The organism is Janthinobacterium sp. BJB401 (genome assembly GCF_013372745.1).
Lineage (GTDB): Bacteria > Pseudomonadota > Gammaproteobacteria > Burkholderiales > Burkholderiaceae_D > Janthinobacterium > Janthinobacterium rivuli.
On sequence record NZ_JABXFH010000013.1, the window covers coordinates 1 to 57,671 of the forward strand.

37 protein-coding genes (1 of these 37 running past the window's edge) are annotated in these 57,671 nt (G+C 63.6%); 24 read left to right on the top strand and 13 right to left on the bottom strand.

Annotated features, from left to right (window positions below; all coding sequences use genetic code 11):
* The first annotated feature begins 225 nt into the window (after positions 1 to 225).
* Complete coding sequence (locus HWE17_RS11030) at positions 226 to 699, top strand: MarR family winged helix-turn-helix transcriptional regulator (RefSeq protein WP_176388794.1); 474 nt, start codon at positions 226 to 228, stop codon at positions 697 to 699.
* Between the two features lie 18 nt (positions 700 to 717).
* Positions 718 to 1,581 (top strand): CPBP family intramembrane glutamic endopeptidase, encoded by an 864-nt coding sequence (locus HWE17_RS11035; RefSeq protein ID WP_255206199.1) that lies wholly within the window; start codon positions 718 to 720, stop codon positions 1,579 to 1,581.
* Position 1,582: 1 nt separating this feature from the next.
* Here HWE17_RS11035 and dacB read toward each other — a convergent pair whose 3' ends face one another.
* Positions 1,583 to 3,085 carry a D-alanyl-D-alanine carboxypeptidase/D-alanyl-D-alanine-endopeptidase gene (gene dacB, locus HWE17_RS11040; RefSeq protein WP_176388795.1) on the bottom strand — a complete coding sequence of 501 codons (1,503 nt, stop codon included), beginning with the start codon at positions 3,083 to 3,085 and terminating at the stop codon, positions 1,583 to 1,585.
* An 8-nt stretch (positions 3,086 to 3,093) separates the two neighbouring features.
* Positions 3,094 to 4,332 carry a nucleoside recognition domain-containing protein gene (locus HWE17_RS11045; RefSeq protein ID WP_166448615.1) on the bottom strand — a complete coding sequence of 413 codons (1,239 nt, stop codon included), beginning with the start codon at positions 4,330 to 4,332 and terminating at the stop codon, positions 3,094 to 3,096.
* A 214-nt stretch (positions 4,333 to 4,546) separates the two neighbouring features.
* On the opposite strand from HWE17_RS11045, the gene HWE17_RS11050 reads away from it, so the two are divergent.
* The 4 genes from HWE17_RS11050 (at position 4,547) to HWE17_RS11065 (ending at position 11,469) form a co-directional block, all read left to right on the top strand.
* On the top strand, positions 4,547 to 6,352 hold the full coding sequence (locus tag HWE17_RS11050; RefSeq protein WP_176388796.1) for an ABC transporter substrate-binding protein: 1,806 nt from the start codon (positions 4,547 to 4,549) through the stop codon (positions 6,350 to 6,352).
* A gap of 217 nt (positions 6,353 to 6,569) precedes the next feature.
* Positions 6,570 to 9,320 (top strand): TonB-dependent receptor, encoded by a 2,751-nt coding sequence (locus HWE17_RS11055; protein ID WP_369681720.1) that lies wholly within the window; start codon positions 6,570 to 6,572, stop codon positions 9,318 to 9,320.
* Positions 9,321 to 9,409: 89 nt separating this feature from the next.
* Positions 9,410 to 10,489 carry an LD-carboxypeptidase gene (locus HWE17_RS11060; protein ID WP_176388797.1) on the top strand — a complete coding sequence of 360 codons (1,080 nt, stop codon included), beginning with the start codon at positions 9,410 to 9,412 and terminating at the stop codon, positions 10,487 to 10,489.
* Between the two features lie 86 nt (positions 10,490 to 10,575).
* The gene (locus tag HWE17_RS11065; protein WP_176388798.1) at positions 10,576 to 11,469 is read left to right on the top strand and encodes a YihY/virulence factor BrkB family protein; all 894 of its coding nucleotides are present in this window, start codon (positions 10,576 to 10,578) and stop codon (positions 11,467 to 11,469) included.
* A 387-nt stretch (positions 11,470 to 11,856) separates the two neighbouring features.
* Here HWE17_RS11065 and HWE17_RS11070 read toward each other — a convergent pair whose 3' ends face one another.
* The 6 genes from HWE17_RS11070 to HWE17_RS11095 all read right to left on the bottom strand — a co-directional run bounded on the left by HWE17_RS11070 (position 11,857) and on the right by HWE17_RS11095 (position 18,532).
* A complete protein-coding gene (locus tag HWE17_RS11070) occupies positions 11,857 to 12,984 on the bottom strand; it encodes an acyl-CoA dehydrogenase family protein (protein ID WP_176388799.1) in 1,128 nt (375 codons plus the stop codon).
* A 38-nt stretch (positions 12,985 to 13,022) separates the two neighbouring features.
* Complete coding sequence (locus HWE17_RS11075; protein ID WP_176388800.1) at positions 13,023 to 13,691, bottom strand: SDR family oxidoreductase; 669 nt, start codon at positions 13,689 to 13,691, stop codon at positions 13,023 to 13,025.
* Positions 13,692 to 13,763: 72 nt separating this feature from the next.
* Positions 13,764 to 14,960 carry an acetyl-CoA C-acyltransferase gene (locus HWE17_RS11080; protein ID WP_099395799.1) on the bottom strand — a complete coding sequence of 399 codons (1,197 nt, stop codon included), beginning with the start codon at positions 14,958 to 14,960 and terminating at the stop codon, positions 13,764 to 13,766.
* Complete coding sequence (aceK, locus tag HWE17_RS11085; RefSeq protein ID WP_176388801.1) at positions 14,957 to 16,756, bottom strand: bifunctional isocitrate dehydrogenase kinase/phosphatase; 1,800 nt, start codon at positions 16,754 to 16,756, stop codon at positions 14,957 to 14,959. Before aceK ends, HWE17_RS11080 begins: the two co-directional genes overlap by 4 nt.
* Positions 16,757 to 16,809: 53 nt before the next feature.
* Positions 16,810 to 17,994 (bottom strand): isovaleryl-CoA dehydrogenase, encoded by a 1,185-nt coding sequence (locus tag HWE17_RS11090; protein WP_035823159.1) that lies wholly within the window; start codon positions 17,992 to 17,994, stop codon positions 16,810 to 16,812.
* Positions 17,995 to 18,127: 133 nt separating this feature from the next.
* Positions 18,128 to 18,532, bottom strand: coding sequence for a MerR family DNA-binding transcriptional regulator (locus HWE17_RS11095; RefSeq protein WP_034753754.1), 405 nt, complete (start codon positions 18,530 to 18,532; stop codon positions 18,128 to 18,130).
* A 712-nt stretch (positions 18,533 to 19,244) separates the two neighbouring features.
* Here HWE17_RS11095 and HWE17_RS11100 point away from each other — a divergent pair.
* The gene (locus HWE17_RS11100) at positions 19,245 to 19,652 is read left to right on the top strand and encodes a hypothetical protein (RefSeq protein ID WP_034753756.1); all 408 of its coding nucleotides are present in this window, start codon (positions 19,245 to 19,247) and stop codon (positions 19,650 to 19,652) included.
* Between the two features lie 89 nt (positions 19,653 to 19,741).
* A complete protein-coding gene (locus tag HWE17_RS11105) occupies positions 19,742 to 20,068 on the top strand; it encodes a hypothetical protein (protein ID WP_131689791.1) in 327 nt (108 codons plus the stop codon).
* Between the two features lie 155 nt (positions 20,069 to 20,223).
* On the opposite strand, the gene HWE17_RS11110 is transcribed toward HWE17_RS11105, so the two are convergent.
* The 5 genes from HWE17_RS11110 to HWE17_RS11130 form a co-directional block, all read right to left on the bottom strand.
* Positions 20,224 to 20,838, bottom strand: a complete 615-nt coding sequence (locus HWE17_RS11110) for a UbiX family flavin prenyltransferase (protein WP_099403713.1) — start codon at positions 20,836 to 20,838, stop codon at positions 20,224 to 20,226.
* Positions 20,831 to 21,142 (bottom strand): Grx4 family monothiol glutaredoxin, encoded by a 312-nt coding sequence (gene grxD, locus HWE17_RS11115; RefSeq protein WP_010402157.1) that lies wholly within the window; start codon positions 21,140 to 21,142, stop codon positions 20,831 to 20,833. The genes HWE17_RS11110 and grxD overlap by 8 nt, the downstream gene beginning before the upstream one ends.
* Before the next feature lie 105 nt (positions 21,143 to 21,247).
* Positions 21,248 to 21,718 carry a GNAT family N-acetyltransferase gene (locus HWE17_RS11120; RefSeq protein ID WP_176388802.1) on the bottom strand — a complete coding sequence of 157 codons (471 nt, stop codon included), beginning with the start codon at positions 21,716 to 21,718 and terminating at the stop codon, positions 21,248 to 21,250.
* Between the two features lie 4 nt (positions 21,719 to 21,722).
* Positions 21,723 to 24,071: a Tex family protein gene (locus HWE17_RS11125; RefSeq protein ID WP_035823150.1), complete on the bottom strand. Its 2,349-nt coding sequence runs from the start codon at positions 24,069 to 24,071 to the stop codon at positions 21,723 to 21,725.
* Between the two features lie 94 nt (positions 24,072 to 24,165).
* Positions 24,166 to 24,531, bottom strand: coding sequence for a hypothetical protein (locus HWE17_RS11130; protein WP_176388803.1), 366 nt, complete (start codon positions 24,529 to 24,531; stop codon positions 24,166 to 24,168).
* Between the two features lie 260 nt (positions 24,532 to 24,791).
* Here HWE17_RS11130 and HWE17_RS11135 point away from each other — a divergent pair, with 260 nt between their 5' ends.
* The 16 genes from HWE17_RS11135 to HWE17_RS11210 form a co-directional block, all read left to right on the top strand.
* Positions 24,792 to 25,454: a secretin and TonB N-terminal domain-containing protein gene (locus HWE17_RS11135; RefSeq protein WP_176388804.1), complete on the top strand. Its 663-nt coding sequence runs from the start codon at positions 24,792 to 24,794 to the stop codon at positions 25,452 to 25,454.
* A gap of 2 nt (positions 25,455 to 25,456) precedes the next feature.
* Complete coding sequence (locus HWE17_RS11140; RefSeq protein WP_035823145.1) at positions 25,457 to 26,014, top strand: RNA polymerase sigma factor; 558 nt, start codon at positions 25,457 to 25,459, stop codon at positions 26,012 to 26,014.
* Entirely contained in the window at positions 26,007 to 26,954 is a 948-nt protein-coding gene (locus tag HWE17_RS11145; protein ID WP_176388805.1) for a FecR domain-containing protein, read from the top strand. Before HWE17_RS11140 ends, HWE17_RS11145 begins: the two co-directional genes overlap by 8 nt.
* Positions 26,955 to 27,141: 187 nt before the next feature.
* The gene (locus tag HWE17_RS11150) at positions 27,142 to 40,776 is read left to right on the top strand and encodes a filamentous haemagglutinin family protein (protein WP_176388806.1); all 13,635 of its coding nucleotides are present in this window, start codon (positions 27,142 to 27,144) and stop codon (positions 40,774 to 40,776) included.
* A gap of 141 nt (positions 40,777 to 40,917) precedes the next feature.
* A complete protein-coding gene (locus tag HWE17_RS11155) occupies positions 40,918 to 42,555 on the top strand; it encodes a ShlB/FhaC/HecB family hemolysin secretion/activation protein (RefSeq protein WP_176388807.1) in 1,638 nt (545 codons plus the stop codon).
* A 56-nt stretch (positions 42,556 to 42,611) separates the two neighbouring features.
* On the top strand, positions 42,612 to 44,393 hold the full coding sequence (locus tag HWE17_RS11160) for a DUF2341 domain-containing protein (RefSeq protein ID WP_099403720.1): 1,782 nt from the start codon (positions 42,612 to 42,614) through the stop codon (positions 44,391 to 44,393).
* Between the two features lie 13 nt (positions 44,394 to 44,406).
* Positions 44,407 to 44,817, top strand: coding sequence for a biopolymer transporter ExbD (locus tag HWE17_RS11165; protein WP_034753784.1), 411 nt, complete (start codon positions 44,407 to 44,409; stop codon positions 44,815 to 44,817).
* Positions 44,818 to 44,827: 10 nt separating this feature from the next.
* Positions 44,828 to 45,544, top strand: a complete 717-nt coding sequence (locus HWE17_RS11170; protein WP_369681721.1) for a hypothetical protein — start codon at positions 44,828 to 44,830, stop codon at positions 45,542 to 45,544.
* Between the two features lie 36 nt (positions 45,545 to 45,580).
* Positions 45,581 to 47,317: a putative porin gene (locus tag HWE17_RS11175; protein WP_035823134.1), complete on the top strand. Its 1,737-nt coding sequence runs from the start codon at positions 45,581 to 45,583 to the stop codon at positions 47,315 to 47,317.
* Between the two features lie 9 nt (positions 47,318 to 47,326).
* Complete coding sequence (locus HWE17_RS11180; protein ID WP_176388808.1) at positions 47,327 to 48,010, top strand: hypothetical protein; 684 nt, start codon at positions 47,327 to 47,329, stop codon at positions 48,008 to 48,010.
* Positions 48,011 to 48,036: 26 nt separating this feature from the next.
* The gene (locus HWE17_RS11185) at positions 48,037 to 48,525 is read left to right on the top strand and encodes a YbjN domain-containing protein (RefSeq protein ID WP_225243878.1); all 489 of its coding nucleotides are present in this window, start codon (positions 48,037 to 48,039) and stop codon (positions 48,523 to 48,525) included.
* 209 nt (positions 48,526 to 48,734) lie between these two features.
* The gene (locus tag HWE17_RS11190) at positions 48,735 to 51,839 is read left to right on the top strand and encodes a DEAD/DEAH box helicase (RefSeq protein WP_176388809.1); all 3,105 of its coding nucleotides are present in this window, start codon (positions 48,735 to 48,737) and stop codon (positions 51,837 to 51,839) included.
* Positions 51,840 to 51,888: 49 nt separating this feature from the next.
* Positions 51,889 to 53,016 (top strand): PAS domain-containing sensor histidine kinase, encoded by a 1,128-nt coding sequence (locus HWE17_RS11195; protein ID WP_176388810.1) that lies wholly within the window; start codon positions 51,889 to 51,891, stop codon positions 53,014 to 53,016.
* A 139-nt stretch (positions 53,017 to 53,155) separates the two neighbouring features.
* Positions 53,156 to 53,836 carry a response regulator transcription factor gene (locus tag HWE17_RS11200; protein ID WP_034753797.1) on the top strand — a complete coding sequence of 227 codons (681 nt, stop codon included), beginning with the start codon at positions 53,156 to 53,158 and terminating at the stop codon, positions 53,834 to 53,836.
* Between the two features lie 154 nt (positions 53,837 to 53,990).
* A complete protein-coding gene (locus HWE17_RS11205; RefSeq protein ID WP_176388811.1) occupies positions 53,991 to 54,698 on the top strand; it encodes a transposase in 708 nt (235 codons plus the stop codon).
* Between the two features lie 194 nt (positions 54,699 to 54,892).
* A protein-coding gene (locus HWE17_RS11210) for a glutamate synthase-related protein (protein ID WP_176388812.1) crosses the window boundary here: on the top strand, positions 54,893 to 57,671 show its 5' portion. 1,922 nt of this gene lie beyond the right edge of the window; only the first 2,779 of its 4,701 coding nucleotides appear in the window; the start codon lies at positions 54,893 to 54,895; its stop codon lies off the right edge, out of view.

A 57,671-nucleotide genomic window follows, 5' to 3' on the forward strand; every position in this document is an offset into this window, starting at 1 on the left:
CTTTGCGCCGATGATAGTGCTGCAACCAGTGTGAAAGTAGGTTATCGTCAGGCTTGTTATTCGCAGTAGAGAAAAACCCGTCAAGCAATTGGCGGGTTTTTTTTCGTCTGGCAATTCCTGCCACCCCCCACCTGTTTCAGGTATCCACCATGTCTATTGTGCATAAAATGCAACAGCTTTCACTATTTATATAAGTGCTTATATAAATACTGTTACTATCGCTACATGAAACAAGGACTCGGAACACAACTACGCCACCTGATTGAACTGCTGGACGGCGCCGTCCAGCAAGCTTACGCGGACGCGGGCCTCGATTACCGGCCGCGCTACACGCCCGTGATGCGGGTGCTGGCGAAACGGCAAAGCGCGACCATCGGCCAGCTGGCCGAGCTGGCAGGCATCACGCAGCCAGCCGCCACGCAAACGGTGGCACTGATGAAAAAGGAAGGCTTGCTGCTGGTGGCTGCCGGTGGCGAGGATGGCCGACAGCGTGTGGTACGCCTGAGCAGCCAGGGCGAGGCACTGCTGCCCCATCTGCAGATGTGCTGGCAGGCGACCAAGCGTGCTGCCGACAGCCTGGACGCGGAACTGGCATTTCCTTTATCCACATGCCTGGCGCAAGCCATCACGATTCTGGAACAGCGTTCATTCGGCGAGCGCATCCGCGATGCAAGCAAGAAAGTAGCAGCCACTCCCTGACAACCCACGAGGAAAGCGATGATGGACAACACCCTGAGCATGGCAAGCAAAAAATCCCCCCTGGTTCGCCTGATGGCCTATCCCCTGGTGCAGATTGTGCTGGGCATGGTCCTCACTTTTGCCGCGGTACCGTTGGTGATGGGCATCGCCTCCCATGTGGTGGAAAAGCCTTACCGCATCCTGTGGCCGCAATTGCTGGCGGCGCTGCTGGTGTGGTGCGGCTACCGTTTTTATGTGCGCCACATCGAAAAACGCCAGCCGGATGAATTAGCAATGCCGGGCATGGCGCGTGAACTGGGACGTGGATTGCTGCTCGGTGCAGGCCTGGTCGTTCTCACCTTTGTTGTGCTCGCTGCGTTGGGCGTGTATCAGCTTGGCGGCGTCAATGCCCTGAGCGTCTTGTTGCTGCTGCCGCTGGCTGAACTGGTGCTGGTCGGCATGGCCGAGGAGATGATGTTTCGTGGGGTACTCTTTGGCGTGACGGCACGTGCGCTGGGCAGTAAGGCTGCCATCGTGATTTCATCCCTGGTGTTCGCCCTGGCCCATTTGCCCAATGCCGGCTTTTCGATGCTGGCGATCATCGCGCTTGTCGCGTATGGCGTGCTGCAGGCGGCCCTGTACATGCAGACGCGCCGGTTGTGGGTTTGCATCGGCACGCATATCGGCTGGAATTATTGTGTCGGCCAGGTATTTTCTTCGACGGTGTCGGGCCATGCGGCCACGGATGGCCTGCTGCGCGGCGAACTGGCAGGTAATGCCATGTTGACCGGCGGCACGTTCGGCGTGGAAGCTTCGCTGGTGACCGTGTTGTTGATCAGCGCCGCCGCCGCGTACGTGTTGCGCCTGGCTTTCGCCAGCGAAACACGCACGTCGCAGGATTAGGCTACTGGCCGGCAACCACCGGCGTGGCGCCGCTCCTGGCCACCCACTCGATCAGCGCATCGACGGCGGCGCGGCCGTTGCCGTTACCCACCAGGTCGCTATTGATCATGGCGACCACCACACATAGCTGGTTGTTGGCGTCGGGTACGTAGCCGGCGATGGCGACCACATTCTTCAAGGTTCCCGTCTTGATGCGCGCGCGCGCGGCGGCCGGAGTGTTCAGCAGGCGCTTGCGCATGGTGCCGTCCAGCGCGACGATGGGCAGGCTGGACTGGAACTCGGGCGCCCACGGACTTTGCTGCATCGCCTGCAAGACGCCGGCCAGCTGCGCCGGCGCAATGCGTCCCGTGCGTGACAAGCCGGAACCGTTGTCGACCAGCATGCCTTGGGTATCGATATGGTGCCGCTGGAACCATTCCTGGATGACTAGCCGCGCGCGCGTGGCCGTGTCTTCCGGCGCGGCCATGGCCACGGGGCGACTGCCCAGCCAGCCATCGCTTTGCAAGCTGCCCAGGCTCAGGAACAGGGTACGGGCCAGGGTGTTGTCCGACGTCTTGTTGATATCGCGCAGGACCTCCGGCAAGGCGCGCGCCACATGGTCGGCCAGCATGCGCGTGCCGACCGGTTCGGCCGTCGGCGGCAAGCCAGTTGCCGGTGCTTCGCGCACCGTGCCCGTGATCGTGCCGCCCAGGCGTTTCCAGGTGGCGCGGAACAAGCGGTCCGCGTAATCGTTGCGATCAAGCACATTGATGCTGGTGGCCTTGCTGCAATTTTGCGGGAAGGTGCCGTGCAGGATGACCTGCAGCTTGCCGCTCGCATCGCGCCGGTATTCGGGCGGACGCCAGCCGTCTTCCCATCTGGCGCAACTGCCCTTGATGAGCTTCATGTCGCTCGTGATGCTGACGTTCTCCAGCGGCGGCTGCATCAGGATGCTCAATTGCCGGTCCGTCGAAGTCATATTGATATCGAGCAGATTGGTGTTCAGTAATAAGGCATCGGGGATGACGTTGTAGCGGAATTCGGCCGACTCATCGAACGGCGCTGCGCCGATATCGGGCCGGGCCGGCTGGAACAGTTGGCGGTCGAGGATCAAATCGCCCTTGATTTTGACGATGCCCTGGTTGCGCAGGGTTTGCAGCATGTGTGCCAGCACGTCCGCATTGAAATCCGTATCGGCGCCGCCGCGCAGGATCAAGTCGCCTTTCAGCACGCCATTGATGACATCGGCGCTGGTGCGCAACTCCGTGCGGCCGCGAAAGATGGGCCCCAGCTGCTCCAGGCCCACGGCCGCCGTCACCAGCTTCATGGTGGATGCCGGTTGCATGCTGCGCTCGGCGCCATGCGACAGCACGGTGGTGTTGCCGCGCAAGACGATGGCGCCCATGGCGTCTTCGGGGATATTCGCGCTGCGCAGCAGCAGGCTGACGGATTCGGGCAATTGCGCGTGGGCGGTCGACAGGCCAAGACCGGCCAACAGCGCAGCCATCAGAACAGGACGTAACATGGTGCTCCTTAATGGAAAAAGACGTAGGCGACGAAGACGGCCGTGATCACGCCAGCCAGATCGGCGATCAGGCCAGCCGTGATCGCATAGCGCGTCTTGCGGATGCCGACGGAACCGAAGTACAGGGCCACGATATAGAAGGTGGTGTCGGCCGAGCCCTGGAAGACGCAGGCCAGGCGGCCGACGAAGGAGTCGACGCCGTAGGTATTCATGGCATCGATCATCATGGCTTTCGAGCCGGAGCCGCTGAGCGGCTTCATCATGGCCGTCGGCAAGGCGGGCACGAAGTCCGTATTGATGCCCAGGTTGGCAAAGAACCAGTTCATGCCGCTCATCAGGAAATTGAACACGCCCGCGTTGCGGATCACGCTGATGGCCACCAGCATGCCGACCAGGTAGGGAATCACGGTAATCGAGGTCTGGATGCCGCCTTTCGCGCCCTCGATGAAGGCGTCATACACGTTCACTTTCTTGCGCAGCGCGCCGATGATGAAAATGGCGATGACGCTGATCAACACCAGGTTGCTGACCACCTTGGAAACCAGCTCGATTTCCTGTTTCGTCAGGTATTGCGTGAAGTACCAGATCATGGCGACGATGGCAGTCGTCATGCCGCCCATCCAGCCCAGCACGACACGGTTGAGCAAGTTGATGCGCTGCTTGATGGACACGGTGATGATGCCGACCACGGTGGCCACGTAGGTGGCGATCATGCAGGGGATAAAGATGTCGGATGGATCGGCCGCGCCGAGGATGGAGCGCTGCGCCATGATGGCCAGTGGAATCAGGGTCAGGCCCGAGGTGTGCAGCACCAGAAACATGATTTGCGCATTCGTCGCCTCTTCCTTGTTCGGATTCAAGGTCTGCAGGCTTTCCATGGCCTTCAAGCCGAACGGCGTGGCCGCATTGTCCAGGCCCAGCAGGTTGGCCGAGAAATTCATCACCATGTGGCCCGTGGCCGGGTGGTCTTTCGGAATTTCCGGGAAGATGCGCGAAAAGAACGGTGCGATGACTTTCGCCAGCCAGCCGACGATGCCCGCCTTTTCACCGATGTTCATGATGCCGAGCCACAAGGTCATCACGCCGGCCAGCGGCAGGGCGATATCCATCACGCCCATGCGCGCCGTCTCGAAGGTGCCGTCGATGATGCGTTTGAAGATATCGGTATCGCCGAGAAACAGCCACTGCAGCACTGCGGCCAGGAAGCCAACGAGGAAAAAGCCGGACCAGATGTAATTAAGTGCCATATGCGATCAGTTCTGTGTGTCGGGAGTGAAAAATGTCTGCAAACAAAGTATAGGGGCAGCCCGATACGAGTTGATGAAAGAATGCAGCAATCGCATGCCAAAAAGTTATAAGCTGGCAGCCTGTTTTCATTGGCGCCCCGTCGCTTGCCCGCGTAGTGTGGGGGATGCCTGTCGCTTACCGCTGTTCCTTACCCTTGTCTGCACTGGATCACTGATGATGTTTTTACGCAAAACCGCCTGCGCCGCCGGCCTGGCCCTGCTGACGCTGTTCGCTGTAGCGGCCCACGCCGCCGCCGATGCCCGCGCGAACAAGACCTTGCACCTGTTTTTGAGCACCAGCGAGACGGGCCTGGACCCGGCCGTGGCGTCCGACCTGGCCAGCCTGAATTTGATGGAAAACATTTTTGATCCGCTGCTGCGCTATGACTACCTGGCGCGCCCGGTGCAACTGCAGGGCAATACGGCGCGCGGCATGCCCACCGTGGAAGATGGCGGCCGCACGTATATCTTTCACTTGCAGCCAGGTATTTTCTTTACGCCCGATCCCGCTTTCAAGGGCCAGCCGCGCGAAGTGACGGCGCAGGATTATGTGTATAGCCTGACGCGCCTGTATGACCCCAGCCTGAAGTCGCCGTGGTTGTTCTTGCTGGAAGACAAGCTGGTGGGCGATGCGGCCCTGAAAGCCAAATTCAGCTATGACACGCCGATCGCCGGCTTGCAAGCGCTGGACAAATACACCTTGCGCATCCGCCTCAACGCCATCGATCCGAACTTCCTGTTTTACCTGGCCATGCCGGCGACCGCTGTGGTGGCGCGCGAAGTGGCTGAAGCGTACCCGGCGGCAGGGCAGATCGGCAACCACCCCGTGGGCACGGGGCCGTTCCTCGTGAAGGAGTGGAAACGCAGCGACAAGATCGTGCTGCAGGCCAATCCGACTTTCCGTGCCACCGTGTTCCATACGGAAACCAAGGCGCTGGCCGCCTTGCCGCCGGACGCGCGCGCCATCGCCACCGCACTGGAAGGCCAGCGTCTGCCCCTGGTCGGGCGCATCGAGGTGCGTATCGTCGAGGAATATCAATCGCGCATGCTGGGTTTCCTGAAAGGCGAATTCGATTACCTGGAACAAGTGCCGGAATCGATGACGGACATGGTGCTGGAGAACGGCGCGCTGAAACCGGCGCTGGCCGCCAAGGGCTTGCAACTGACGCGCTTTCCCGTGCTGCAGACGTATTACATGTGGATGAACATGGACGATCCCGTGCTGGGCGGCACGGGCAAGGACAAGCTGGCCCTGCGGCGCGCCATCGCCCTCAGCTACAACAGCCGCGAAGACATCGCGTTATTAAAAAAGGGACTGGCCTTGCCGGCCCAGTCGCCGCTGCCGCCGAATGTGCTTGGTTACGACAAGAGCTACCGCAGTCCCGTCGGCTACGATCCCGTGCTGGCGCGCGCCTTGCTGGAGCGCTTTGGCTACAAGGCGGGTGCTGATGGTTTCCGCACGCAGCCCGATGGCACGCCCTTGATCCTGACCATGCATACGGAGCCGAGCACGGTGGGACGCTTGCGCGACGAACTGTGGCGCCGCAACCTGAATGCCGTCGGCCTGCGCGTGGAGTTTAAAAGCGACAAGAAGACGGAAATCATCAAGGCCTCGCGCCTGGGCAAGGTGCAGATGTTCGAGACCAACTGGATCGCCGACTTCCCCGATGGCGATAACTTTATGCAATTGTTGTATGGGGGCAACGTTGGCCGCGCCAACTATGCCCGCTTCAATTTGCCCGATTACAATAAACGCTATGAGGAGGCGCGCCTGCTATCCGATACGCCGCGCCGACGCAGTCTGTACTTCGACCTGTTTCAGCTGATCCACGCTTACACGCCGTGGGTGCTGCTGACGCATCCCATCTCTGCCGACCTGCAGCAACCGTGGCTAAAAAACTACAGGCGCCACCCCGTGGAATTCACGTCCTGGCGCTATCTGGACGTGGATAAAGCCAAGGGTAGCCCCGCAGGCAAGTGACCATGTCGCTGAAAAGGGCATTCATTCCAAAAAGTTATGGTTAGGAAAGCATTTTTCATTGGCTGGGGCCGGATGCATCGCGCTACTCTGAAAATGAAAACAAATAAAGTCATGCGCAAATGTCATAAAAAAATGTACTGCGAGACAGACGTTGCGACATATCTAACAGCCTGACTTGAGAACTCAAGTTTCGATTGCCCAAATAAAGGAGAGACCCGTGAAGTTGAAGAAGCTAGCGCAATTGGTGGCATTGATGGGGGTGGTGGGGCCGGTGATGGCACAGGAAGCGGCGCCAGCGATGCAACGGGTCGAAGTCACGGGCAGCAGCATCAAACGCGTGGCCAAGGAAGGCGCGCTGCCGGTGCAAGTCATCACGTTTGACCAGATGGAAAAGCAGGGCATCACGACGGCCGAGCAACTGGTGCGCACTCTGTCGGCGAACGGCACGGGCGCCGAGAACATGACTTCGGGCAATAACGTGTTTGGCGCCGATGCCGACCGCCTGGCTGGCGGCGCCTCGTTCGCCTCGCTGCGCGGGCTGGGACCGGGCGCGACCCTGGTGCTGCTGAACGGCCGCCGCGTGGCCACGCATGGCGCCAGTGGCCGCGCCGTCGACTTGAATTCCATTCCGCTCGGTGCAATTTCACGCGTGGAAATCCTCAAGGATGGCGCTTCGGCCATCTACGGCACGGATGCCATCGGCGGCGTGATCAATTTCATTCTGAAAACTAATTACAGCGGCGTGGAAGCCTCCGTTTCCACCAACGACACGCAAGCGGGCGGCGGCGCCACGCGCCGCGCTTCCATCCTGGCCGGCACGGGCTCGCTGGAAGAGGACGGCTACAACCTCATGGCTAGCCTGACCGTCGACAAGGCGCAGCGCCTGAACGGCAGCGACCGCTCCTTCGTCAATGGCTTCCAGCCGGGCCGCGGCCTGTCGCCGGACACCACGGGCACGCCGTTTGCCAACCAGATGGCGGGGGCCGGCACGGCATTGGGCACCGCGTTCCAGCTGCCTGGCGACCCGAATCAATACCTGCAAGCCAATCCCCTGAGCTTCCAGGGCAAGTGCGACAGCGTCGCCGGCATGTCGCAATACCAGACGGCACTGTGGAAAGACGTGACGTCGCCGTTGCGCACCAAGTATTCCTGCGCCTACGACTATGGTGCCGACTATGTGCTGCAATTCCCTGTTGAACGGGCCAATTTCCTGTCGCGCGGCACGTTCAAGCTGGCACCCGACCACCGCATGTTTGTCGAAGCGCTCGGTTCGCGGACCAAGGCCACGGCGATTTTGACGCCGATGCAGGTGCAGACCAGCATCGCCAACAAGGCCGTGTATCCGGTGGGTGGCGCGTATTACCAGGATTTGTCGGCCTATATTCCCACGTTCGACAATACCAAGCCGATTGCCTACAAATGGCGCGCCAATGACGTGGGCAACCGCACGCAGGAAAACACGACCGACAATGCCCGCGTGCTGCTGGGTTTTGAAGGCAACTTCGGCAAGTGGGATTACAAGACCGGTATTTCCTACGCGCAAAGCACCACCAAGACCAAGCTGACGGATGGCTATTCCTACACGGACAAGTTGTACGCGGCCCTGGGGACAGGCATCATCAATCCGTGGGTGGGCGCTGGCCAGAGCCAGACGGAAGCGGCCAGGCAATTGATCGAGTCGACCAAGTTCCGTGGTGCCTTCCAGCATGGCAAGACGACCCTGACGCAGATCGATGGCGCCGTTTCCGGTGAGCTGTTCCAGCTGCCGGCTGGCGCGGTGGCGATGGCCGCCGGTTTTGATTTGCGCCGTGAAGGCTACAGTTTCGGACAGGATGTCGATGCCAACCTGATTCTGTTGGCGCCAGGAAATGCCGCATTGAAGGATGTCAGCCGCAACGTCAAGGCCGTGTATGCGGAGTTGCTGGTACCCGTCATGAAAGACCTGGAAATGCAGCTGGCCGTGCGCCGTGATGATTACAGCCAGGTGGGCGCCACCACGAATCCGAAGATTGCCTTGCGTTACCAGCCGGCCGACTTCATCCTGTTCCGCGCCTCGGCCAGCAAGGGATTCCTGGCACCGAGTTTCGACCAGCTGTATTCAGGTGTATTGACGCAGGAATTGCCGAATGGCGTGAAAGATCAGGAAGGCTGCGTCAAGCATCCTGGCGTGAAGGAATATTGCAGCATCGATCGTCTCAGCTACACGACGGGTGGCAACCTGAACCTGAAGCCGGAGACGTCGAAGCAGGGCAGCGTCGGCATCGTCATCGAACCGGTGAAGGGGTATTCCGCCTCGTTCGATTACTGGGCCATCAATACCCAGGACCAGCTCCTGAAACGCACGCCGCAAGTCGTGCTGGCCAATTACCAGGCGCTGAACCAGTATATTTTCCGCAAATCCGATGGCACCATCGATTACGTACAGGCGGGCTGGTTCAATGCGGGCGGCAGCCGCGTGCGCGGCCTGGACGTCAGCTTGCGCGGCGAAGGCAAGGTCAAGGACGTGAAATGGACGGCCACCCTGGACGGCACGTATATGGACAGCTTCAAGTTTGCCGAATACAAGGGGCAAGAATACAAGGAGCTGGTCGGCAATTTCTACACGCGTGATTTGTACTTGCGGTGGAAACACAACGCCAGCTTCGGTGTCTCGCGCGGCGACTGGAGCGGCTTGCTGATCCAGAGTTTTGCTTCCGGCTACAAGGACCAGGTACCGAATGACGGCAAGGGCACGCCGCCGCCGGGCTTCAAGTCCGATGTGTCCAGCTACACCACGTATAGCTTGTCGGGCACGTACACGGGCTTCAAGAATACCACCTTGACCCTGGGCATCCAGAACCTGTTCGACCGCGATCCACCGTTCACCGCGCACAACGTGGATGAAGTGGTGGGCGCCGGCTGGGATCCGCGCGTGGCCGACGCGCGTGGCCGCGCCTTCACCTTCCAGCTGAAGTACAAGTTCATGTAAGGCGGCCATGCCGGCGGTGATCCCGCTGGCATGCTAACCTCGTGCGGCGGCGCCTGGCGTCGCCGTTTTTTATTCCAGGAAAGGGCCGCATGTCCAGTCAGACCAATCTCAGCCGGCGCCGCTTCGGCGGCTTGCTGGCCGCCAGCTTCGGGGCGGCAGGCACACCGGCGTGGGCGGCGGCCACGCAAGGGAAGGGCAAACGCATGCAACAGCCACACGCATTGATCAAACCGGCGCGCCTGCGCGACGGCGACCTGGTCGCCATCATCGCACCGGGCGGCTTTACGGATGAGGAGTCCATTGCCAAGGCCCAGCGCAATATCGAAGCGCTGGGACTGCGCGCCAGCCTGGGCGCGAATATTCGCGCCGTGCACGGCAACTATGCGGGCACGGTGCAGCAGCGCCTCGACGACTTGCACGCCGCGTTTCGCGATCCGGACGTCAAGGCCATCTGGGCCATCCGCGGCGGCTCCGGCTGCATTTCGCTGCTGGCGCTGCTCGATTACGCCTTGATCCAGCGCAACCCGAAAGTGCTGATCGGCTATTCCGACATCACGGCCTTGCACCTGGCCATCGCCAGCCAGACGGGCCTGGTGACCTTCCACGGTCCCGTGGCTTCATCGACGTTTTCCGAGTACACGGTGACGCAGCTGCAAAACGTGCTGATGATGCCGCAAGAGCAGTACACGATCCCGATGGCGCTGGACAACCACCGCCGTGCGCAGACGCAGCCGAACTTTGCCATCCGCACCGTGCACGGCGGCCAGGCGACGGGGCGCTTGACGGGCGGCAATCTGTGCATGGTCAGCGCGCTGGCCGGCACGCCGTATGCGGCCGATTTCCGCGAGCATATTTTGTTCCTCGAAGAAATCAACGAAGTGCCGTACCGCATCGACAGGATGTTGTGCCAGCTCGACCTGTCCGTGGGGTTCAACAAGGCAGCGGCCCTGATGCTGGGCATCTTCGAGCATTGCGAGGCGGCCGACGGCGACACGGCGCTGACCCTGAACGACACCCTTGACCAGCATTTGCAGCCTTTGCGCGTGCCGGCCGTCAGCGGCTACTCGTTTGGCCACATCCGCCACCAGTTCACGCTACCGATGGGCATCCTCGCCACTCTGGACGCGGACCGGCAAACCTTGACCTTGCTGGAGCCGGCCGTCTGTTAGCGTACGGTGCAGCGGGGCGATTGTCAGTATGCTAGTGTGATTGCAGGCGTGGCACGAGGCCGCGTCGCCTTTTCACCGCACCCGACATGATCAACCGCCACGCCAGTACCTACATCCTCAGCCATCCGCTGGCCTTCGTGCTGCAGGTGCTGAAGGGCTTTCGCGCCAACCAGGGATTGCTGCTGGCGGGCGCCGTCGCGTATTACTCGCTGCTGTCCATCGTGCCCCTGCTGATGCTGGTGGTGGTGGCGCTGTCGCACGTGATCGCGCAGGACGAATTGCTGCAAACCATAGGCCATTACCTGGAATGGCTGGTGCCGGGGCAATCGAAAGCCATCGTGGGCGAGATCGCGCACTTCCTTAACAACCGGGGCGTGATCGGCTGGCTGCTACTGCTGACCATGCTGTTTTTCAGCTCGCTGGCGTTTACCGTGCTGGAAAACGCCATGAGCGTGATCTTTATCCACCGCGTGGCCATCCGCCGCCGCCATTTCCTTATTTCCGCTATCTTGCCGTACTGCTATATCCTGTGCCTGGGCGTGGGCATCTTGCTGATCACCCTGGTGGCGGGCAGCCTGCAGGTGATGGGCGAGGAAAGCGTGCGCTTCCTGCGCCACGACTGGGGCCTGGAAGGCGTGTCCGGCGTGCTGTTGTATCTGCTGGGGCTGGCGGGCGAAATCCTCGTGCTCAGCTCGATCTACCTGGTCATGCCGGTGGGAAGATTATCGATCACGCATGCGCTGATCGGCGGCGTGACTGCGGCCCTGCTGTGGGAAATCGCCCGTCACGTGCTGGTCTGGTATTTTTCCACCTTGTCGCAGGTCAATGTCGTGTATGGCTCGATGACGACGGCCATCGTCGTCATGTTCAGCCTGGAAATCGGCGCCACCCTGCTGCTGCTGGGCGCGCAAGTGATTTCCGAATACGAAAGAGTGGCCCGTGGCGGCGAAGAGGACAAGCCGCTGGCGCTAAGGACTTGATTTTAAATATTTATTGCACCGCACAAAACCCTGTGCTATACTGCGTTCAGTGATTGAGATTTGGCAGCAAATCATCTCACCATCCAGTTTCAGCGCGGCGACCGACAGGTGTAATGTCGATGGCGTGACAGTGCGAAGAAATGGATTTTGTAATTCCGGATACGATGGTCGATTTTACACTTGGAGTCACCATGCAGATAGCATGGGAGTCCGAAAATCAGGAGGCACTTTGCAGATAGCACTGGCGTCCATGACACGATTAAAGCATTGGTAATACATTGGAACAAGCCCGCGTTTTAGCGGGCTTTTTTTCGTCTATTAAAAACCCAACGGCGTAACCCCGGGGTCGTACCCTGCAGGGTACGACCCCGGCATTTGCCCTGGGGTCTACAAAGCCCGCGCAATCAAAATCTTCTGAATATCGCTGGTCCCCTCATAAATCTGGCATACGCGCACGTCGCGGTAGATGCGCTCGACGGGGAAGTCGGACACATAGCCGTAGCCGCCATGCACCTGGATGGCGTCCGAGCACACTTTTTCCGCCATTTCTGACGCAAACAGCTTGGCCATGGCCGCTTCCTTGAGGCAGGGCAAGCCCGCATCCTTCATCGAGGCCGCGTGGCGGATCAGCTGGCGCGCCGCTTCGATCTGCGTGGCCATGTCGGCCAGGCGGAATTGCACGGCCTGGTGTTCATAGATGGGTTTACCGAAACTTTCGCGCTCGCGTGCGTACTGCAGGGCTGCTTCATACGCGGCGCGCGCCATGCCCACGGCTTGCGAGGCGATGCCGATGCGTCCGCCTTCCAGGCCGGACAGGGCGATCTTGTAGCCTTGTCCTTCTTCACCGATTAAATTTTCCGCCGGGATGCGGCAATTGTCGAACAGGATTTGCGCCGTGTCCGACGAATGCTGGCCCATCTTCTGTTCCAGTCCCGCCACGATGTAGCCTGGCGTGTTCGTCGGCACCCAGAAGGCGCTGATGCCGCGCTTGCCGGCTGCCTTGTCGGTGACGGCCATGACGATGGCCACGTCCGCATACTTGCCGCTGGTAATGAACTGCTTCGTGCCGTTGAGCACGTATTCATTGCCGTCGAGGGTGGCCGTCGTGCGCAGGGCCGAGGCGTCGCTGCCCGTGTGCGGTTCCGTCAGGCAAAACGCACCGAGCATGGCGCCTTGCGCCAGCGGGCGCAGCCATTGTTCCTTTTGCGCCTCGTTGGCGTACATCATGGCGATGCTGCACACGGGGCAATTAGTCACGGAAATGATGGTCGAGGTGCCGCCATCACCGGCGGCAATCTCTTCCAGCACCAGGGCCAGCGATACATAATCGAGGCCGGCGCCGCCGAGCGCTTCCGGCACGGCTACGCCAAAGGCGCCCAGCGCGGCCAGTTCCTGCAATTCTTCTTTCGGGAAATGATGTTCCTTGTCCCAGCGGGCCGCGTTGGGCGCCAGGCGCTCGCGCGAAAAACTGCGCAGCGCTTCCTGGATCATCGTTTGTTCTTCATTGAGTATCATGGGACGTCGTCTCGTATTTTTTATAGTGGAGGCAGGAATTACCAGCCGATGTGCTTGCCATCGTAGTTGCGGAACACGGCCTTGTCCGTGGCCGGCAGGCTGGCCAAGGTGGCGCGGATGCCGGCAGCGCTTTGCTCGGGTGAAATATCGGCGCCGGCGCCGCCCATGTCCGTGCGTACCCAGCCCGGATGGAAGGCGACGCAGCTGACGCCTTGCGGGCCATGCACGAGGGACGTGTCGATCAGCACGGAATTCAAGGCTGCCTTGCTGGCGCGGTACAGCGAGCCGCTGGGATTGCCCCGCTCGCTCAGGGAGCCCATGTGCGAGGACAGCACAGCCAGCTTGCCTTTGGCATTGGCGACCAGCGGCGCCAGGAGCGGCAGCAGCCGCATGGCCGCCAGCACGTTCGTGTGCATGACGGCATCGAAATCTGCTTGCGTGGGGGAACCGTCTTGGCGCGGGCCATACACGCCCGCGTTGAGGATGGCCACGTCGAGTTTTTCATCGTCGAGCTTCCAGCCCAGGCCGGCACAGCCGTCCACATCCGTCACGTCGAGCCGGTGCGCTTCCGCGCCCAGTTGCGCGAGGGCGTCGCAAGCGTCTTGCGTGCGCGCCGTGGCAATCACTCGCCAGCCATCGTGGCGGTATTGACGGACGATTTCGTGGCCGATGCCGCGCGAGGCGCCGATGATCAATGCGGTAGGCATATTTATTCTCCCTGAAAATAAAATGAAAGCGCACACCGTAAACCGCGGTGCGCGCCCGTGCTCAGGAAGAGCTTATACCAGTTCGATTGCCATCGCCGTCGCTTCGCCGCCGCCGATGCACAGGGCCGCCACGCCGCGCTTGCCGCCGGTTTTTTTCAAGGCGCCCAGCAGGGTGACGATGATGCGCGCGCCCGAGGCGCCGATCGGGTGGCCCAGCGCGCACGCGCCGCCGTGGATGTTGATCTTGCTGTGCGGAATATCGAGGTCGTGCATGGCGGCCATCGGTACGGCCGCGAACGCTTCATTGATCTCGAACAAGTCCACATTGCTGCTGCTCCAGCCCGTCTTGGCGTACAGCTTTTTCACCGCGCCGATGGGGGCCGTGGTGAATTCATTCGGCGCCTGCGCATGCGTGGCGTGGCCGTGGATTTTCGCGATGACGGTGCAGCCGAGTTTTTTCGCCGTCGACTCGCGCATCAGCACCAGGGCGGCCGCGCCATCGTTGATCGACGACGACGAGGCGGCCGTGATGGTGCCATCCTTCTTGAACGCCGCCTTCAAGGTCGGGATTTTTTCCAGGCGGGCTTTTTGCGGGCCTTCATCGATGCTGACGACGGTGTCGCCGCCGCGGCCGGAAACGGTCACGGGTGCGATTTCCCACTCAAAACTGCCATCCTTGGTGGCCGCTTGCGCGCGTTTCACGGATTCGATGGCAAACGCATCCTGCGCTTCGCGCGTGAACTGGTACTGGCTGGCGCACTCTTCGGCAAACGTGCCCATCGAGCGGGCATTGCCCTTTTCATCGCGGCTGTAGGCGTCTTCCAGGCCATCCATCATCATGTGGTCATAGATCATGCCATGGCCGATGCGGTAGCCGCCGCGTGCTTTTGGCACCAGGTAAGGGGCGTTGGTCATCGATTCCATGCCGCCCGCCACCACTACGTCGGCGCTGCCGGCGAGCAAGGTGTCATGTGCGAACATGGTCGTCTGCATGGCCGAGCCGCACATTTTCGACAGGGTCACGGCGCCCGTGGAATCGGGCAAGCCGGCCTTGCGCAAGGCCTGACGCGCGGGCGCCTGGCCCTGGCCAGCCATCAGGCAATTGCCGAAATACACGTGTTCCACGGCATCCGGCGCCACGCCGGCCCGTTCCACGGCGGCGCGGATGGCCACGGCGCCCAGGTCGCTGGCGGTGACGTTGGCGAAGTCGCCCTGGAAGGCGCCCATGGGGGTGCGCGCGGCACCGACGATTACGACTGGATCATTCATGTTGGATCTCCGGTTAAAGGTGGGGATGGTGACTGCATACAAAAACGCAGATGCTGCGGATACGGGAAGACGTCCTCGATATGGCCGTCTTCGATGCGCTGCTTGCGCGCCTGCCAATATTGCGCCGTCAGCAGGTCGGCATGGTGCTGCATGAAATACTTGCGGATGCGGGGATTGCCCAGCAGGAAGGTGCCGAATTGTTCGGGAAACACATCGTGCTTGCCGATGGGATACCACGGTTCGGCCGACATTTCCTCCTCCTCCGTGCGCGCCTCGGGAATGACGCGGAACTGGCAATCGGTGATGTATTCGATTTCATCGTAATCGTAAAAAACGACGCGCTGATGACGGGTCACGCCAAAGTTTTTATACAGCATGTCGCCGGGGAAAATATTGGCGGCCACCAGTTCCTTGATGGCATTGCCGTACTCGACGATGGCGTGTTCGACCAGGTCGTCTCGGCCTTCCTTCTCGGCATTGCTCAGCCACATGTTCAGCGGCACCATGCGCCGCTCGATGTACAGGTGGCGGATGATGATCTGCTCGTGGTCTTCTTCGATCAGCGAGGGCGCGAACTGTTTCAGCTCCGCCAGCAATTCCTCGGCAAAACGGGCGCGGGGAAAGGCCACGTTGGAATACTCGAGCGTGTCGGCCATGCGGCCCACTCTGTCGTGGTGTTTCACCAGCAAATACTTTTGCTGGACTTGCGCGCGCGTGGTTTCCTTGGGCGGCGGGAAAAAATCCTTGATGACCTTGAAGACATACGGAAACGAGGGCAGGGCAAACACCAGCATCACGAGGCCGCGGATGCCGGGCGCGCTTTCAAAGTGGTCCGACGAGTGTTTTAAATGTTGCAGGTAGTCGCGGTAAAACAAGGTCTTGCCCTGCTTCTGCAAGCCCAGGATCGTATAGATTTCGCTGCGCGGTTTGCGCGGCAGCAAGCTGCGCAGAAATTGTACGTAGGCCGACGGCACTTCCATATCCACCAGGAAATACGCGCGCGTAAACGAAAACAGCACGGCGATTTGCTGCTGCTCGAACAGCACCGTGTCGAGCACCAGCTTGCCGTGCCGGTTGTGCAGGATGGGCACGACGAACGGATATTCGCGGTTGCCGTTGATGCCCTTGCCGACCAGATAGGCGCCCTTGTTGCGGTAGAACAAACTGGTCAAGACTTGTATCTGGTGGTTCGGCTCGAGCCGCTCGCCGCCGAACAGCTGCTGCAGCCGCGCTTCCACCTGGGCCACGTCACGCTCGAGGTTGGCAAAGGCGCAGTCCAGCTGGAAGTCCGTCACCATGCCTTGCAGGGTATGGCGCAAGCCATCCTTGCCCGGGTAATACACGCGGTAGGTGGGGATTGGATCCTGCGTTTCGATGTATTCCGTGGACACGACGGGACGCACGAAAATATAGTCGTTATTGAAATACGTGCGGTGCAGGATGTTGCAGCAAACGGAATTGAAGAAGGTTTCCGCCAGTTCCGGCTGCTTGTGTTCCGTCAGCATGCCGATGTAGTGCAGCTTCAGTTCGCGCCACACTTCGTCGCTCAACTCCGACTCTTCGTACTCATCTTCGAGCATCTGCACGCATTCCTGCACGCGCTTGTCATAAAAGTCGATGCGTTCGCGGGCTGCCGTCTGTGCCGCGTTCCAGGCGCCTTGCTCGAAGTACTGCTTGGCTTGCTGGCTGGTTGCGCGGAACAAACGGTAATGCTTGTCAAAGCCGTCGCGGATGGTGCGCGCGATATCGAATGCAATCTGGGAAGAGAGCAATTTGGGGAAGGCAATGTGCGTCATAGTTGTGCTCGCATGAATGGCTCATCACCCAGTCGATCGTCGCGCGCCCGTGCTTACTTGGTTTCCGCAAACAGTTCGCGGCCTATCAGCATGCGGCGGATTTCGCTGGTCCCGGCGCCGATTTCATACAGCTTGGCATCGCGCCACAGGCGGCCGGCCGGATACTCGTTGATGTAGCCGTTGCCGCCCAGGGCCTGGATCGCTTCGCCCGCCATCCAGGTCGCTTTCTCTGCACTATACAGAATCGCACCGGCCGCATCCTTGCGCAACTGGCGCACGGCTTCCGGCGTGGTGGCGCGGTCGCAGGCCTGGCCCACGGCGTAGACATAGGCCTTGCAGGCCATCATGGTCGAATACATATCGGCCAGCTTACCTTGCATCAACTGGAATTCGCCGATGGCCTGGCCGAATTGCTTGCGGTCATGCACATAGGGTACGACCAGGTCCATGCAGGCCTGCATGATGCCCAGCGGGCCGCCGGACAGCACCGTGCGCTCGAAATCGAGGCCCGACATCAGCACGTTGACGCCCTTGCCCAGGCCGCCCAGCACGTTTTCGGCCGGTACTTCGCAATCCTGGAACACCAGTTCGCCCGTGTGCGAGCCGCGCATGCCCAGCTTGTCGAGCTTTTGCGCGATGGAAAAGCCCTTGAAATTCTTTTCGATCAGGAAAGCCGTCATGCCGCGCGGACCCGCTTCCAGGTCGTTTTTCGCGTACACCACCAGCACGTCCGCGTCGGGACCGTTGGTGATCCACATCTTGGTGCCGTTCAAGACCCAGCGGTCGCCCTTGAAGTCGGCGCGCAGCTTCATGCTGACGACGTCCGAGCCCGCGTTCGGCTCCGACATGGCCAGGGCGCCGATGTGCTCGCCTGTGATCAGTTTCGGCAGGTACTTGGCTTTTTGCTCGGCCGTGCCGTTGCGCTTGATCTGGTTCACGCACAGGTTCGAATGGGCGCCGTAGGACAGGCCGACGGACGCCGAGGCGCGCGAGATCTCTTCCATGGCGATGATGTGTGCCAGGTAGCCCATGCCGGCGCCGCCGTACTCTTCGCTGACGGTGATGCCGAGTAAACCCATGTCGCCCATTTTGCGCCACAGGTCCATGGGGAACTGGTCCGTGCGGTCGATGTCGGCCGCGCGCGGCGCGATTTCGGCGGCGGCGAATTGTTGTATCGCTTCACGCAGCGAGGCGATGTCGTCGCCGTGGTCAAAGGTCAAGCCTGGGAGATGGAGCATGTCGTCCTCGTCGTCGTTATCTTCGTTATATTGGTGGCGGTCATGGATGCCGGGTCAGTGAAGCTATGATACTCAGTTGTGACGTTTACGTAAACGTCAACCGATGCGCGGCAGCGGTCTGCTGCCCGCGCCTTTAGTTGGTTTGCGCCTTATCAAGGTTCAAGTCCGCCAGCATGCGTGCGCAAGCGTCTTCATGCGCGCTGATTTCCGCCAGCGCCATTTCGATATCGATGCGTTGCTGCTCCAGCGTTTGCCGGTGCTGCGCCAGCACGCCCAGGAAGCGGTCCATCTGCGCGCGCGTGTCCTTCGGCGACTCGTACATGTCGACCAGGCTCTTGATCTCCGACAACGCCAGGCCCAGGCGCTTGCCGCGCAGGGTCAGCTTCAGGCGGGTGCGGTCGCGCGGCGTGTAGACGCGGCTGCGCCCGCCTGCGCCTTCGCGTTTCGGGCTGAGCAAGCCCTGGTCTTCATAGAAGCGGATGGCGCGCGCCGTGATGTCGAATTCCCGCGCCAGTTCGGTAATCGTATAGGTCGTCATGGGTGCGGGCGGTGTCGGTTGCATGGGTGGTCGATAGCTAGATGGGTGCTGCGAGGCAATGGTGGCAAAGTGCCGTATACGTCAACGTCAATACTATTGTAGCGTGCCCTGCCCGTGCTGCAACAAAGAAAAAGAAGGCGTGAATGGGGGGAGTTTGGCGAATCAGACAACAATTACTGAAAATAAATTGATTCTTCTTGCGCAAACGCGCTTAAGATCGAGAGTTGGTGGCCAAGATGACACCAAAAAGAGCTTTCCTGGCATAACGGCGACATTCTTTTCGCTGCGATGGCAGTAAAATTTTTTGGACGCAGTCTCTTTCCAGTGGGCACGATCAAAAAACAAGGTCTCGCGATAAGCACGCTGTTCAGATCGTTTCCATGTTGGAAACAAAATGGCCCTTCTGAAAACTTTGTCTACAAGAAATTGTATGGCATGGGCATTGCGTGTATCGGTAGAGCAGGGCATTATCCGATACCGTACGTTGTAATGCCAAACCGAGGCTTTGAATCGTGCTGCAGTGCGAAAATCAAGGCTAGCCGCGAATTTGACCCGAAGCCATGCAGAATCGCAAGAGAAAATTCGGCCCACTTTTTGACCTGAAAAGGCCGGGCGGAGTGTTAATTGTTAATTGATACTTTTTTCAAATGTAACAATCTGTATGGTCATTCAAGAAACTGACTTTCATGTTACAACATGAAATAGTACACCTATGAATTCTTCTAACGAACGCGAAAGCTTCAGCCAGCGACTTCAGTTGGCTCTCAAAAACGCCCATTATTCTCCAGACAGCCCGACCAGACTGGCCCGGGAATTCAATATCCGTTTCGACGGGCGCCCGATTACCGTGCATGCAGCTAGGAAATGGTTAGTAGGTGAAGCAATTCCGACGCAAGAGAAATTGCGCATGATTGCTCAATGGTTGGGCGTTCCGGCCGAATGGTTGCGCTTTGGCGGCCCGGAAAGCGCCACGCCGAATGGCGAAGCGGGCAGCGCTTTGTCGCGTTTTGAGTCCGCCGATGTGAAATTAATTGCCGATTTGCAAAGATTAGATGAACATCATCGTCAAATCGCGCGAGAATTTATTCGCATGCTGGTAAGAGTCAACTACCAAAAGTAAGCATTCAGGCCCTCCCCGGCCGGCACCGTCCGCCTTTCGTGGGCGGTGCTCCCCCTGTCCTTTTATTTGCGCAAGGTCATACTGGAGACATGATTTTGCCGCACAATAAGACCTCGCATGTTGCGCTGCAGCGGAATTATTTGACAATAATCCCGCACGCAGCGGCGCAGCGGCCAATACCAGCGCATAATCACATCAGAAGCAGCCAGTTCATCCACTACGGAGCCGAGCATTTGAGCCGTCTTATGAAAAGTAACTACAGCAATACCGCGCAGCTGAAGGACTTGATGACCGTGCCCCCCATGACTGCCGCGCAACACGCGGAAGTGATGCGCAAACGGATCGCCCACCGCAGGATGGTTGAAGAAGCCAGGGATTTGAAGCAGGCAAGTGCTGTACAGTTTGAGAAACGCTGAGTGGTGGATGCCTGACCAAAGCTACTGCGCGTCGGCATAGGCGGTCTGCGATGCTCGCCGTGCTGGAGCACGGCTGCGCTTCTCGACCACCTCTTCCTTCCGCTCGCTACGCTTTTGTCACGCATCGTGACGTGCGTAGTTGGTGATGTAGCCTGTTAGTTTGTTGCTGGCTGGTCTGGAGTTTTCAAACCATTCCACCGCGGCGCCAGGGCATGCTCAATGCCGAGCAGGTCGATGACGCGCGCCACCGTATGGTCGACCATCTCCGCGATGCTCTGCGGGCGGTGATAAAAGCTTGGCAAGGGCGGGAAGATGATGCCGCCCATTTCGGTCACGGCCGTCATATTGCGCAGGTGCGCCAGGTTGAACGGCGTTTCGCGCACCATCAGGATCAGGCGGCGGCGCTCCTTGAGCACCACGTCGGCTGCCCGCGTGATCAAATTATCCGACAAGCCATGGGCCACGGCCGCGAGGGTCTTCATCGAGCACGGTGCGACGACCATGCCATCCGACTGGAACGAGCCGCTGGCGATAGCGGCGCCGATGTCGCGCAGCTTGTGCACCACATGCGCCTGCGCTTCGATGTCCTTGCGCCCCACGCCCGTTTCCTGGTGCAGGGTCAGTACGGCCGCATCCGACAAGACCAGATGCGTCTCGATGCCGGGGATGGCGCCGAGTAATTGCAGCAGCCGCAAGCCATACACGGCGCCCGTGGCGCCCGTGATGGCCACGACGATACGGCGCGGCCGCTGCGTTTGGCTATCAGGCATCCAGCAGGGACTTCAGTTCGCCCGATTCAAACATTTCATTCATGATATCGGAACCACCGATGAACTCGCCTTTGACATACAGCTGCGGAATGGTTGGCCAGTTCGAGTAATCCTTGATGCCCTGGCGCACTTCCGGGTCATCCAGCACGTTGACGGTAGCGATGTTTTCCACGCCGCACGCTTTCAGGATCTGGATGGCGCGGCCGGAAAAGCCGCACTGCGGGAATTGGGCCGTGCCCTTCATGAACAGCACGACTGGCGTGCTCGTCACGGTTTCTTTGATCCAGGTTTGTACGTCGCTCATAGCTGCCTCTGATGGGTAAATAAATAGATGCCGTCATTTTATAAGAAAACGCCGGCACGGGTATGCGCTCAAGTCATAAATCGGGCAAGTCAGCCACGTTGACGCTTATAAGGTCTTGCCCAGGCACACCGATTGTGGCGCGCCCACGTATTTGCCCCAGGCAATGACGGGTGCATAGCCGTGTTTGGCATAAAACGCCACGGCGCGGCCATTCGCCACGCGGGTGGACAGGTGCAGGGCCTGGTAGCCATTCCGGCGCGCCTGTGCCTCCACATGGGCCAGCAGGGCCGCGCCCACGCCGGCGGCGCTAGGGCGCGCATACATGCGCTTGAGTTCGCCTATGGCGCTGTCCGGCTCGCCCAGCGGCCGCAGGGCGGCGCAGCCCAGCAGTTCTCCAGCCGCATCGCGGGCCAGATAAAAGCCGCCGCGCGGCGTTGCCGCCTCGACATCGAAGGAAGAACGGCCGCTGTCGCCATTGATGCGCAGCAGCGCGTCCGACAATGCGTCGAGCAGCAACTGGGCCTCCACGCTGGCGGCGTCCACCGCCAGGATGATCAGATCATGCCTGGCGGCCATGGAGTTAGCCGCGCAGCTTGGCGAACGCGGCGGCCATGCTGCCGGCCGGCTCGGGCGCGTTGCGCGACTGCGACTGGTGCTGCGCCATGCTGCGGCGGTCGTTGCGGTCGCCCTTTTGCTCGGGCTTGCTGCCCGCCTGCGGCGCGCTGTCCGTCAAACGCATGGTCAGCGCGATGCGCTTGCGCTTCTCGTCGACTTCCAGCACTTTGACACGCACGACCTGGCCCGCTTTCACCACCGTATGCGGATCTTTGACAAAGGTGTTCGACAGGGCGGAGATGTGCACGAGGCCATCCTGGTGCACGCCGATGTCGACGAAGGCGCCAAAGGCGGCCACGTTGGTGACCACGCCTTCTAAAATCATGTCCGGGCGCAAGTCGCGGATCTCTTCCACGCCTTCCTTGAAGGTGGCGGTCGTGAATTCCGGACGCGGGTCACGGCCCGGCTTTTCCAGTTCCTTCAAGATGTCGGAAATGGTCGGCACGCCGAATGTTTCATCCGCATATTTTGCCGGGCTCAAGGTTTTCAGCAAGGCTGTTTCGCCGATGACGGCCTTGATATCCTTCTTGATGTCAGCGAGGATCTTTTCCACCAGCGGGTACGATTCCGGGTGGACGGCCGAGGCGTCCAGCGGGTTTTCGCCGCCCATCACGCGCAAAAAGCCGGCTGCCTGTTCGTAGGTTTTATCGCCCAGGCGCGGCACGGCTTTCAGGGCCGCGCGCGAGGTGAACGCGCCCTTCATGTCGCGGTAGGTGACGATGCTTTGCGCCACGCTGGCCGACAGGCCGGACACGCGCGCCAGCAGGGGCGCCGACGCCGTGTTGACGTCCACGCCGACGGCATTCACGCAATCTTCCACTACCGCATCGAGCGAGCGGGCCAGTTGGCTTTGGCTCACGTCATGCTGGTACTGGCCCACGCCGATCGATTTCGGGTCAATTTTCACCAGTTCGGCCAGCGGGTCTTGCAGGCGGCGCGCGATCGACACGGCGCCGCGCAGGGACACATCCATGTCCGGCAATTCTTTCGAGGCGAATTCGGACGCCGAATACACCGACGCGCCCGCTTCCGAGACGACGATCTTCGTCATCTTCGCTTCCGGATGCTGCTTGATCAGGTCCTGCGCCAGCTTATCGGTTTCGCGCGAGGCGGTGCCGTTGCCGATGGAAATGAGCGACACATTGTGCTTGGCGGCCAGGCGGCCCAGCGTATGCAGCGAGCCATCCCAGTCGTTCTTCGGCTGGTGCGGGTAGATCACGGCCGTGTCGACGACTTTACCGGTGGCATCAACGACAGCGACCTTGACGCCCGTGCGCAGGCCAGGATCGAGGCCCATGGTGGCGCGCTGGCCGGCCGGCGCGGCCAGCAGCAGCGCTTTCAGATTGGTGGCGAAGACGTTGATGGCGTCGAGTTCCGAGCGTTCGCGCAGCGCGCCCATCAGTTCCGTTTCCAGGTGCATGAAGCTTTTCACGCGCCAGGTCCAGCGTGCCGTGTCGGCCAGCCATTTGTCGGCCGGGCGGCCTTGTTGCTTGATGCCGAAGCGGGCGGCGATGCGGCCTTCGCACGGGTTGTGCGGCGCATCCCATTTCGGTTTTTCCGCTTCCGTGTCCAGACGCAGGGTGACGTCGAGGATGCCTTCGCGGCGGCCGCGCAGCAGCGCCAGCGCGCGGTGCGAGGGCACTGTGGAAATGGTTTCCGAGTAATCGAAATAATCGGCGAATTTTTCGCCTTCGTCCTGCTTGCCTTCCACCACTTTCGATTCGACGATGCCGTGTTCCTGCACGTATTCGCGCAAGGTTTGCAGCAGGGTCGCGTCTTCGGCGAAACGCTCCATCAGAATCTGGCGCGCGCCGTCGAGGGCCGCCTTGGTGTCCGCCACGCCCGGATTGTTGCCGTCGGCACTCGTAAACGCGTCGCGCAGGAACTTGCCCGCTTCCATTTCCGGCGTCAGTTCGGGATTGTCCAGCAAGCCGTCGGCCAGCGGCATCAGACCCGCTTCGATGGCGATCTGCGCCTTCGTGCGGCGCTTCTGTTTGTACGGCAAGTACAAATCTTCGAGGCGCGTCTTGTCTTCCGCGTGCATGACGGCGTCCAGCAGCTCGGGCGTCATCTTGTTCTGTTCCGTGATCGAGGCCACGATGGCGGCGCGCCGCTCTTCCAGCTCGCGCAGATAGCGCAAGCGCTCTTCGAGCAGGCGCAGCTGGATATCGTCGAGGCCGCCGGTCGCTTCCTTGCGGTAACGGGCGATGAAGGGCACGGTGGCGCCTTCGTCGAGTAGTTCGATGGCGGCGGCAACCTGCACCGGTTTGGCGGCAAGTTCAAGGGCAAGACGTTGTTCGATAGTGGGCAGCATGGTTGTTTCCAGAGCGATCAAGCCTGGAATGATACGCAATCGGCGCGATTGCGCAATCTTGACAGCGCAAATGGACTGTGCGTTGACAACAAGGTCAGCGGGCCGGCAGCAGCGGGCTGGCGGGCGCGGGAGCTGGCGGCCTCTGCGGCGTGACGGATTTACCAAAGGCATTGCCCATGCGGTGTTCGAGGGCGGCGCGGTTGTACAGGCCCAGCTGGTTCGACGGGCGCTGCATGACGGCTTCCGCACCGGACAGGGTGGGCGGCGGCCGGTTCAGGGTGTTGCTGTTTGGCAATAATTTTTCACTCAGGCAAGACATCGATGGCGCGCGCTGGCCATCGATGTCCACTTCCACGCAAGCCTTCTGCGGCGCGGCGGCCTTCACGACGACGGTGTGCTCGTCCGCCTGTACGGGCAGGGCGGTGCAGGCCAGCAGCAACAGTGAGAACAGGCGTGCCATGACGGCTCCCGGAGCGGTGGATGAAGCGTTCAGCATAGCAAGGCCATGTGTCGCGGCGATGACACAGACGGGAATGCGGGCTGGCGCCATGTCATGCAGTTGTCATTTTATGAAGCTACCATCTTGCCATTCTGCAGACAACATTGCAGTCAAGACACTTCATGAGCAGGATTTTTCGTTGCTTCCCCTGGAAAATGACACTAAGCCACCGCCGCGCCGCAAGGGGCAATGCCCTGTCCGCCTGCTTGCTGATGACATTGATGACCTTGATGACATTCGTGCGGCCGGCTGCGGGCGCGGACGGTGCTGATGCCGGCGCGCACGCGACCATGCATTTCGACTTGCCCGCCCAGCCGCTCGATGCGGCCCTGGTGGCGTTTGGCGAAGTGACCGGGTATTCCGTGCTCGTCAGCAGCCAGCTGGCGGCCGGCAAAGTGGCCGCACCCGTGCGTGGCGACTACACGCCGGCCGAAGCGCTGCAGCGCTTGCTGGCTGGCACGCAGCTGGGCGCGCGCTTCAGCGGCAGCAATGCGTTTACCTTGCTGGCGCTGGCCGATGCGCCCGTGGCAGCAGCGCCCGTGCCGGCCGAAGTGACCCCCGCCAGCGCAGCATTGCAAGGCTATGCGGCCATCCTGCAGCGTTCGCTCACGCGCGCCCTGTGCCGCTTGCATCCGGACGCCTTTGGCCGCTACCGCCTGGCCTTTCAGCTGTGGCTTGACGAGCGGGGCAAGGTGCGCGCCGTGCATGTGCTCGAACCGAGTGGCGTGGAACAGCGCGACCGCGCCGTGCTGCAACGCCTGCGCAGCCTGCTGATCGATGGCGCGCCGCCGGCGGGCTTGCCGCAGCCGCTGACGATTTTACTGACGCCACGGCCCGATCCCGATGCCGATTGCGCGCCCTACCTCGTGTCCGGGGCGCCCTGAGCATGCCGGAACTGCTCAAAACCACCTTGCGCAAGCTGTTCCTGGAACGCTACGGACAGTTTCGCCGCCATCTGCAGCGCCGCCTCGGTTCGGAAGACCTGGCCAATGACGCGCTGCATGAAACGTATCTGCGGGTGGAACGGATGAACGCGCCCGAAGCGATCAGCTACCCGTCCGCCTACCTGATGCGCATCGCCATCAACATTGCGGAAGATCAACGCCGCGACAATGCGCGCCTGCTCAGCCTGCCCGATATCGACGATCTGTACGAGATGGCCGATGAGCTGGCCGACCCGGCGCGCACCTTCAGCGCGCGCGCCGAACTGGAAGAGCTGGAACGGGCCTTGCAGGAATTGCCGAAACGCCGGCGCGCCATCGTCATCGCCGCCCGCGTCGACCAGTTGCCGCACCGCGACATCGCCGAGCGTTTCGGCATTTCCGCCCGCACCGTCGAGAAGGAATTGCGCGCCGGCCTCGAACATTGCTGCGAACGCATGGGACGCGATTTCATCCAGCGCTTCGGTCCCGGCGCGGGAAAAACGTCTAAACATCATGACTGAACAAGCGGAAGACGATATGGGTGTCATCCAGAAGGAAGCGCAGGCGTGGGTCGTGCGCCTGGCCTCGGGCCAGGTCAGCGAGCGCGACGCGCAAGTGTTTCGCCACTGGTGCGCGCGCAGCCGCAAGCATGCCAACGCGTTTGCCGAGGCGCGCGCCGTGTGGGGCGCCATGGCGCCGGCCGCGCGCGCCGTCAAGCGGGCGCAGGCGCCTGTCAACGTGGCGCGGCGCGCCTGGCTCGGCGGCGCCGTGGCCGCCTCGCTGGGTTTACTGGTGCTGCGCCCGCCCACGGATCTGTGGTCGGCCGTGGCCGGTCTTGCCGCCGACTATGCCACCGGCACGGGCGAGCAGCGTGAAGTGGCGCTCGACGGCGGCGTGCTGGTGCAGATGAATACGCAGACGCGCCTCGATGCGGCGCCGCTGCAGGATGGCGCCGCGGCGCTGGTGCTGCTGGCGGGCGAAGCGGAATTCCAGGCTGGCTTGCGCGGCGCGGCGCGGGTGCGCGTGCAGGCGGGCGACGGCACCGTGTCGGCCGGCAGCGCGCGCTTCAATATCCGGTTATTTGGCCAGGAAGTGTGCGTGACGTGCCTGGCGGGGCGCTTGCGCGTGGCGCAGGCCGGCAACGACGCGGAACTGGCGGCGGGCCAGCAACTGCGCTACCGGCCAGAGCATTTCGGCATCGCCCGCGCCGTGGCAAAAAGCGAGGTCAGCGCGTGGCGCCACCGGCTGCTGGTCTTTAAACAAAGCACCCTGGCCGAGGTGGTGGACGAGGTGAACCGCTACCGTCCCGGCAAGCTGATCCTCAATGGCGAGGCCTTGAAACTGACGCGCGTGCAAGCGAGCTTTTCGCTCGACCGCCTCGACGACGTGATCGCCCTGATCCAGGACGCGTATGGCGCGCGCGTGACGCGGCTGCCGGGCGGCATCGTGCTGTTCGGCTGAGCCCCGCCTTGGCGCCCCGAGGTGCTCACCCAATTATGACATTTTCATGACCTTTTGCAGTCCCGGACCTTGTTCCCTGTCAATGCTGCTGGAAGCCGCGAATCAGTGCCTGCCGCCCGCCACCGTGCGTGCCGCGCGCCGCCTCGCGATATCGGTCAGCAACGGAACATGAAAAGGGAATGTCGCCATGCAGCGAAGCAAGTCGGTCACGAAACACGCATCCTCCTCCGCCATGGCGGGCAGTCACCACGGGCGTCCGGTGCGCTTGAAACCGCTGGCGCTGGCCATCGCCATGCTGCTGCAGGCGGGCGGCGCGCAGGCGCAGCAGCCGTTCAGCGGCGCCTGGTTTGCCGGCAAGGGCGCGCAGCAGGGCACGGCCGCCGCCACGGGACGCTTGCCGAATGGCCAGCCGGCCACATCGCTGAACAATCCTTTGCTGCAGCAGCAAAAGGCCGAAGGCAAGCTGCAGCAATCGCTGAACAACCTCTTGCTGGCCGCGCGCGGCATCGCCGCCGAACAGGCAGTGCAGGCGGCCGCGCGCCAGGCGGCGCTGGCCGCTGGCGGTGCGCCCGATGGCCTGGTCAAGGGCGGCTTGCAGGTCGACACTAACAGCCTGACGGCGGGGTGGCTCAACGCCCAGGGCCCGGTGCAGACCCAGGCCGACGGCAAGACCGTCGTGAAGGTGGTGCAGACGGACGACAAGGCGATTTTGAACTGGGAAAGTTTTAACGTCGGCAAGAACACCACCCTGCAGTTCGACCAGAAATCGAACTGGTCCGTCTTGAACCGGGTCAACGATCCGCTGGCGCGCCCCAGCCAGATCCAGGGCCAGATCAAGGCCGACGGCACGGTGATGATCGTCAACCGCAATGGCATCGTGTTTACGGGTAGCAGCCAGGTCGATACGCGCAACCTGGCGGCGGCCGCCATGGGCATGAGCGACAGCCAGTTCAAGAGCGGCCTGTACGGCAAGGCGCAGGGCGCGGGCGCCGTGCCGACCTTCGCGAATGATTTATTGCTGGGCCAGAATACCTTTACGCATGGCAAGGCCGAAGCGGATGTCGTCGTCGCCGCCGGCGCGCGCATCGACACGCGCAAGCCGCAAACGGTGACGGAAGGCGGCGGCTATGTGCTGCTGGCCGGCCGCAGCGTCGACAATGCGGGCGCCATCACCACGCCGAATGGCCAGACCACGCTGGCCGCCGGCGACGCCATCGTCGTGCGCCCGGGCCAGGGCACGGACAAGAACCAGTATTCGAGCACGCGCGGCAATGAAGTCGAGATGCTGCGCACGGCCGGCAGCGGCGCCGGCGCCGTCGTCAACCGCGGCTTGATCCAGTCGGCCGGCGGCGACATCACGCTGAGCGGCAACACGCTGCGCCAGGACGGCATGCTGCTGTCGAGTACCTCCGTCAACGGACGCGGCGCCATCCACCTGTCGGCGGTGGGCGAGGACGCCAAGGTCACCATGGGACGCGGCAGCGTCAGCGCCATTTTTATCGACGACAACGGCGCCACGGCGCTCGACGTGCAGCGCGATACCTTGCTGAAAGATACGGGCAAGGGCACGGACACGCCGCTGGACCGGCGCGACCAGTCGCTGGTGCGCATCGTTTCGGCCGGCAACGTGGAATTCGAAGGCGATTCGCTGACCCTGGCCACGGGTGGCCAGGTGCTGGTCGACGCGGCCCGCCGCAGTCACGTGGCGCGCGACGCCGCCATCGACGTCTCCGGCGCCGTCGGCGTGAAGGTCGACATGAGCAGTAACAATGTGCTGATCAATGTGCAGGGTAACGAACAGCGCGACGCGCCGGGCAGCCGCGACGCGAAATACCTGAACAACAGCGACGTGTGGGTCGACCGCCGCGACCTGGTGCTGGTGCCGGCCGGCACCAATGGCTACGCCACGGACCGCTGGTACACGGCCGGCGGCCTGCTGGAAGTGAGCGGCTACCTCAATACCAGCGGCCACGGCATCGGCGAATGGGCGGCCCAGGGCGGCACCGTCGGCTTTGGCGGCGGCGAAGTGGTGACGCAGGCCGGTTCGCGCATCAACATCGCCGGCGGCTCGCTGGACGTGCAGACGGGCATGGTCAAGCAGACGTGGCTGAAGGGCGCCGATGGCGCGATGTACAAGCTCAGCACTGCACCCGGCGACAATCTGTACACGGGCTTGTACCGCGGCTATGAAAGCACGCATGCGCGCTGGGGCGCGAACACGACGGAGACGTACGCGAATGCCTTGATCGGCCGGCGCGAACGCCTGGAAAACGGCTACACGGTGGGCCGCGACGCGGGCCGCCTGATCGTGTCCACGGGCGCGGCCGTGCTGGAAGGCGATATCGACACGTCCGTGTTCCAGGGCGAGCGCCAGCAGCGCAAGCGCGATGACGGCATGGATAGCTACAAGCAGGCGCAGACGTCGGCCGCGCGCGCCGGTCAATTGATCGTCGGCAAAATGACGCCCGTCTTCGATACGAAGGCGGGCCAGCTGCGCGACAGCCCGCAAGCCGTGCTGGAAAACGTCGAGATCGGCAAGGTGGCGCCCGTCGCCGATGGCCAGCTGCTCAGTGAAGCCTTGCCAGCCGCGCGCAGCAAGACCCTGCAGCTCGATGCGGACTGGCTCAATGGCCTGGAACTGGGCGCCCTGAATATCTACGCCTACGACAAGCTCGACGTCAACGCGGACGTGCGCGTGGCCGATGGCGGCGACGTCGCCCTGCACGCCACCGACGTGGCCATCAAGGCGAACGTCAGCGCGCGCGGCGGCAGCATCGCCGCCGGTGACATCGTCTCGCGCTACCTGGCGAATGCGGGCGCGGTATGGGCCGAAGGCAAGCTGGTGCCGGACAACCGTCCCACGGGAACGGCCGGCGTGCGCGTGGCGCCCGGCGTGCGTCTCGATGCGCGCGGCCTGTGGAGCAACCTGGAACTTGATCCGGGCGCGGTCGCCGGCTTGCCATATGTGAATGGCGGCAAGGTCACCTTGAAAAGCTCGGGCGGCGTCGAGCTGACCGGCGGCAGCGTCATCGACGTCTCGTCGGGCGCGGCCTTGATGAGCAATGGCAGCTTGCAGGGCGGACGCGGCGGCGACATCACCCTGGCGGTCGATCTGCCGACGGAGAAAGCGCCGACGGGCGCCATGCTCAAGCTCGACGGCGAGTTGCGCGGCCATGGCGTGAAAGGCGGCGGACGCCTGGTGATTGACAGCGGCGCGGCCGTCAGCATCGGCGGCAAGCTGCAGGGTGGCGACGTGTTGCCAGGTGGCAGCAGCGCCCCCATCGGCCTGCGCCTGGCCGATGAATTCCTGATCGCCAAGGGCGAGAAGATCCCCTTCGATTTTGCACTGAGTACCAGCCTGATCAAGCCGGGACAGGCCTTGAGCAAACCCGTGACGGTGGACGTGTCGGCGCAGAAACCGCTGGTGCTGGGAGCCGACCTGCTGGTGCCGCCGGGCGCCTATGTCACCACCGCCAGCGGCGCGTCTGTCTACCAGGGTTCCATTGCGCCCGCCGGCAGCGTGCTGACTGCCATCAATAGCCTGCCTGCCGGCTTCGTGGTCTCGGCGGCGGTCTTTCCAAACGGCTTGCCGATCCAGCCGGTGATGACGCAGTATGCGGCCGGCAGCGTCGCCGCCGACGACTTGCGCGCGCCGCGCGGCATGCTGCTGCCGGCCGGCACGGTGCTGGGGCGCGACGTGACCGTCCAGCCTATGCTGGCGCTGGACGCCAGCCTGTTCCAGAGCGGTTTTGCCGACTACGCCATCACGGGCCGCGATGGCGTCGTGGTGGTCAAGGATGCGCATGTCGATGTGAAGATGCCCGTGCTGCGCTTCAATCCCGCCACGGGCCACACGGTGGCGAGTGGCACGGATCCGGCTGCCGCGCTGGAACTGTGGACGCCGGAGCTGTACCAGGAAGATGCGCGCAAGGCCCGTCTGACGCAGCGCGCCGGCGCCGACCTGTCGCTGACGGCCGGCAGCCCGCACGTGAAAGGGGATCTGGCGGTGGCGCAAGGCGCCGTCGTCACGGTCGATCCGGGCCGCCAGATCAGCCTGACGGGCAATGCGCAGATCACCATCGACGGCCGCCTCGACGCCTGGGGTGGCAAGATCGCCGTCCTGCACGGCACGTTTGGCACGGGCAATGATGTGGATGTACCGAACGGCAAGGGACAAGCCACGTCGATCTGGATCGGCGACAGGGCCGTGCTCGACGTCGCCGGCCGCGCCACGGTCGCCACCGACATGCGCGGCGACCGCTATGGCCGTGCCGACAAGGGCGGCAGCATCGAGATCGGCGCCCGCTACAAGGCCGACGCGGCCAGCGTCGACGCGGCCGATGCCTTTGTCGTCGTGCGCCCAGGTGCGCTGCTCGACGCCAGCGGCGCGCAAGCCACGCTGGACTTGCCGAACCAGGGCGCCGTCAACGTGGCCGGCAACGGCGGTTTGATTGCGCTCAGTTCGTATAACGGCATCTTTGCCGATGGCACCCTGCGCGCCGTGGCCGGTGGCGCCGGTGCGGCCGGCGGCACCCTGGCGCTGGCGCTGGACACGCCCAATTATGGCAAGGTCAACCGCTACGACTTGCAAGGCGACAACGTGGACAACGCGGTGCGCGTGCCGCGCGAACTGCAACTGGCGCAGGTGCAGGGCGACAGCGCCTTGCCCGAGGACTTGCGCGCCGGCCAGCAGGATGCGGCGCTGCGCTACGGCAGCGCGCGCCTGGGCGCCGACCGCGTGCAGGCGGGCGGTTTCGACAACCTGGCCCTGCATGTGAACGGCATGCTCAGTTTTGACGGCGACGTCAAGCTGTCGCTGGGCCAGAGCCTGCGCCTGAGCGCCACCTCGCTGGGGCTGGCGCAGCAGCCTTTGCCTGATGGCCAGGACAAGGCGGGCAGCCTTGCCAGCCAGGTGCACCTGGCGGCGCCGTACGTGCGCCTGGGTACGGCCGTGCGTGCGCAGAAGGACGATTACATCGTGCCCAATGCCGTGAAAGGTTCGAAGAACCTGGGCAAGGGACGCGGCATCCTGGGCGTGCCGCTGGTGGCCGAGGATTCCCTGCTGCAGATCGATGCGGGCATGCTCGATATCGCGGGCGAGGTCAACATGGGTACGCGCGGCACCATCGCGCAGAGCAGCGGCGCCGACCTGGTGGTCGAGCGCGATGCCTTCGAGCAGCTGACCCTGAACAGCCGCGGCGACATGCGCCTGTCGAACAGCGCCGCCCTGTACCAGCCCGGCAATGCCACGCTGGTGGCCGCGCAAATCTACCCGGCCACGGGCGACAGCGGCATGGTCACGGTGGGCCAGCAGAGCGGCATCGACGAATACGGCAACCTCCGCGTCACGCTCGATCCGCTGCGCACGCTCAATATCGGGCGCAGCGGCGACGGCGCCACGCCAAACCAGCCGTTCTCCGTGTTCGGCACCCTGAGCCTGGTTGCGCCCACCATCAACCAGCATGGCGTGCTGCGCGCGCCGCTGGGCCAGATCAACCTGGGCGCCGAAGGCTTTGAAGCCAATACGGGCCGCGTCAACCTGTTGCCTGGCAGCCTGACCTCGGTCAGCGCGAAAGGCTTGACGATGCCGTACGGCGGCACGCTCGATGGCTTGAGCTACCTGTATGACGGCAACGATGTCGTCTTCAAGGGCGTGGGCAACGGCCCCGAGATCGCCTTGACGGGCGCCGCCATCGACGTGCAGGCCGGCGCCGTGCTCGACATGTCGGGCGGCGGCACCTTGACGGGCGCGGCCTTTCTGGCCGGACGCGGCGGGTCCACCGACGCGCGCCTCAATCCGCTGGTGCAGATGAAGCCGAACGGCGGCTTTACCTTGCCCGGCCTGAATACCAATCCCGTGTACGCCATCATTCCCGGGGTACAGCCTGACGTGGCGCCTTTGATGGCGGAGCAGGGCGCGGGCCAGCCCGCCGTGGGACGCCAGATCACCATCGCGGCGGGCGTGCCTGGCCTGGCGGCCGGCACCTACACCCTGCTGCCGTCGAATTTCGCCCTGCTGCCCGGTGCTTTCCGCGTGGAACTGAATGGCCTGGCCGGCGCCGTCGAGACGGGCGGCACGATCGCCATGCGCAACGGTTCGTTTGCCACGGCGGCGCAGACGGGCGTGGCGGGCACGGCGATCCGCGACGTGGTGGCGCAACAAGCGATCCTGACGCCGGCCGACGTGCTGCGCAGCTATTCGCAATACAATGAAACGGGCTATGCCGCCTTTGCCGTGGCGCAAGCCACGCGCGACGGCGTGCCGCGCGCCGCGCTGGAGCGCGATGCCAAGGGCGTGCGGGTGCAGCTGATCGCCCCATCCGTGCACAGCGTCAAGGATAACCACACGCCGTTGATGATGGATGGCAGCGCCCTGTATGCACCGGCCGAGGGCGGCTTCGGCGGCTCCCTGTTGCTGGGCACGGGCAACCATGCGTCGACGCGCTACGAAGTGCTGGCCGACGGCACGGCGCCGCTGGCCGATTTCGATGGCGTGTCCGTGCATGCGTCGCAGATCAATGCCTTCGGCGCTCAGCGCGTGGGCATCGGCGGCTTGCCGCGCGTGAACTACAGCGATTTTGGCACGGGCAGCAACCAGCACGCCAATATCGCCGCCATCAACGAATCGGCGGGCGGCATCGTGCTGCGCGACGGCGCCATGCTGAAGGCGGCCGAAGTGTTTCTGGTGACGGCGAGAAAAGACGGCGGCATCATCCTGGAGCAGGGCTCCGGCATCAATACGCTGGGCCGCGGCAAGGCCGCCTGGGATTCGCGCGATGGCTATGTATACGAGCCCATGGGCAGCGTGCTGGCCGTCTCGAACGGCTGGCTGGACATGCTGCCGGCCGCGCCGCCGTCGTCCGAATCGTATGGCCCCGGCATCATCGATATCGGCGCCTGCACGAAAGTTGGCGGCGCCTGCGGCGGCAGCACCTCGCTGTATTCCGAGGGCACCATCGCGGCCGTGACGGAGCGCGCGTTTACCCTGCGCGACAACGTGCGCTACGGCACGCGCAACCTGGTGCTGGGCATGGGCTCCATCAATGTCGGCAGCGAGGCGTCGCTGGCGGACGCCAGCGCCCGCGGCGCCTTGCCCGACGGCCTGGCACTGAACCAGGGCGTGCTCGACCGCCTGCTGCGCGGCGACACCAGCACGGGCGCACCGGCGCTGGAAAGCCTGGGTTTGACGGCGCGCAATTCCTTCAACTTCTATGATTCGTCGCAACTGTCGACCATCGATGCGGCCACGGGCAAGTCCTCGCTGTCGCGCCTGGTGCTCAATACGCCGGCCATCTACGGCTATGGCGGCACGGACGCGCTGGCGCGCATCCACACGGACACCCTCGTGTGGCAGGGCGCGACGAATGCGCCCGGCGCCGTGGTCGCCAATGGTCCCGGCACGGGCAGCGGCCGTTTGCAGGTCGACGCCAGGCGCATCGAGTTCGGCTTCACGCCGGACAGCCGTGCCGACACCATCCATAACCTCGACCGTTTGATGCTGGGCTTCGGCCAGGTGGCGCTCAATGCCAGCGAACAGCTGACGGCCAACAACAAGGGCAGCCTGTCCGTCTACCAGTCGCAAAGCGCGTGGGATACGGCCACCAATGGCTACCGTTACAGCGGCGGCGATTTGCTGATCAGCACGCCGCTGTTGACGGGAGCGGCCGGTTCCGTCAACCGCATCACGGCGGGCGGCAACCTCAAGGTGAGCGCACCGGCAGGCGCGGCCGCCACCACGCCGACGAGTGCGGCGCTGGCCGGCGCCCTGGGCGCGGAAGTGGCGCTCAGCGGCAACAGCGTCAGCGTCGATACCTCGGTGGTTCTGCCAAGCGGAAAGCTGACCCTGTCGGCCGAGCGTGATGTATTGCTGGGCGACAAGGCCAAGCTGGACCTGGCGGGCCGCAAGATCGATTTCTACGACACGAGCAAGTACAGCTGGGGCGGCGACGTGATCCTCGACAGCCGCGCAGGCGATGTGCGCCAGGCGGCCGCTTCCTTGATCGACGTGTCGGCCGTGAACAACCGCGCCGGCAAGCTGAGCGTGGTCGCCACGGGCGACGCGGCAGGCATGGCCGACTTGCGCGGCAGCCTGCTGGGCGGCGCCAGCGGTCATTATGACGCGGGCGGTACCCAGGTAGCCTACGCGGCCGGCGGCGTGGAGGTGCGCGCCCAACAGATCGGCGACTTCGCCGGCCTGAACCAGCGCCTGAACACGGGCAAGGTGTTCGGCAGCCGCAGCTTCCAGCTCAAGCAGGGCAATCTGACCATCGGCGACGAGCTCAAGGCACGCGAAGTGAGCGTCTCCGTCGACGGCGGCAGCTTGACGGTGAGCGGCCGCATCGACGCCAGCGGCGAGCAGGTGGGCAGCATCCGCCTGGCCGGCCGCGACGGTGTCACCATCCAGTCCGGCGCCGTGCTCGATGCGCACGGCACGGTGCTGCGCACGGACAGCTATGGCCAGGTGATCGAGGCGCCGAACCGCGCCGTGATCGAACTGGCCGCGCCAGGCGGCCGCCTGACCCTGGAAAACGGCGCGCGCTTCGACCTGCGCAGCGGAGACAAGGGTGGCAACTACGGCAGCATCGACCTGAACGCGCGCCGCCTGGGCGGCGCCACAGGCGACGACATCGACATCGACGCGGCCGGCGCGCTGAACATCGCCGGCGCGCGCACCATCAACGTCAATGCCTTCTGGCAATACAAGGATGCCCCGGCTGGCACGGGCAAGGATGCGGACGGCCGCAGCTACCAGAGCATCAACCAGGCCTATCTGGACGAGAAACACGCGGACAGCCAGGCCTTCATGGCCCACGCGCTGGCCAACGGCAACTTGATGGACAACAAGCTGCGCGGCTTGCGCGGCGACGCCAATGCTTTCCATGTGCGCCCCGGCGTCGAGATCGTCAGCGCCACGCCGGGCGGCGACCTGCATATCGATGGCGACATCGACCTGTCCGGCCACCGCTACGACGGCGTCAACCCGCTGGCGCGCCTGAGCGGCGTGTACGGCTCGGGCGAGGCCGGTGCGCTGGTGCTGCGCGCTGGCGGCAAGCTCAGCGTCTTTGGCAGCATCACCGATGGTTTCGATACCAGCGCCCTGCCAGTCACGGTCGATGACAAGGGCTGGCAGCTGGTGAAAGGCCGGCTGCCGTGGGGCGGCGAGGTTGTCGTGCCGCAAGCGGGCTTGGTGACTCTGGCGGAGGACACGTATTTCAAATCGGGCACGAGCGTCAATTTCGCCGTGCCGATGAAAGCCATGGAGTTGCGCAGTGGCACCTTGCTGGCGGCGCGCGCCACCTTGACGGCGGAGTTGAACCTGCCTGCAGGCAGCGTGCTGGGCGGCGCCGTGCGCAATGCCGACGGCAGCGTGCTGTACGCGGCCGGCACGGTCTTGTCAAAGGCGCTGACCTTGTCGAGCGGGATGCAGCTCGATGCCGGCCTGCGCCTGCCTGGCGCGGCCAGGGTGGCGGCCATGCTGTGGCCGGCGAACGTGGCCCTGCCTTTCCCGGAAGGCAGGCCGTGGGATGTGGCCGATGCCACGAATGCCGTCAATGGCGTGGTGCTGGCCTCGGCGCTGGCGCTGGACAAGGGCAGCGTGCTGCCCGCCGGCACCGTGGTCAGGCTGCCGGGCGACGTCACCATGGTGTCGCTGCGCAGCGCGGATGGCAGCGGCAGCCAGGGCCGCAACCTGGCGCTGGCGCCCATGCTGGCCCAGGGTTCGCACGCGTGGTCGCTGCGCCTGGTGGGCGGCGCCGATACGGCGGCGGCCGACACGCGCGCGTTGAAGCCGCATGCGAAGGGCGCGCATCTGATGCTGGCCGATGCGCATTACGGCATGGGCAAGGTGACTTCCATCAAGCCGGGCACGGGTTTGCCGGCCAAATATATCTACAGCGATGCGGCTATCGCCGAGGGCTACGGACCGGGCGACGTCAATGTCGAAGACTTTGGCGGCGAGGAAATCATGCTGGAGTACTTTGCGCACTTTGTGATCAAGGTGGCGGAGGGCACGCCGCCCGTTGAGGTGATCAGCGTGGAGCCGGCGCGCCAGCCCCTGTTCAGCGTGCTGCGCACGGGCACGGGCGACCTCGATTTGCTTGCCGCGGGCGACTTCGACATGCGTTCGCTGTATGGCGTCTACACGGCGGGCACGCAGTCGGCCTCGCCGCTGGTGGGCGGCAAGGACCTGTTCAATCTGCCGCGCGCGCGGACCGTCAAGGGCCAGCTGCTGGGGACGGACGGCGATGCTTTCATCCCGTTCGTCGACGGCGGCAGCCAGAGCCTGTACCGCGCCTGGTATCCCGAGCATGGCGGCAACCTGCTGCTGCGCGCCCAGGGCAACGTCAAGGGCGATACGCTGGCCGCTTCCATCAGCCGGCGCGAAGACGCCATCGGCTGGCTGCGTCCACAGCAGGACACCAGCGACATCGGCACCTGGCTGTGGCGCCAGGGCAGCGGCAGCACCGGTGGCGGCGTGCCGACGGCATGGTGGATCAACTTCGGTACCTATATTCCGGGCACCGAAGGGCCGGACCTGTATTCGGGCATGCCTTTCCTGTCGGGCTTTACGGGCATCGGTACCCTCGGTGGCGGCAATCTGCTGCTGCAGGCGGGCGGCGACGCCGGCATGCTGGCCTCGCGCGCCGATCCGGGCGGCGAGTTCGCGCCGCGCAGCCAGGGCCTGAACGTGGCCGTGGGCAGCACGGGCAGGGTGACGCCGGACGGCAAGCTGCTGCTGACGGGCGGCGGCGATCTCGATATCCGCATCGGCGGCGGGCTGAACCCCGTGGCCGAGGTGCGCAGCTTCGACAGCAATAGCGACCGGCCGAACCCGAACACGCGTTTCGAACGCCAGGTGCCTGGCCTGAACAGCACGCTTACCAACCTGCGCGGCGCGCTGCGCCTGGAGGCGGGCGCCGTGGGCGGCATCGAATTGCGCTTCGACCGCGCCGATCCGAAGGAATCGCGGCCGTATGAAACCTACACGGCGGGCACGGCGATCGCCAGCGGCGGGCCTATCCTGGTGCCGGGCGACAGCGGCGTGCGCATCGATGCGCGCGGCGATGTGGTGCTGGGCGGCGTGGCCGATGCGGGCCGCGTGAAGCAACTGGGCTATGGTTCGCCGTTCAGCTACCAGGGCGTGGAGCGCACCGGCGAAGGCTGGAGCTGGTTCTCGCTGTGGACGCCGGCCACGGCCATCGACCTGTTCAGCGCGGGCGGCAACCTGACGCCCACCTCGTCCTGGATCAATGCGACGGCCGGCGACAACTACGCGCCGTCGGACGGGCGTTTCGTCATGCCGTCCGTGCTGCGCGCCGTGGCCGCCAGCGGCAGTTTGTACTACGGCAATGCCAGCCTGGGCCGGCTGGGTGATGGCGGCAAGGTCGACATGCCGCAAAACGGCGTGATCCTGGCGCCGTCACCGGTGGCGCCGCAGTTTGTCAGGACGGGCGCGGGCCAGCTGGAAATGCTGGCCGCCGACTCCATCCATGCGGCCGGCTATCCGATCACGCAATCGGGCGCCGATCCGCGACTCTTGCCGAACCCGTTCAATCCCGGTTTCGTCGGCGCCCTGGAACCGGTGTGGTTTGGCCACTTGCCGCTGCATAACGTCAGCCAGGAGGCGCTGGCGCCTTCAGCGCTGAAATTGCTGGGGGCGACCAGCAACGGCGCCAGCGGTGCGGAGCAGACTTATCCGCTGTTTAGCATGACCCCGCCGACGGTCTCCGATTATGTGCCGGTGGGCCAGGTGCCCGCGCACTTCTATGCCAACAGCGGCGACATCGTGGGCTTGCGCACGGGCGGCATCGTGTACCGGGGAACACTGAAGGGTGAAACGGGCCCGCTGGGCGTATGGTACGAAGGCGGTGGCGCCGTGGCCGTGCGCGCCGGGCGCGACATCGTCAATTCCGGCACGCCGCTCGGCAGTGTCGAAGGCGTGCCGGCTGGCGCGGCGGGATGGACCGGCCAGCCCTTTGCCAACAGTCCCGAGCTGCCGGAAAAGCCGGTCGTCTTCGCCAGCTCGTCGGCGCGCGGCAACCTCTTCGTGCACCGCCATGCCGATGACGTTTCCGTCGTCAGTGCCGGCCGCGATATCCGCTACAGCACTTTCTATGTGGCGGGGCCGGGCCAGCTGAACGTGAGCGCCGGGCGCGACCTGTACATGGCCGACAAGGCGGAATTGCGCAGCCTCGGTTCGATCATCGGCAGCGGTATCGGCGAACGCGGCAATGGCGCCGGCATCAGCGTGGCCGCCGGCGTGGGCCGCAACGGTCCCGACTATGCGGCCTTCGCGGCGCGCTACCTGGACCCGTCCAAGCTGGCCGATCCGGCCAAGCCGCTGGCCGACCAGGCCGGCAGCGCCGTGTATGTCTACGGCGGCAAGCTGACCCTGGCCGACTGGCTGCGCGGCCAGTTCGCCTACAGCGGCGACGAGGCGGGCGCGTCCGCCTTCCTCGGCACGAAGCAGGCGGAACTGGAAAAGGCCGGCCAGCAGAGGGGCGCCGTGCGGCGCGACTTGGCGCGCGAATACGCGCAGGTCAGCCAGCTGCACCTGGTGAACTGGCTGACGACGCGCTTTGGCGGCGACAGCGGCCTGGGCATCCGCTACGACCCGGCCACCGATGCGCGCAGCTTCTTTGCCGCCTTGCCGAAGGAGCAGCAGCAGGTTTACCTGAGCAATGTCTACTTTGCCGAACTGAAGGCGGCCGGGCGCGAGTACAACGATCCGGACGGCATGCGCCGCGGCAGCTATCTGCGCGGCCGGGAAGCGATCGCCACCCTGTTCCCATCGCAGGACAAGGCGGGCCAGAAGATCGAGTACCAGGGCGACCTGACGATGTTCAGCAGCGCGCTGTACACGGTCAACGGATACGGCGGCGTGTACACCAAGCGTCCCGTCGCGGGCGTGCGCTACCTGAGTCCGCAGGAATGGGCCGAGGCGGGCCGTCCCGACTACAACGTGCCTTACGTGACCGTCAACGACGCGGGCATTCACACGGATGCCGGCGGCGACATCGGCATCACGGTGCCGGGCGGGCGCGCGCTGATCGGCGTCGATGGCGGCTATGCGCCGGGCGAAGGCTCGGGCGTGCTGACACAGGGACAGGGCGAGATCCAGATGTATGCGAAAGACAGCATCCTGCTGGGCCAGAGCCGCATCTTTACTACCTTCGGCGGCAACATCCTGGCCTGGTCGGCCACGGGCGACATCAACGCGGGCCGCGGCACCAAGTCCACCGTTGTCTACACGCCGCAGCGCCGCGCGTACGACAGCATCGGCCTGGTCAGCCTGTCGCCGAGCACGCCGGCCACGGGCGCCGGCATCGCCACCCTGAACCCGATCCCGGAGGTGCCGCCCGGCGACATCGACCTGATCGCCCCGCTGGGCAGCATCGACGCGGGCGAGGCGGGCATCCGCGTCTCGGGCAACGTCAACCTGGCGGCCTTGCAGGTGATCAATGCGGAAAACGTCCAGGTGCAGGGCAAGTCGGCGGGCCTGCCCGTGGTCGCCACCGTGAACGTGGGCGCATTGAGCAACGCCAGCGCGGCCGCCACGCAAGCCGTGACGGCGGCGCAGGACGTGCTGCAGCGCGAACGGGCCGCCACGCGCCAGGCGCAACCGTCGCTGTTCACGGTGAAGGTGCTGGGCTTTGGCAACGAGCAGGCGGACGAGGGCGGTGTTGGCAAGCACCAGGGCGGCGAACCGCAGGCGTCCAGCTATCAGCCGGCCGGCGTGGTGCAGGTGCTGGGCGCGGGGCCGTTGACGGCGCCGCAGCTGCAGGCGCTCACGCCGAACGAGCGGCGCGGCCTGCAACCGTGAGTTTTATGAACATTTGATGACATTCGGCAGTCGCCGCGCGCGGCGGCTGTCTAGGCATCAGTAGATCAGCATTAGCAACAAAAAAACGCCGGCCCAGCGCCGCAACACAGGGCAACCGTTTGATTTTAAGGTGAATGGAAGATGCGTGAGATGAAAAAACAGGGCAAGGGGGCGGCACCCGCGGCACCCGCGACCGCCTTGACGATGCTGTGCCTGGCCATGCTGGCGCTGCCCGGCATGGCGGGCGCGCAGGACGCGGTGCCGGCAGCCGCTCCCGTGGCCGCGCCGGAACGGCAGGTGACGATCGAGGAATACCTGGTGCGCGGCAATACCGTGCTTGATGCGCGCGCCATCGAAGAGGCGGTCACGCCCTTCCTGGGACCGGGCCGCACCCTGAAGGACGTGGAAGGGGCGCGCGACGCCCTCGTTGCGGCATATCAAGCCCGCGGCTACCAGTCCGTCTACGTGGACTTGCCGGAGCAGCAGGTGGAGCAGGGCGTGGTGGTGCTGCAGGTGAGCGAAACGAAGGTGGGACGCTTGCGCGTGGTCGGTGCGCAATACAACTCGCCGCTCGACGTGCGCCAGCAAGTGCCGGCCCTGACGGAGGGCAAGGTGCCCGACTTTACCCAGGCGCAAGTGGAGCTGACGGCCCTGAACCGTGGTCCCAAGCGCCAGGTGATGCCGCTGGTCAAGCAGGGCAGCCTGCCCGGCACCATGGACGTGGACTTGAAAGTCGAGGACAGCAGCCCGTGGCGCGCCAGTGTCGGCTTGAACAATGATTACAGCGCCGATACCAAGAAACTGCGCAGCAGCGTCTCGGTCGGCCACGACAATCTGTGGCAGATGGGGCATAGCGCCACCATCAGCTTTTTCGGCACGCCGGGCGACCTGAACCAGACCAAGGTGTGGTCCGCCTCGTACGTGGCGCCCATCGGCACGCAGGGCTGGAGCCTGGAAGCGACGGGCTACCAGTCGAACAGCAACGTGGCCAGCACGGGCGGCACCAGCGTGCTGGGCAAGGGCCACGCGCTGGGCATGAAAGTCAACTACACGGTGCCCAACAGCGGCATCTGGTGGCACAGCTTTAGCGCCGGCATCGATTTCAAGGATAACCAGGAAGCGCTGCAGCTGAATGGCGCCGGCTCGAGCATCCCCCTCAAGTACGTGCCGCTCAGCGTGGCCTACAACGGCTTTGCGCAGACGGATGCGGCGACCTACGGCCTGGGCCTGTCGCTGGTGGCCGGTACGCGCGCCGCGTTCGGCTATGGCAGCAACAGCGCCGCCTACGACAACAAGCGCTACAAGGCTACACCCAGCTTCCTCGTGCTGAAGGGCGACGCCAACGCCACGTATACCCTGGGCAGCGGCGCACAGCTGCATGGCCGCATGTCGGGCCAGCTGGCCGATGCGGCGCTCGTGTCGGGCGAGCAGATGGCCGCCGGCGGCGCCAATTCCGTGCGCGGCTACCTGTCGGCCGAAGCGACGGGCGACTACGGCATCTCGGGCACGGTCGAATGGCGCACGCCCCAGCTGACGTATTTCAGCCGCCTGGAAAACTGGCGTTTGTTTGCCTTTGCCGATGGCGCGCGCCTGCGCCTGCGCGACCCGCTGCCGGAGCAGAAAGATCTGTTCGGCCTGGCCTCGGTGGGCGTGGGCAGCAGCTTCCAGTTCCTGCGCTACCTGAATGGCCGCATCGATTTTGCTTACCCGCTGCGCGATGGCCCGCGCACGCACAAACACGTGCGCCGCATCAATTTCAACCTGTCGGCCAGCTACTGACGGGCCAGCTCACCAGCACTGCACTTTTTTAGACTTTTCTTCGGAGAATCACTGTCATGCAACGTTTTCTTTTTTTGCTCACGATCCTGGGCACGCTCGTTCCCGGCCTGGCGCATGCCTGGTGGCAGCCCGACTGGGCTTACCGCAAACCCGTCACCGTCGACGCCGGTCCGAAGGCGGGCGCCGTGGGCGGCGATCCCGGCCGCATTCCCGTGCTGCTGCGCTTGCATTCGGGTAATTTCAACTTTGAAGGCGTCAGCGACAACGGCGCCGACCTGCGCTTCGTGGCGGGCGACGATAAAACGGTGCTGAACCACCAGATCGAACAGTTCAACCCGCTGCTGGGCATCGCCCTGATCTGGGTCGACGTGCCGGCCCTGACGGCGGGCACGCCGCAGCAGCTGTGGATGTATTACGGCAATCCGAAGGCGCCCGCTTCCGGCAATGGCCAGCGCACTTTCGACCCCGATTACAGCCTGGTGTACCACTTCACCGAGCCTGGCGTGCCTTCGCGCGACAGCACTGCCTACGGCAACCATGCCCAGACGGCCGTGCCGGCGCTCGACGGTTCCGTCATCGGCGCCGGCGCCCGCCTGGGTACCGCACCGCTGATGCTGCCTGCCTCGCCTTCGCTGGCGCTGGCCGCCGGCGCGCCGTTCACCTTTTCCGCCTGGGTACGTCCCGACAACCTGGGCCCGCAGCAAGTGCTGTATGCGCGCCGCGATGGCGCCAGTGAATTGCTGATCGGCGTAGACCAGGGCGTGCCTTTCGTGCAGGTCAATGGCCAGCGCAGCAAGCCGGGCCAACCGATCCAGGCCGCGCAATGGTCGCACCTGGCCGTCAAGGCCGACAAGAACAACGTGGCCCTGTACGTGGGCGGCCGTCCAGCCGTGTCGCTGGCCACCGCGCTGCCAGCCTTCACCACCGCCGCTTCGGTGGGCGCCGATGCGCCGCCGGTCGCTGCCGGTACCTCCACGCTGAACAACTTCACGGGCGCCATCGACGAGCTGCGCCTGTCGCGCACGGCCCGCGCCGACGCCCTGCTGCTGGCTGACGCCGTTTCGCAAGGTTCCGAATCGCGCCTGGCCGTATTTGGCGCCGATGAACAGCAAGCGGGCAAAAGCCATTTCGGCTTCATCATCGCCGCCATGCCGCTCGACGCGTGGATCGTCGTCGGCGTGCTGGGCCTGATGATGGTCTTGTCGTGGATCATCATGATCGGCAAGGGCCGCAGCTATGGCGCCATCTCGCGCGCCAATGCGCAATTCATGCAGTCCTTCCACGAAGCGGCCGGCGCGCCGCTCGACCATCTGGCGCGCAACGGCAAGCTGAGCGCTTCCGTGAAGACGGATTCCTCGCTGTGGCGTTTGTATGACGTGGCCATCGACGAGATGCGCCGCCGCCATGACCGCGGCTACGACCTGAATGCCGTCTCGAACGCGACCATCGGCGCCATCCGCGCCGCCATGGATGGCGTGATGGTGCGCGAAAGCGAGCGCATGTCGAAACGCATGATCTGGCTCTCGACCACCATCGAAGGCGCACCGTACGTCGGCCTGTTCGGCACCGTGATCGGCATCATGCTGGTGTTCGTCGTGGCGGCCATGGCCGGCGCTGTGGACATCAACTCGGTGGCGCCGGGCATGGCGGCGGCGCTGCTGTGTACGGCTGCCGGCCTGGGCGTGGCGATTCCCGCGCTGTTCGGCTACAACTGGCTGTCCTCGCGTTCGGACGCCATCGTTGCCGATATGGCCGTCTTCGTCGACGAATTCGCCACGCGCCTGGCTGAAGAGCAGGGCGACGGACGCCAGATGCGTCCCGTGCTGCAACAGGCGTGAGGGGCGCATAACCATGGCCACCTCCGCCAAGTTTACCCCCCGCAAGCGTAGCGGCGGCATCAACATCACGCCCTTCGTCGACGTGCTGCTGGTGGTGCTGGTGATTTTTATTCTGACCAGCAACGCCAGCATTCCCGGCATCAAGGTCGACCTGCCCAAGGCCAGTTCGGCCATGGCGCTGGAAAAACCGAAGACCAAGGCCATCACCATCGACAACGCGGGCCAGGTCTTCCTCGACGCCTATCCCGTCACCTTGCCCGAGCTGGAAGAGCGCTTGCGCACGGAAAAGGCGCTGACGCCCGACTTCCCCGTGATCGTGCGTGGCGATGCCGCTGTGCAATACGCGAAAGTGGTCGAAGTGCTGGACTTGCTGCGCCGCATAGACCTGAACCAGGTGGGTCTGGTGACCGGCAAGCCGGCATGAGGAGCGCAAGGTGAAGCGTGACGACATGATGAAGATGGCCGCCCCGGAATCATCGGGCGCGGCGCAGTGGTGGCGCCGCTGGGGCGGCGTGGCCGGCGGCGTGCTGCTGGCCGGCGCGCTGGCCGCGCTGGTCTGGTATTTGCTGTCGGACACGGCGGCCACCAAGCGCGAAGTGGCGGCCCCGCCCATGCTGATGCTGCCCCCTCCGCCGCCACCGCCGCCGGAACCGGAAAAACTGCCGGAACCGACGCCGGACAAGGTGGTGCCGGAAGTGTCGGAGCCGGAACCGACGCCGGCCGACAAGCCCATGGATGACGCGCCGGAAAGCCCGTCGCCGGACAAGGGCGACCCCGTCACCATCGACGGCGCGGCGCAGGCCGGCAGCGACGCCTTCGGCATCCAGGCAGGGCGCGGCGGCGGCATGACGGGTGGCGGCGGTGGCGGCGGCCTCGGCGCGGGATCGTATGGCCGCTATGTGGCCAACGCGCTGCAACTGGCCTTTGCCCGCGACCCGCGCACGCGCCAGCTGGCGTTTGCCGACATCCGCGTCGACCTGTGGCTCGATGCGGAAGGCCGGACGTTGAAGGTCCACCTGGTGCAAGGCACGGGCAATGCGCAGACGGACGAGCAAGTGCTGGCCATGGTGCGCGATTTCCGCGCCGATGAGCGGCCACCGGCGTCCCTGCGTTTCCCGGCCCGCGTTTCCATTAAAGGTCGGCGCCCGTAAGCGCATGAACCAATTCCTCATTTACCGAAAGAAGCGATGAATTCCTTATTTTCTCCCTCACAGCACCTGCGCCGCCTTCCGCTGGCGCTGGCTGCCCTGGCCCTGAGCGTGGCGGCAGGCGCGGTACAAGCGCAGACGGCACCGGCCGACAGCACCATGGTCAAACTGATCCGCGGCCTGATCCAGAGCGGCGCCCTGAACAAGGATGCCGGCGAGGCGCTGCTGGCGCAGGCGCAGAGCGAAGCACTGGCGCAAGCGCAGGCCCGTCCGGCCGCCGCGCCGGCCGCCCTGGCGCAGGTGCAGCCGGGCGACGTGCGCGTGCCGTATATTTCGCAAACCGTGCGCGAACAGATCCGCGACGAGATCAAGGGCCAGGTCATGGCCGAAGCAAAAGCGGGCGGCTGGGCGGCGCCGAATGAAACGCCGGCCTGGACCAAGCGCATCCGCCTGGAAGGCGACGTGCGCGCGCGCTACGAATCGCGCTACTACGACATGGCCAACAGCAATATCGAGATCGACTGGCGCTCGCTCAACAGCGGCAGCGGCTACGACGTCAATTCGAACACCAACCTGGCCCTGCCGGCGTTGCTCAACACGCGCGAAGACCGCAAGCATTTGCTGCGCGCGCGCGCCCGCCTGGGCATCCTGGCCGACATTTCCGACACCACGCAAGCAGGCATACGCCTGGCCAGCGGCAATGACGACAGCCCCGTGTCCACCACGCAAACCCTCGGTGGCGGTCTGGGCAAGAAAAACATCTGGCTGGACCAGGCCTGGCTGTCGTATCAGCCCGCTTCCTGGCTGAAACTGACGGCGGGCCGCTTCGATAACCCGTTCGTGTCCGGCGACGAACTGTTCTCCAGCGAACTCAATTTCGACGGCATCGCCGCCAAGGTGCAGCAACCGCTCGGCGACAGCAAGGACGTCACCGTTTTCGGTACCCTGGGCCTGATTCCGCTCGAGTATTCGTCCGACAATGCGCCTAGCCGCAGCCAGGCAAAAATGTCCAGCGAAAACAAGTGGCTGCTCGGTGCGCAAGTGGGCGCCTCGTGGAAAATCAATAGCGACCATCAATTGCGCGGCGCCTTGGCCTACTACAACTTCCGCAACATCAGCGGCGAGTATTCGCAGCCGTGCGCGCTGTACGCGGGCGCCGATGGCTGCAACACGGACTGGTCGCGTCCATCGAGCATGCAAAAAGGCAATAGCTTGATGTTATTGCGCAATATCGCCCTGAACCCGCTGGACCCGGCCAATACGCCGCAGCCGCAATTCGTGGGCCTGGCCTCGAAATTCCGCCTGGCCAACCTGAATGCGCGCTGGGATAGCAAGGTGGCGGGCGGCACGGACTTGCGCATCGAAGGCGATTATGTGCGCAACATGGCGTATGACAAGAACGCCATGTGGGCGCGCGCCAAGGGCGGCATCATGAACAACTTCGGCGGCACGGGCGGCGTCTCGCAAGCCGATTTCAAGAGCGGCGGCAATGCCTACATGCTGCAGGCAACCCTGGGCAAGGCCAGCCCGGCCGCGCGCGGCGACTGGAACGTTTTACTGGGCTACAAGCGCATCGAACCGGACGCCTTGCCTGACGCCTACAACGATTCCACCTTCCACCTGGGCGGCACGAATGCGCGCGGCTACTACCTGGGCGGCGCGTATGCGCTCGACAAGAACACGTGGCTGAACGGCCGCTGGACGTCGAGCCGCGAAGTGTTCGGTTCGGCGCTGTCGATCGACACCTTGCAAATCGAATTGAACGCGCGTTTCTAAGGAGCCACGATGTTGATATCCAAGAAAATGCGCCTGCCTTTGCTGCTGCTGAGCTTGCTGGCCGCCGGCATGGCCCAGGCGCAGAAGGGGCAAAGCATGGAAGAGCGCTTGCGGGCCGAGTTGCGCAACGTGACGGCGCAACTGCAGCAGACGCGCGGCGAGCTGGAATTGCTCAAAGCCAAGGGCGTACCTGTCGCCAAGGCGGCGCCCGCTGCCGCCGCGCCCGCCAGCGACGGCTTGAAAAAGGAGCTGGCGCGCAGCCAGTCGCAGCTGGCGCAGGAGCGCGCGCAGCGGGAAAAACTGGCAGCCGAGCAACAGCGCGGCGCCGCCGCCGCGCAAGAGGCAACGGCCAGCCTGGCGCAGTACCGCCAGGCCAGCGAACGGCTGGCCGCCACGGGCAAGCAGCTGGAAGCGGAGCGTGCGCGCCTCGACGGCGAAGTGACGTCCCAGCGGGGCGCCCTGGCGCGCTGCGAAAGCAAGAATGCCCAGCTGTATGCGGCCGGGCAGGACATTCTGCAAGCGTATGAAGGGCTCGACGTGCTGGACGTGATGAAGGCGCGCCAGCCGTTCGCCGCGCAAAGCCGGGTAAAACTCGAGCAAATCGCGCAGCAGTACGGCGATCAGCTGTACCAGGGCCGCTTTAATGCGCGTCAAACAGAAACACCGGTCGCGTCCACGCCGGCCCCCCAATAATTTTTTTTGAAATGAATGGAATGACGATGGAAAATACCAACAATTTGCTGAGCACCCTGAACGCGGAACAAACGGCCGACGCCATCAAGGCGGCCGGCTGCGCCGTGACCAGCATCGAACACGACGGCGTCGTGCGTCTGCACAGCGCCAGCCATGGCATCGGCTTCCAAGTGCTGTGGGGCAATGAAGCAGCGCCTGGCCAGTACGCGGATCTGACCCTGAGCTGCCCGCTGCGCGTGCAGGGCGGCGACTTGCCGGCCGGCTTGCTGGCCGAATGGCACCGCAGCAAGCGTTTTGCCCGCGTGGCCCAGCATGGCGATTTCGTCGTGCTGGAAATGGATGTGCTGGTCGCCGGTGGCGTCAGCCGCGAGTACCTGAATATCAATCTGCAACTGTGGACGCAGATGATGGGCCAGTTCTTCTTGTTTTTGCGCAACTTTACGCCAGCCGATACGAGCACCGCACCGGTAGTCGAAGCCGCCAGCGTGGCGGAAGAAGAAACTGTGCCTGCCTGATAAGCGGGCCAATGGCGGTGAAAAAAGGCCCATGACGGGCCATTTTTGCCGTCTGCGGGTCCCAAGTGTCGCATTAAATACTTATTTTTTAGGCATCGCGCATTAAAACTGCTCAAAGAGCGTGTGTGAATCAAGCCAGCAACGGCCGTATGGCGGATAATATTGCCTGTTGCCGATTTGGATACGACCTTTACACAAATATGCGCCCCATGGATTTTACCCGCGACGAAACCAGTGAAACCCCAGTTGCCCCGGCCAGCGCGCCGGGAGCGCCTTTGCCGTATGCCGTCGCCACCTGGCTGCAGCGGGTGGAGGCTGCCGCCCATCCGAAAGCCGTGCTGACGATTGCCGAGCCGGACCCCAAACTCAACGCGCATCGATTGATCTACGTGCTGGCGCCCACCAGCGGTGGCCGCCATGTGGCCCTGTGCCTGTACAAGGCGCGGCTGCGCCCGAATGGCGACGTGGCGGCGGCGTCCCCCATCAGCGAAATCTTTTCGCTGCTGTCGGCGCCCCCCACATTCCTGACACCGGCCGACGAAGACCTCGTGCGTTTCTTCGTGGCCATGCGCAGCGGACAGAATTCGCAGACGGGCAGCGCCACGGAGCCGAAGGGCAAGGTGGGCGCGGCCCTGCTGAAAATGCTGGCCGAGCAAGATAAACTGTTGTGGGCCAATTCCTGGGCCGACGTCGGCAATGGCCTCGTGTACCCGTTGAAGGAAGGTCCCGTGCGTCCCGCCCGCCTGTTCTGGCGCGACGAAGGCAAGACCATGCGCCTGGGCTGGCAAGTGGACCCGCCGGAAGGCGCGAAGCACCATGGCGCCGACCAGATCGACTACATGCTGCCCACCGATCCGCCGTGGTACATCGACAATCTGTCGTGCGGCGTGCTGGAACTGAACCAGGGCGGCTCCGATATTTCCCTGGCCGATTTGCAGGCGCTGGTGGCGCAGGCGCCGCCGCTCAATGCGAACGACAAGGTGCGCGTGTCGCAACTGCTGCTGGCGCAGGGGTTGCAGCATTTGATGCCGCTGCCGCAGCCGTTGCCGCAGCGCTTGCGCAAGGACGTGCCGGCGCAACCGGTCTTGCTGCTCGATAGCGCCATGCTGGCCGATGGCAGCGCGCAGCGCTGGAGCGACTTCGCCGTGCTGTCCTACGACTACGATGGCGAGCGCGTCGCGTTCGACCCGTCGCAGCGCGTGGTGCGGCAAGTGGGCGAGGTGACGGAAATCATCCAGAGAAACACGGTCGACGAAGCGCGCGCGCTGGCCACCCTGGCCGAGCTGCAGTTCAAGAAGCCGGGTTCGGCTCCCTTGAGCGGCTTGAAGGGCGCCTTGCAACTGCCGTCCCAGGCGGAATGGCTGCGTTTTGCCGAATCCGGCATCGACGCCTTGCTGGAGCAGGGCTGGATCGTGGAAAAAACGGCCAAGTACCGCTACGACGTGAGCGACGTGGGCGACTGGTACGCGGACATCGACGACCAGGACCCGGACAGCGGCAACGCCTGGTTCGAGCTGGAACTGGGCATCGTCGTCAATCACGAAAGAGTGCCGCTGCTGCCCGTGCTGGTGCAGCTGATCCGCAACGCGCCCAACGATTTCAACCCGAAAGTCATCGACGCGCATGCCGACGATGACCAGATGCTGGCGACCTTGCCGGACGGCACGCGCGTGGCCCTGCCGTGGGGCCGTGTGCGCCCCATCCTGAACACGCTGGGGGAACTGTATTTCAGCGACAAGATCAAACATGCGGTGCGCATGTCGACCCTGGACGCGGCGCGCCTGGAAGAGCTGGCGCGCGGCCTGGAGATGCAGTGGACGGGCGGCGAGCAGTTGCGCGCCATGGGCCGCAAGCTGAGCCAGTTCGGCTCCGTGCAAAAAGTGGCGGCCCCAGCCGGCTTGCAGGCGACCTTGCGCGATTACCAGGCCGATGGCCTGGCGTGGATGCAATTCCTGCGCGACCATGACCTGGCGGGCATCCTGGCCGATGACATGGGCTTAGGTAAAACCGTGCAGACCCTGGCGCATATCCTGGTGGAAAAGGAAGCGGGCCGTTTGACGCATCCGGCGCTGGTGATCGCACCGACGAGTTTGATGGGCAACTGGCAGGACGAGGCGGCCAAATTTGCGCCCAGCCTGAAAGTATTGCTGTTGCAAGGCAAGGACCGCGCCCAGCAATTCGACCAGATCGATCAATGCGACCTGGTGCTGACGACCTACGCTCTGTTGCCGCGCGACGAGGAAACTTTGCGCGAGCACGATTTCCACCTGGTTATCCTCGACGAATCGCATTACATCAAGAATACGCGCAGCAAGGCGGCGCAAAGCGCGGGCCTGCTGCGCGCGCGCCACCGCCTGTGTTTGTCCGGCACGCCGCTGGAAAACCATCTGGGCGAGCTGTGGTCGCAATTCCACTTCCTGCTGCCGGGCTTGCTGGGCGACGAGAAGACGTTTAATACCCAGTTCCGTCATCCGATCGAGCGCCAGGACGACCCGCTGCGCCGCATGCTGCTGAACCGCCGCATCAAGCCCTTCCTGCTGCGCCGCACGAAGGACAATGTGGCCAAAGAGCTCCCGCCGAAGACGGAAATGGTGCGCAAGGTGGAATTGACGGGGCCGCAGCGCGACCTGTATGAAACCGTGCGTCTGGCGATGGATCAAAAAGTACGCGAAGAAATCGACAAGAAGGGCGTGGCGCGCAGCCAGATCGTCATCCTCGAAGCGTTGCTGAAACTGCGGCAAGTGTGTTGCGACCCCCGCCTGGTGAAATCCTTGCCGGCGAAGAAGCAGTCGGCCGGTTCGGCCAAGCTGCTCGACCTGATGCAGATGGTGGAAGACTTGCTCGACGAAGGGCGCAAAATCCTCGTCTTCTCGCAATTTACCAGCATGCTGGAATTGATCGAGGAAGAACTCGAGTCGCGCGACATTCCCTACGCCTTGCTGACGGGCGAAACGAAAGACCGGGGCGCGCAAGTGGCGGCCTTCCAGCAGGGCGCCGTGCCGATTTTCCTGATCAGCCTGAAAGCGGGCGGCGTCGGCTTGAACCTGACGGCGGCCGACACGGTGATCCACTACGACCCGTGGTGGAATCCGGCGGCGGAAAACCAGGCCACGGACCGTGCCTGGCGCATCGGCCAGGACAAGCCCGTGTTCGTCTACAAATTGATCGCGAAGGGCACGCTGGAAGAAAAAATCCAGCTGCTGCAGCAAAAGAAATCGGAGCTGGCGCAATCGATCCTGGCCGAAGGCGAATCGCAGAAGATGGCCCTCACGCAGGAAGACTTGCAGCAGATTTTCGCCCCACTGGAAGATTAACGCCGCCGCACGCTTATACTTGGCGCTTCTTTCCTGCCAGGTATAACGCATGCTGCCCTTTCTCCTTCTGCTGCTTGCCGGCGTCATCCTCATGGCGCTGCGTTTCGTCCAGTTGCGCCGCGCCCTGCTGCGCGCGCGGGCGGGCGAGACGCAGTTCCGCCTGCTGGCCGAGCACGGCCGCGACGCGGCCTTCCTGCTCGACGCCACCAGCCTCGAATTGCTCTACATCAGCCCTGCCGCGCAGCGCCTGACGGGCCATGACCTGGCCGCCTTGCAGAGCCACGCGGCGCGCCTGGCGCAAGACGTGCCGGCCCGGCTGCAACGCTGGCGCGATGGCGATACCAGCCGTTTGACCTTGCTGCGCGAAGTGGAATTGCCGCACGCCGACGGTCGCTTGCTGGCGCTGGAAATCAGCTCGACCATCGTGCCCGCGGCGGCGGGGCGGGGCGTGACCTTGGCGGGCACGGTGCGCGACGTCAGCGCCATCGAGGCGCAGGAAGCCGAGCGGGAAAAGGAGCAGAAGCGCTTCGCTTCGATGCTGTCGCATGAATTTCGCACGCCGCTGGCCACGATCGACGGCGCCATCCAGCGCCTCGTCTCGACTTCCACGCAAGCGGACGAGGCCACGCGCAAGCGCTACGTGAAAATCCAGACGGCCGTCGACCGTTTGTTGTCCATGATCGACGACTACCTGTCACCTGAACGCATGGCGGCCATCGGCCGCGAGCGGACCGTCGACGGCATCGCGCCGCTGGCCTTGCTGCAGCAAGCGGCCGCCACCGTGCCGGCCAGCCACACGGTGCAGCTGGAACTCGACGAAGACTTGCCGGCCAGGCTGCGCTGCGACGTGCCCGGCATGGCCCTGTGCCTGAAAATTCTGCTCGACAACGCCGTCAAGTTCAGCCCGCCGGGCAGCGCCATCGCCTTGTCGGCCAGGCTGGTGCCCGAGGGCGGCGTGGCGCTGTGCGTGCGCGATGCGGGTCCCGGCTTGCGGGAAGAGGAACTGGCGCAGCTGTTCGACAAAAGTTTCCGTGGAATCGATGCCACGCATCCCGGTGCGGGCCTGGGCCTGTACATGGCGCGCGCCGTGGTGGAGGTGCATGGCGGGAGTTTGCAGGGGCATAATCTGCCCGAAGGAGGGGCGCTTTTCCGGATTTGGCTGCCGCTTCCTGTCTAGACAAGGAAAAGCCTTGCTTCCGCTGAAGGCAACCGTGATAATTCCTTGACGTAAACCTATTGTGCCGTCCATGATGGTGTAGAAGTGCATGGCATGATTTTGCCCTCGGTGTGCTCACTAACGGAAGAATGGCGTTGCAATGACGAAAATACTGATCGTCGAAGACAATCTCGACTACGCCGAAGACATGGCGGAGTTCCTCGTTGAGCTCGAACACGAAGTCCATATCACCAGCTCCGCTGGCGGCATGTGGACCGCGTTGAGTCATGGCAATGTCGGCGTGGTCGTACTGGACCTGGGCTTGCCTGATGAAGACGGTTTCAACGTCATCCCCCGCATGCGCCAGCTGTATCCACAAATCGGCGTGCTGGTGCTGACGGGGCGTGTCGCTTTCGACAGCCGCATCCTGGGTTTGCGCCTCGGTGCCGACCACTATCTGACCAAGCCGATCAAATTCCCCGAACTGGCCGCCCACATCGAGGCGCTCGACCGCCGCGTCGGTCCGCAAGATCCCGTACCCGAGCCGGGCAAGTGGACCTTGAAAGTAAGCGCTCGCCAACTTGAGCTGATGGGCGCCGTGATCGCCCTGACGGAGAAGGAATTCAACTTCCTGCACCTGCTCACCATCAACACCCGCCCCGTGCCGCGCGACGTCATCGTGGCCGGCATGGGCGGCGAAGATCCCGATGCGGGCCGCCGAGTCGACATGCTCGTGTACCGCCTGCGCAAGAAAGCCAAGACGGGCCTGGGCCAGGACTTGCCGCTGCGCAGCGCGTATGGCGAGGGCTACAGCCTGTCGGCCAGTTTCAACCTGTCCTGATAGTCCCTATTGCGCCGTCCACAAGTGGTCGGCGCGATAAAAGGGACAGAGTCAACCGCTTTTTACAGCATTTTAAATAAAACAGGGTCAGAGTCGCGCCACTCGCGCATACTGTGTAGAATCAAGGCCTTAGCCTATTTTACTGACGCTTGCCATGGCCCGTTTGCCCCGCCTCATCATTCCAGCACTGCCCCATTACGTGATCCAGCGCGGCAGCAACCGCCAGAACGTGTTCCAGGACGCCGCCGACTACGCGCAGTTTTTGTCCTGGCTGAAAACGGGCGCAAAAATGTTCAAGGTGGCCATTCACGCCTATGTTTTATTGCCTGATCAGCTACATTTACTGGCCACACCCGGCGATGCGACGGGCCTGGGGCAGCTGATGCAGTGGCTGGGACGTTATTACGTGCCGTATTTCAACCAGAAATATGGCCGGGAAGGGGCATTGTGGCAGGGACGCTACAAAACGTCCGTCATCGATCCCGACAATTTCTTCCTCACTTGCTGCCGCTACCTGGAATGCGTGCCCGTGCAAACGGGCCTGGCGGCTCAGGCGCTCGACCATGCTTGGTCCAGCTATGCCCACCATGCGGGCGTGCGACCCGATCCCGTCATCACCGACCACGCGCTGTACTGGGCGCTGGGCAACACGCCGTTCGACCGCGAGGCGGCGTACCTGCGCCTGTTCGAGCAAGGCCTGGGCAGCAGCCAGGTGAAGGTCGTGGAGCAGGCTGTGCTGAAGGGCTGGCCGCTCGGTTCCGACGCTTTCAAGCAGGCGCTGGAGCAGAAAATGCAGCGGCAAGTGCTGCCTGCCAAGCGCGGCCGTCCCCGCAAAGTCGTGGCCGAATCAGACGCTAATTGAAAAGCATTCGCATTTAAAACAAAAAATGGTTCCTTTCTTATCTTTTATTGAAATTGCTGCGACTATGTCCCTATTAAATTTTTGGAGCGACGGAATTGAATTTAATTCGACTCCGACCCTAATTGTTCTGGTTGAGTTTTTTGTTGCGTTGCACTACTCTAGTTTTTCGATAGTCATATGCAGCGGAGAAGCCCATGAAAGCGCAAGGCCTGTACGACCCAGCCAATGAACACGATGCCTGCGGCGTCGGTTTCGTCGCCCATATCAAGGGCAACAAGACCCATTCGATCGTCGAACAGGGTTTGCTGATACTGAAAAACCTCGATCACCGGGGCGCCGTGGGCGCCGATGCGCTGATGGGCGATGGCGCCGGCATCCTGATCCAGATTCCTGACCAGTACTACCGCGAAGAAATGGCCAAGCAGGGCGTGGAATTGCCGCCGCCTGGCGAATATGGCGTGGGCATGGTCTTCCTGCCGAAGGAACATGCATCGCGCATCGCTTGCGAACAGGAAATCGAACGCGCCGTGCGCATCGAAGGACAAGTCGTGCTGGGATGGCGCAACGTGCCCATCGATACGGACATGCCGATGTCGCCCACCGTGCGCGCCAAAGAGCCCGTCATTCGCCAGATTTTCATCGGCCGCGGTCCGGACATCATGGTCACCGACGCGCTCGAGCGCAAACTGTATGTGATCCGCAAATCCTCGGGCCACGCCATCCAGGCCTTGAAACTGCTGCACGGCAAGGAATTCTTCGTGCCGTCGATGTCGGCCCGTACGATTGTGTACAAGGGCTTGCTGCTGGCCGACCAGGTGGGCGTGTACTACAAGGACTTGCAGGACGCGCGCTGCATCTCGGCCCTGGCCCTCGTGCACCAGCGTTTCTCGACGAATACTTTCCCGGAATGGCCGCTGGCCCACCCGTACCGCCTGATCGCGCACAATGGCGAGATCAACACCGTCAAAGGCAACTTCAACTGGATGCGTGCGCGCGAAGGCGTCATGAAGTCGGCCGTGCTGGGCGACGACCTGCAAAAGCTGTTCCCCCTGATCTATGAAGGCCAGTCCGACACGGCGTGCTTCGACAATGCGCTCGAGCTGCTGTTGATGGCAGGTTATCCGATCGCCCAGGCGATGATGATGATGATTCCGGAAGCGTGGGAAAACCACACGACGATGGATGACAACCGCCGCGCCTTCTATGAATACCACGCGGCCATGATGGAACCGTGGGATGGCCCCGCCGCCATGGCGTTTACGGACGGCCGCCACATCGGCGGCACCCTGGACCGCAACGGCTTGCGTCCCGCGCGCTACATCGTCACGGACGACGACCTGGTGGTGATGGCGTCGGAATCGGGCGTGCTGCCGATCCCGGAATCGAAAATCATCCAGAAATGGCGCTTGCAGCCTGGCAAAATGTTCCTGATCGACCTGGAAGCGGGCCGCATCATCGACGACCAGGAACTGAAAAACACTTACGCCAACGCCAAGCCGTATAAAGCGTGGATCAACTCGGTGCGCATCAAGCTCGACGAGATCAAGCTGGCCGAAGGCCAGGCGAAGCTGGACCGCGCGCAAGGCGAAAAAGAGCAGCCATCGTTGCTGGACCGCCAGCAAGCGTTCGGTTATACCCAGGAAGACTTGAAATTCCTCATGGCGCCAATGGCCGTGGCCGGCGAAGAAGCGACGGGCTCGATGGGCAATGACTCGCCGCTGGCCGTCATGTCGAACAAGTTGAAGCCTTTGTATAACTACTTCAAGCAGCTGTTCGCGCAAGTGACGAACCCGCCGATCGACCCGATCCGCGAGGCGATGGTGATGTCGCTCGTGTCCTTCATCGGCCCGAAACCGAACTTGCTCGATACCAACAACGTCAATCCGCCGATGCGCCTGGAAGTGGCGCAGCCCGTGCTTGGCTTTGACGACATGGCCCGTTTGCGCAACATCAGCGCCCACACGGGCGGCAAGTTCAAGTCCTACGAACTGGACATCTGCTACCCGCTGGCCTGGGGCAAGGAAGGCGTGGAAGCCTGCCTGGCCTCGCTGTGCGCGGAAGCCGTCGACGCCGTCAAGTCCGGCCACAACATCCTGATCGTCTCGGACCGCGCCATTTGCGCGGATCAGGTGGCGATCCCTGCGCTGCTGGCCACCTCGACCGTGCACCAGCACTTGGTGAGCAAGGGCTTGCGCGCCTCCACCGGCCTCGTCGTGGAAACAGGCTCGGCGCGCGAAACGCACCACTTCGCCTTGCTGGCCGGCTACGGCGCGGAAGCCGTCCACCCCTACCTGGTCATGGAAACCCTGGCCGAGATGGCGCACGGCTTGCCGGGCGATTTGTCGGGCGACAAAGCCATCTATAACTACACCAAGGCGGTGGGTAAAGGCTTGATGAAGGTCATGTCGAAGATGGGCATTTCGACCTACATGTCGTACTGCGGCGCGCAAATCTTTGAAGCCATCGGCCTGAACAAGTCGCTGGTGGACAAATACTTCAAGGGCACGGCGTCGAACGTGGAAGGCATCGGCGTGTTTGAAGTGGCGGAAGAAGCGCTGCGCCTGCACGCGCTGGCCTTCGGCAACGATCCTGTATTGGCCGACAAGCTCGACGCAGGCGGCGAGTACGCGTTCCGCGTGCGCGGCGAAGACCACATGTGGACGCCGGATGCGATTGCAAAGCTGCAGCACTCCACGCGCAGCAACAATTTCTCCAGCTACAAGGAATATGCGCAAATCATCAACGACCAGAGCCGTCGCCACCTGACCCTGCGCGGCCTGTTCGAGTTCAAGCTCGACCCGACCAAGGCCATCCCGCTCGATGAAGTGGAACCGGCCAAGGAAATCGTCAAGCGTTTTGCTACCGGCGCCATGTCGCTCGGCTCGATCAGCACGGAAGCGCACGCGACCCTGGCCGTCGCCATGAACCGCATCGGCGGCAAGTCGAACACGGGCGAGGGCGGCGAAGATCCGA

Coding starts and splice junctions, on each gene's coding strand:
- HWE17_RS11030 (WP_176388794.1), top strand. CDS start 226: ATGAAACAAGGACTCGGAACACAACTACGCCACCTGATTGAACTGCTG.
- HWE17_RS11035 (WP_255206199.1), top strand. CDS start 718: ATGATGGACAACACCCTGAGCATGGCAAGCAAAAAATCCCCCCTGGTT.
- dacB (WP_176388795.1), bottom strand. CDS start 3,085: ATGTTACGTCCTGTTCTGATGGCTGCGCTGTTGGCCGGTCTTGGCCTG.
- HWE17_RS11045 (WP_166448615.1), bottom strand. CDS start 4,332: ATGGCACTTAATTACATCTGGTCCGGCTTTTTCCTCGTTGGCTTCCTG.
- HWE17_RS11050 (WP_176388796.1), top strand. CDS start 4,547: ATGATGTTTTTACGCAAAACCGCCTGCGCCGCCGGCCTGGCCCTGCTG.
- HWE17_RS11060 (WP_176388797.1), top strand. CDS start 9,410: ATGTCCAGTCAGACCAATCTCAGCCGGCGCCGCTTCGGCGGCTTGCTG.
- HWE17_RS11065 (WP_176388798.1), top strand. CDS start 10,576: ATGATCAACCGCCACGCCAGTACCTACATCCTCAGCCATCCGCTGGCC.
- HWE17_RS11070 (WP_176388799.1), bottom strand. CDS start 12,984: ATGATACTCAATGAAGAACAAACGATGATCCAGGAAGCGCTGCGCAGT.
- HWE17_RS11075 (WP_176388800.1), bottom strand. CDS start 13,691: ATGCCTACCGCATTGATCATCGGCGCCTCGCGCGGCATCGGCCACGAA.
- HWE17_RS11080 (WP_099395799.1), bottom strand. CDS start 14,960: ATGAATGATCCAGTCGTAATCGTCGGTGCCGCGCGCACCCCCATGGGC.
- aceK (WP_176388801.1), bottom strand. CDS start 16,756: ATGACGCACATTGCCTTCCCCAAATTGCTCTCTTCCCAGATTGCATTC.
- HWE17_RS11090 (WP_035823159.1), bottom strand. CDS start 17,994: ATGCTCCATCTCCCAGGCTTGACCTTTGACCACGGCGACGACATCGCC.
- HWE17_RS11095 (WP_034753754.1), bottom strand. CDS start 18,532: ATGACGACCTATACGATTACCGAACTGGCGCGGGAATTCGACATCACG.
- HWE17_RS11100 (WP_034753756.1), top strand. CDS start 19,245: ATGAATTCTTCTAACGAACGCGAAAGCTTCAGCCAGCGACTTCAGTTG.
- HWE17_RS11105 (WP_131689791.1), top strand. CDS start 19,742: ATGATTTTGCCGCACAATAAGACCTCGCATGTTGCGCTGCAGCGGAAT.
- HWE17_RS11110 (WP_099403713.1), bottom strand. CDS start 20,838: ATGCCTGATAGCCAAACGCAGCGGCCGCGCCGTATCGTCGTGGCCATC.
- grxD (WP_010402157.1), bottom strand. CDS start 21,142: ATGAGCGACGTACAAACCTGGATCAAAGAAACCGTGACGAGCACGCCA.
- HWE17_RS11120 (WP_176388802.1), bottom strand. CDS start 21,718: ATGGCCGCCAGGCATGATCTGATCATCCTGGCGGTGGACGCCGCCAGC.
- HWE17_RS11125 (WP_035823150.1), bottom strand. CDS start 24,071: ATGCTGCCCACTATCGAACAACGTCTTGCCCTTGAACTTGCCGCCAAA.
- HWE17_RS11130 (WP_176388803.1), bottom strand. CDS start 24,531: ATGGCACGCCTGTTCTCACTGTTGCTGCTGGCCTGCACCGCCCTGCCC.
- HWE17_RS11135 (WP_176388804.1), top strand. CDS start 24,792: ATGACCTTGATGACATTCGTGCGGCCGGCTGCGGGCGCGGACGGTGCT.
- HWE17_RS11140 (WP_035823145.1), top strand. CDS start 25,457: ATGCCGGAACTGCTCAAAACCACCTTGCGCAAGCTGTTCCTGGAACGC.
- HWE17_RS11145 (WP_176388805.1), top strand. CDS start 26,007: ATGACTGAACAAGCGGAAGACGATATGGGTGTCATCCAGAAGGAAGCG.
- HWE17_RS11150 (WP_176388806.1), top strand. CDS start 27,142: ATGCAGCGAAGCAAGTCGGTCACGAAACACGCATCCTCCTCCGCCATG.
- HWE17_RS11155 (WP_176388807.1), top strand. CDS start 40,918: ATGCGTGAGATGAAAAAACAGGGCAAGGGGGCGGCACCCGCGGCACCC.
- HWE17_RS11160 (WP_099403720.1), top strand. CDS start 42,612: ATGCAACGTTTTCTTTTTTTGCTCACGATCCTGGGCACGCTCGTTCCC.
- HWE17_RS11165 (WP_034753784.1), top strand. CDS start 44,407: ATGGCCACCTCCGCCAAGTTTACCCCCCGCAAGCGTAGCGGCGGCATC.
- HWE17_RS11175 (WP_035823134.1), top strand. CDS start 45,581: ATGAATTCCTTATTTTCTCCCTCACAGCACCTGCGCCGCCTTCCGCTG.
- HWE17_RS11180 (WP_176388808.1), top strand. CDS start 47,327: ATGTTGATATCCAAGAAAATGCGCCTGCCTTTGCTGCTGCTGAGCTTG.
- HWE17_RS11185 (WP_225243878.1), top strand. CDS start 48,037: ATGGAAAATACCAACAATTTGCTGAGCACCCTGAACGCGGAACAAACG.
- HWE17_RS11190 (WP_176388809.1), top strand. CDS start 48,735: ATGGATTTTACCCGCGACGAAACCAGTGAAACCCCAGTTGCCCCGGCC.
- HWE17_RS11195 (WP_176388810.1), top strand. CDS start 51,889: ATGCTGCCCTTTCTCCTTCTGCTGCTTGCCGGCGTCATCCTCATGGCG.
- HWE17_RS11200 (WP_034753797.1), top strand. CDS start 53,156: ATGACGAAAATACTGATCGTCGAAGACAATCTCGACTACGCCGAAGAC.
- HWE17_RS11205 (WP_176388811.1), top strand. CDS start 53,991: ATGGCCCGTTTGCCCCGCCTCATCATTCCAGCACTGCCCCATTACGTG.